56 protein-coding genes and 1 riboswitch (2 of these 57 only partly in view) are annotated in these 55794 nt (G+C 59.3%); of the genes, 31 read left to right on the forward strand and 25 right to left on the reverse strand.

All coding sequences use genetic code 11. The features are described 5' to 3' along the window. The 7 genes in view from WA302_RS02805 to WA302_RS02835 are tightly spaced (at most 56 nt apart) and all read left to right on the forward strand, a layout consistent with a single transcriptional unit that may run on beyond the window. Nucleotides 1–1632, forward strand: partial view of a phage tail tape measure protein gene (locus WA302_RS02805; RefSeq protein ID WP_336062735.1) — the 3' portion only. The gene continues 936 nt to the left of window position 1, outside the view; only the last 1632 of its 2568 coding nucleotides appear in the window; its start codon lies off the left edge, out of view; its stop codon occupies nt 1630–1632. Further along, nucleotides 1632–2102 (forward strand): hypothetical protein, encoded by a 471-nt coding sequence (locus WA302_RS02810; RefSeq protein ID WP_336062736.1) that lies wholly within the window; start codon nt 1632–1634, stop codon nt 2100–2102. The genes WA302_RS02805 and WA302_RS02810 overlap by 1 nt, the downstream gene beginning before the upstream one ends. After that, complete coding sequence (locus WA302_RS02815) at nt 2099–2578, forward strand: DUF1833 domain-containing protein (RefSeq protein ID WP_261424705.1); 480 nt, start codon at nt 2099–2101, stop codon at nt 2576–2578. Before WA302_RS02810 ends, WA302_RS02815 begins: the two co-directional genes overlap by 4 nt. Nucleotides 2579–2591: 13 nt before the next feature. Then, nucleotides 2592–2972 carry a nitrite transporter gene (locus tag WA302_RS02820; protein WP_261424704.1) on the forward strand — a complete coding sequence of 127 codons (381 nt, stop codon included), beginning with the start codon at nt 2592–2594 and terminating at the stop codon, nt 2970–2972. Next, nucleotides 2969–6049, forward strand: coding sequence for a host specificity factor TipJ family phage tail protein (locus WA302_RS02825; protein WP_336062739.1), 3081 nt, complete (start codon nt 2969–2971; stop codon nt 6047–6049). The genes WA302_RS02820 and WA302_RS02825 overlap by 4 nt, the downstream gene beginning before the upstream one ends. Before the next feature lie 56 nt (nt 6050–6105). Then, the gene (locus tag WA302_RS02830) at nt 6106–8127 is read left to right on the forward strand and encodes a hypothetical protein (protein WP_336062741.1); all 2022 of its coding nucleotides are present in this window, start codon (nt 6106–6108) and stop codon (nt 8125–8127) included. Continuing rightward, the gene (locus WA302_RS02835; RefSeq protein WP_336062742.1) at nt 8124–8921 is read left to right on the forward strand and encodes a hypothetical protein; all 798 of its coding nucleotides are present in this window, start codon (nt 8124–8126) and stop codon (nt 8919–8921) included. Before WA302_RS02830 ends, WA302_RS02835 begins: the two co-directional genes overlap by 4 nt. A gap of 12 nt (nt 8922–8933) precedes the next feature. On the opposite strand, the gene WA302_RS02840 is transcribed toward WA302_RS02835, so the two are convergent. Together WA302_RS02840 and WA302_RS02845 are read right to left on the reverse strand one after the other, a co-directional pair. Further along, on the reverse strand, nt 8934–9173 hold the full coding sequence (locus tag WA302_RS02840; protein WP_336062743.1) for a hypothetical protein: 240 nt from the start codon (nt 9171–9173) through the stop codon (nt 8934–8936). Further along, a complete protein-coding gene (locus WA302_RS02845; protein ID WP_336062744.1) occupies nt 9160–10263 on the reverse strand; it encodes a tyrosine-type recombinase/integrase in 1104 nt (367 codons plus the stop codon). Before WA302_RS02845 ends, WA302_RS02840 begins: the two co-directional genes overlap by 14 nt. Nucleotides 10264–10579: 316 nt before the next feature. Here WA302_RS02845 and pgl point away from each other — a divergent pair, with 316 nt between their 5' ends. Continuing rightward, nucleotides 10580–11575, forward strand: a complete 996-nt coding sequence (gene pgl / locus WA302_RS02850) for a 6-phosphogluconolactonase (RefSeq protein WP_025301912.1) — start codon at nt 10580–10582, stop codon at nt 11573–11575. A gap of 67 nt (nt 11576–11642) precedes the next feature. On the opposite strand, the gene WA302_RS02855 is transcribed toward pgl, so the two are convergent. Together WA302_RS02855 and dmeF are read right to left on the reverse strand one after the other, a co-directional pair. Further along, entirely contained in the window at nt 11643–12125 is a 483-nt protein-coding gene (locus WA302_RS02855; RefSeq protein ID WP_099816705.1) for a kinase inhibitor, read from the reverse strand. Nucleotides 12126–12157: 32 nt separating this feature from the next. Then, nucleotides 12158–13126 (reverse strand): CDF family Co(II)/Ni(II) efflux transporter DmeF, encoded by a 969-nt coding sequence (gene dmeF, locus WA302_RS02860; protein ID WP_099816706.1) that lies wholly within the window; start codon nt 13124–13126, stop codon nt 12158–12160. A gap of 78 nt (nt 13127–13204) precedes the next feature. Between dmeF and WA302_RS02865 the strand changes: the two genes are divergently transcribed. Continuing rightward, complete coding sequence (locus tag WA302_RS02865; protein WP_025301915.1) at nt 13205–13480, forward strand: metal/formaldehyde-sensitive transcriptional repressor; 276 nt, start codon at nt 13205–13207, stop codon at nt 13478–13480. Nucleotides 13481–13482: 2 nt separating this feature from the next. After that, nucleotides 13483–13884: a YkvA family protein gene (locus WA302_RS02870; RefSeq protein WP_025301916.1), complete on the forward strand. Its 402-nt coding sequence runs from the start codon at nt 13483–13485 to the stop codon at nt 13882–13884. A 4-nt stretch (nt 13885–13888) separates the two neighbouring features. On the opposite strand, the gene bioA is transcribed toward WA302_RS02870, so the two are convergent. Then, nucleotides 13889–15163, reverse strand: coding sequence for an adenosylmethionine--8-amino-7-oxononanoate transaminase (gene bioA, locus WA302_RS02875; RefSeq protein WP_049208971.1), 1275 nt, complete (start codon nt 15161–15163; stop codon nt 13889–13891). A gap of 88 nt (nt 15164–15251) precedes the next feature. Between bioA and bioB the strand changes: the two genes are divergently transcribed. Genes bioB through bioD form a run of 4 tightly spaced genes read left to right on the forward strand, consistent with a single transcriptional unit; the run spans nt 15252 to nt 18858 of the window. After that, nucleotides 15252–16289, forward strand: a complete 1038-nt coding sequence (bioB, locus tag WA302_RS02880) for a biotin synthase BioB (RefSeq protein ID WP_025301918.1) — start codon at nt 15252–15254, stop codon at nt 16287–16289. Next, nucleotides 16289–17440, forward strand: a complete 1152-nt coding sequence (gene bioF / locus WA302_RS02885) for an 8-amino-7-oxononanoate synthase (RefSeq protein ID WP_025301919.1) — start codon at nt 16289–16291, stop codon at nt 17438–17440. The genes bioB and bioF overlap by 1 nt, the downstream gene beginning before the upstream one ends. Continuing rightward, entirely contained in the window at nt 17424–18191 is a 768-nt protein-coding gene (gene bioC, locus WA302_RS02890) for a malonyl-ACP O-methyltransferase BioC (protein WP_099816707.1), read from the forward strand. The genes bioF and bioC overlap by 17 nt, the downstream gene beginning before the upstream one ends. Next, nucleotides 18184–18858, forward strand: a complete 675-nt coding sequence (gene bioD, locus WA302_RS02895; protein WP_049208969.1) for a dethiobiotin synthase — start codon at nt 18184–18186, stop codon at nt 18856–18858. Before bioC ends, bioD begins: the two co-directional genes overlap by 8 nt. Nucleotides 18859–18884: 26 nt before the next feature. Here bioD and WA302_RS02900 read toward each other — a convergent pair whose 3' ends face one another. Further along, complete coding sequence (locus WA302_RS02900; RefSeq protein ID WP_049295191.1) at nt 18885–19607, reverse strand: ATP-binding cassette domain-containing protein; 723 nt, start codon at nt 19605–19607, stop codon at nt 18885–18887. A 458-nt stretch (nt 19608–20065) separates the two neighbouring features. Here WA302_RS02900 and WA302_RS02905 point away from each other — a divergent pair, with 458 nt between their 5' ends. The 3 genes from WA302_RS02905 (at nt 20066) to WA302_RS02915 (ending at nt 23099) form a co-directional block, all read left to right on the forward strand. Then, entirely contained in the window at nt 20066–20188 is a 123-nt protein-coding gene (locus tag WA302_RS02905; protein WP_256376328.1) for a hypothetical protein, read from the forward strand. Between the two features lie 531 nt (nt 20189–20719). Continuing rightward, nucleotides 20720–22732 carry an excinuclease ABC subunit UvrB gene (gene uvrB / locus WA302_RS02910; protein WP_025301925.1) on the forward strand — a complete coding sequence of 671 codons (2013 nt, stop codon included), beginning with the start codon at nt 20720–20722 and terminating at the stop codon, nt 22730–22732. 100 nt (nt 22733–22832) lie between these two features. Further along, nucleotides 22833–23099 (forward strand): VF530 family DNA-binding protein, encoded by a 267-nt coding sequence (locus WA302_RS02915; protein WP_004939783.1) that lies wholly within the window; start codon nt 22833–22835, stop codon nt 23097–23099. Nucleotides 23100–23105: 6 nt separating this feature from the next. Here WA302_RS02915 and WA302_RS02920 read toward each other — a convergent pair whose 3' ends face one another. Then, the gene (locus tag WA302_RS02920) at nt 23106–24023 is read right to left on the reverse strand and encodes a gluconeogenesis factor YvcK family protein (protein ID WP_049203797.1); all 918 of its coding nucleotides are present in this window, start codon (nt 24021–24023) and stop codon (nt 23106–23108) included. Nucleotides 24024–24283: 260 nt separating this feature from the next. Beyond that, nucleotides 24284–24428: riboswitch (molybdenum cofactor riboswitch) on the forward strand. On the opposite strand from WA302_RS02920, the gene moaA reads away from it, so the two are divergent. From moaA to WA302_RS02950, 6 genes are all read left to right on the forward strand, one after another. Then, nucleotides 24415–25401: a GTP 3',8-cyclase MoaA gene (gene moaA, locus WA302_RS02925; protein ID WP_004939778.1), complete on the forward strand. Its 987-nt coding sequence runs from the start codon at nt 24415–24417 to the stop codon at nt 25399–25401. (Overlaps the previous riboswitch by 14 nt.) Before the next feature lie 24 nt (nt 25402–25425). Next, the gene (gene moaB, locus WA302_RS02930; protein ID WP_025301928.1) at nt 25426–25941 is read left to right on the forward strand and encodes a molybdenum cofactor biosynthesis protein B; all 516 of its coding nucleotides are present in this window, start codon (nt 25426–25428) and stop codon (nt 25939–25941) included. A 3-nt stretch (nt 25942–25944) separates the two neighbouring features. After that, entirely contained in the window at nt 25945–26424 is a 480-nt protein-coding gene (moaC, locus tag WA302_RS02935) for a cyclic pyranopterin monophosphate synthase MoaC (protein ID WP_025301929.1), read from the forward strand. Continuing rightward, nucleotides 26421–26666 (forward strand): molybdopterin synthase sulfur carrier subunit, encoded by a 246-nt coding sequence (gene moaD / locus WA302_RS02940; RefSeq protein ID WP_004939768.1) that lies wholly within the window; start codon nt 26421–26423, stop codon nt 26664–26666. The genes moaC and moaD overlap by 4 nt, the downstream gene beginning before the upstream one ends. Before the next feature lie 2 nt (nt 26667–26668). After that, nucleotides 26669–27136 (forward strand): molybdopterin synthase catalytic subunit MoaE, encoded by a 468-nt coding sequence (gene moaE, locus WA302_RS02945; protein ID WP_004939764.1) that lies wholly within the window; start codon nt 26669–26671, stop codon nt 27134–27136. A gap of 130 nt (nt 27137–27266) precedes the next feature. After that, nucleotides 27267–27977, forward strand: a complete 711-nt coding sequence (locus tag WA302_RS02950) for a Bax inhibitor-1/YccA family protein (RefSeq protein ID WP_033637508.1) — start codon at nt 27267–27269, stop codon at nt 27975–27977. 70 nt (nt 27978–28047) lie between these two features. Here the strand turns inward: WA302_RS02950 and WA302_RS02955 are convergent, their stop codons facing one another. Genes WA302_RS02955 through cecR form a run of 5 tightly spaced genes read right to left on the reverse strand, consistent with a single transcriptional unit; the run spans nt 28048 to nt 33766 of the window. Then, nucleotides 28048–29154 carry an ABC transporter permease gene (locus WA302_RS02955; RefSeq protein WP_099816708.1) on the reverse strand — a complete coding sequence of 369 codons (1107 nt, stop codon included), beginning with the start codon at nt 29152–29154 and terminating at the stop codon, nt 28048–28050. Between the two features lie 12 nt (nt 29155–29166). Continuing rightward, entirely contained in the window at nt 29167–30321 is a 1155-nt protein-coding gene (locus tag WA302_RS02960) for an ABC transporter permease (protein WP_043136708.1), read from the reverse strand. After that, entirely contained in the window at nt 30318–32054 is a 1737-nt protein-coding gene (locus WA302_RS02965; protein ID WP_336062766.1) for an ATP-binding cassette domain-containing protein, read from the reverse strand. The genes WA302_RS02960 and WA302_RS02965 overlap by 4 nt, the downstream gene beginning before the upstream one ends. Nucleotides 32055–32062: 8 nt before the next feature. Continuing rightward, nucleotides 32063–33049, reverse strand: a complete 987-nt coding sequence (gene hlyD / locus WA302_RS02970) for a secretion protein HlyD (RefSeq protein WP_089195622.1) — start codon at nt 33047–33049, stop codon at nt 32063–32065. An 18-nt stretch (nt 33050–33067) separates the two neighbouring features. After that, nucleotides 33068–33766, reverse strand: coding sequence for a transcriptional regulator CecR (cecR, locus tag WA302_RS02975; RefSeq protein ID WP_049208961.1), 699 nt, complete (start codon nt 33764–33766; stop codon nt 33068–33070). Between the two features lie 297 nt (nt 33767–34063). Here cecR and rhlE point away from each other — a divergent pair, with 297 nt between their 5' ends. From rhlE to dusC, 3 genes are all read left to right on the forward strand, one after another. Then, nucleotides 34064–35443 carry an ATP-dependent RNA helicase RhlE gene (gene rhlE, locus WA302_RS02980; RefSeq protein ID WP_025301932.1) on the forward strand — a complete coding sequence of 460 codons (1380 nt, stop codon included), beginning with the start codon at nt 34064–34066 and terminating at the stop codon, nt 35441–35443. A 114-nt stretch (nt 35444–35557) separates the two neighbouring features. Next, entirely contained in the window at nt 35558–36517 is a 960-nt protein-coding gene (locus tag WA302_RS02985) for a D-2-hydroxyacid dehydrogenase family protein (protein WP_336062769.1), read from the forward strand. Between the two features lie 84 nt (nt 36518–36601). Next, nucleotides 36602–37534 (forward strand): tRNA dihydrouridine(16) synthase DusC, encoded by a 933-nt coding sequence (gene dusC, locus WA302_RS02990; RefSeq protein ID WP_025301934.1) that lies wholly within the window; start codon nt 36602–36604, stop codon nt 37532–37534. Nucleotides 37535–37575: 41 nt separating this feature from the next. Here dusC and WA302_RS02995 read toward each other — a convergent pair whose 3' ends face one another. From WA302_RS02995 to WA302_RS03030, 8 genes are all read right to left on the reverse strand, one after another. Further along, entirely contained in the window at nt 37576–37842 is a 267-nt protein-coding gene (locus tag WA302_RS02995; RefSeq protein ID WP_004939738.1) for a hypothetical protein, read from the reverse strand. 247 nt (nt 37843–38089) lie between these two features. Next, the gene (fbpC, locus tag WA302_RS03000; RefSeq protein ID WP_025301935.1) at nt 38090–39136 is read right to left on the reverse strand and encodes a ferric ABC transporter ATP-binding protein; all 1047 of its coding nucleotides are present in this window, start codon (nt 39134–39136) and stop codon (nt 38090–38092) included. 11 nt (nt 39137–39147) lie between these two features. After that, on the reverse strand, nt 39148–41226 hold the full coding sequence (locus WA302_RS03005; protein ID WP_141997499.1) for an ABC transporter permease: 2079 nt from the start codon (nt 41224–41226) through the stop codon (nt 39148–39150). Between the two features lie 67 nt (nt 41227–41293). Continuing rightward, nucleotides 41294–42325, reverse strand: coding sequence for an ABC transporter substrate-binding protein (locus tag WA302_RS03010; RefSeq protein WP_043136733.1), 1032 nt, complete (start codon nt 42323–42325; stop codon nt 41294–41296). Then, nucleotides 42322–43650, reverse strand: a complete 1329-nt coding sequence (gene uhpC / locus WA302_RS03015; protein ID WP_256376331.1) for an MFS transporter family glucose-6-phosphate receptor UhpC — start codon at nt 43648–43650, stop codon at nt 42322–42324. Before uhpC ends, WA302_RS03010 begins: the two co-directional genes overlap by 4 nt. Nucleotides 43651–43710: 60 nt before the next feature. Further along, nucleotides 43711–45252: an MASE1 domain-containing sensor histidine kinase gene (locus WA302_RS03020; RefSeq protein WP_049203816.1), complete on the reverse strand. Its 1542-nt coding sequence runs from the start codon at nt 45250–45252 to the stop codon at nt 43711–43713. After that, complete coding sequence (locus WA302_RS03025) at nt 45252–45881, reverse strand: response regulator transcription factor (RefSeq protein WP_049203928.1); 630 nt, start codon at nt 45879–45881, stop codon at nt 45252–45254. Before WA302_RS03025 ends, WA302_RS03020 begins: the two co-directional genes overlap by 1 nt. A 122-nt stretch (nt 45882–46003) precedes the next feature. Continuing rightward, entirely contained in the window at nt 46004–46768 is a 765-nt protein-coding gene (locus tag WA302_RS03030) for an arylamine N-acetyltransferase family protein (protein ID WP_049295199.1), read from the reverse strand. A gap of 151 nt (nt 46769–46919) precedes the next feature. Between WA302_RS03030 and WA302_RS03035 the strand changes: the two genes are divergently transcribed. After that, nucleotides 46920–47672, forward strand: coding sequence for an SDR family NAD(P)-dependent oxidoreductase (locus WA302_RS03035; protein WP_336062778.1), 753 nt, complete (start codon nt 46920–46922; stop codon nt 47670–47672). Here WA302_RS03035 and WA302_RS03040 read toward each other — a convergent pair. Beyond that, complete coding sequence (locus WA302_RS03040; protein WP_164099932.1) at nt 47657–48553, reverse strand: LysR substrate-binding domain-containing protein; 897 nt, start codon at nt 48551–48553, stop codon at nt 47657–47659. The two genes, WA302_RS03035 and WA302_RS03040, sit on opposite strands and share 16 nt — an antisense overlap. 116 nt (nt 48554–48669) lie before the next feature. Here WA302_RS03040 and WA302_RS03045 point away from each other — a divergent pair, with 116 nt between their 5' ends. Continuing rightward, nucleotides 48670–49449 carry a HalD/BesD family halogenase gene (locus tag WA302_RS03045; protein WP_025301944.1) on the forward strand — a complete coding sequence of 260 codons (780 nt, stop codon included), beginning with the start codon at nt 48670–48672 and terminating at the stop codon, nt 49447–49449. A 37-nt stretch (nt 49450–49486) separates the two neighbouring features. Here WA302_RS03045 and ansP read toward each other — a convergent pair whose 3' ends face one another. After that, the gene (ansP, locus tag WA302_RS03050) at nt 49487–50953 is read right to left on the reverse strand and encodes an L-asparagine permease (protein WP_025301945.1); all 1467 of its coding nucleotides are present in this window, start codon (nt 50951–50953) and stop codon (nt 49487–49489) included. Nucleotides 50954–51390: 437 nt separating this feature from the next. Continuing rightward, complete coding sequence (locus WA302_RS03055) at nt 51391–51828, reverse strand: PACE efflux transporter (RefSeq protein ID WP_004939694.1); 438 nt, start codon at nt 51826–51828, stop codon at nt 51391–51393. A 112-nt stretch (nt 51829–51940) separates the two neighbouring features. On the opposite strand from WA302_RS03055, the gene WA302_RS03060 reads away from it, so the two are divergent. Continuing rightward, the gene (locus WA302_RS03060; protein ID WP_025301946.1) at nt 51941–52834 is read left to right on the forward strand and encodes a LysR family transcriptional regulator; all 894 of its coding nucleotides are present in this window, start codon (nt 51941–51943) and stop codon (nt 52832–52834) included. A 16-nt stretch (nt 52835–52850) separates the two neighbouring features. Here WA302_RS03060 and WA302_RS03065 read toward each other — a convergent pair whose 3' ends face one another. Beyond that, nucleotides 52851–53414: a DedA family protein gene (locus tag WA302_RS03065; RefSeq protein WP_025301947.1), complete on the reverse strand. Its 564-nt coding sequence runs from the start codon at nt 53412–53414 to the stop codon at nt 52851–52853. 50 nt (nt 53415–53464) lie between these two features. Beyond that, on the reverse strand, nt 53465–54142 hold the full coding sequence (locus WA302_RS03070; protein WP_025301948.1) for a DJ-1/PfpI family protein: 678 nt from the start codon (nt 54140–54142) through the stop codon (nt 53465–53467). A 91-nt stretch (nt 54143–54233) separates the two neighbouring features. On the opposite strand from WA302_RS03070, the gene WA302_RS03075 reads away from it, so the two are divergent. Both WA302_RS03075 and WA302_RS03080 read left to right on the forward strand, forming a co-directional pair. Then, nucleotides 54234–55178 carry a GlxA family transcriptional regulator gene (locus WA302_RS03075; protein ID WP_197836983.1) on the forward strand — a complete coding sequence of 315 codons (945 nt, stop codon included), beginning with the start codon at nt 54234–54236 and terminating at the stop codon, nt 55176–55178. 44 nt (nt 55179–55222) lie between these two features. Next, nucleotides 55223–55794, forward strand: the 5' portion of a protein-coding gene (locus WA302_RS03080) for an adenosylhomocysteinase (RefSeq protein WP_025301950.1). The gene runs 532 nt beyond the window's last position; the window shows 572 of its 1104 coding nt (coding positions 1–572); its start codon is at nt 55223–55225; its stop codon lies beyond the right edge, outside the window.

The raw sequence follows: 55794 nt of genomic DNA on the forward strand, positions 1-55794 counted from the left end.
GATACAACAAATGCCGAACAAGTAGTAGGGCGTATAGAACATTTGCAAAACATGATTTCCAAAAGGTCAGGAAACATGTATAGCGAAGATCAATCATTTTTTGGTTGGATCACTGATGATGATGATTCAATTAAAGGACTGACGAAAGAATTAAATGGGCTTCTGTCAGTACAAGAAAAACTTCGCGAAAAAAAATTTGTCGGTAACAATTTACCAACAGGATCTGCAACTGTAGGAACCAATCAATTTAAGTTAGCTGCTGGCGAAACTAATGGAAAGCCAACTCCAAATACGGGGGCAAAAAAACTTGAGTCAGCATTTAAGGCGACAGAATTAAGTTACATGCGCCAGATAGCGCTGATAGAAACCACGGGTAAAAAAACTGCAGAAGTCACAGAAGCTGAAAAGTTACGCTTTGACCTAGCCAGTGGGAAATTAGTTGGTATTAATGCTGAGCAGCAAAAGCGACTGATTCAGTTGGCGGATGAGCTGGACAAACTTCAGGCATTAAAAAAAGCTAATGAAGAGAATTTAAAAGTGGCGGCATTCGCAGCCAATCTGAAATCTTCAAATGATAATGAACGCCAAACCTTAAATACTGACATTATTGGCGCTGGTATGGGTGAAAAAAACCGTACCCGTATGAAAGAATTACTAGGAATACAGCAAGAGTTTATCGCTCAACAGCAAGAGTTGCAGAAGCAATACCAGTCCGGTGACATATCACAGTCACTATACGATAAAGAAACTCAGGTCCTCCAAGATGCACTGAATGAGAGACTTGAAATACAAGAGGATTACTACAAGCGATCCGACGAGATGCGTGATGATTGGTCATCAGGTATTTCTGATGCTCTGATTGATTTTGCTGACCGTTCAAGTGATTACTATTTACAGTCAGCAGATGCGATGACATCTGTTTTGGGTTCAGCCACCGACTCTATATCTGATCATCTCTATGATGTCATCAGCGGTACAGAGTCTATGGGAGAAGCCATTAAAGGTATTTTCTCTGATCTTGGTCAGTCTGTAGTAAAGGCTCTGGTTGATATGGCTGCTCAGTGGATTGTTTATCAGGGGGTTCAATTACTGATAAACAAGACTGCACAAGCTGCAGCAATTCCTGCAATGGTGGCTAATGCACAAGCAACATCATTGCAAGCACAATTAGCAGCTTTTGCCTCAACAGCTGCAATCCCAATCGTTGGCCCGGCAATGGCTCCGGCAGCAATGGCAGCAGCAGCGGCAGTTACTACCCCTATGGTTGCCGCAATATCTGCTGTCGGCCTATCTGGAATGGCACACGACGGTATCGATGCGGTACCAGAAACTGGTACGTGGCTGCTGCAAAAAGGGGAGCGTGTAACGACGGCAGGAACCAGCGCGAAGCTGGATGCAACCCTGGAGAGGGTGAGCCGTGATGCGAATGCTGGTGGAGCAGTTCCAAATATCGAAATCCATACGCAGGTTAATGGTGATCCAGATGCCAGAACATTACAGATGCTGAAGGAAACACAAAGAGCTGCGGTCAAAGAAGCTCTGGAACAAAGCGCATATCAGATAGCAACAGGTCGTGGCGATGTGGGCAAGGCTGTCGGCATGGGGTGGCAAACTAAAAGGAGGACTGGTTAATGGCGATCACCTCAAATATCGATTATCCACATGACTATCTTCCCTTGCCTTTACAGGATGGGTACGGGCTTAAACCTATTAGCCCTTTGCTCAGAACGGCAATGGTTTCTGGCCGAGCCCGTCAGCGCAGGCGCTATACCTCTACACCGACACAAGCCCCTGTCTCCTGGCTCATGAATGATGTGCAGGGCCAGACGTTTGAAGCCTGGTATCGTGATGCTATCAGTGACGGTGCGGCTTGGTTCAATATGACATTGCGCACACCGATCGGAATAAAACCCTATGTTTGTCGGTTCACGGATATTTATGAAGGTCCGGTATTGGTAGGCGGTAAATATTGGCAGTACAGCGCAACGTTAGAGCTTTGGGAGCGCCCACTACCTCCGCCTGGCTGGGGTAACTTCCCCGAGTTCCTCGCAGGCCAGAGCATCATCGATCTTGCTCTTAACCGGGAGTGGCCAGAAGCATGACGGTATTAAATCGGCTTTATGCCTCTTCAGGTTCTGAAGTGATAATACAAACACTCCAGATTGCGGTAGGTGGCGCTACACACTGGCTCACAAGAGGCTGGGATGATGTTACAGCCACGTTGGAAAATGGAGTGTCGGCAACGTTTACCGCATGTGGGATTGATTTATCACTGCCAGCAAGAAACGCAGACGGTACACAGGATCTGAAATTCGCCATCAGCAATATAGATGGTACGGTCTCAAACATGATCCGCGACGCGTTGGGTAATCAGGAAATAGGCACGCTGACTTACCGGCATTACTTATCAACAGATCTCACTGCGCCAGCCTCACCGCCTTTCACGTTAACAATTAAATCTGGTTACTGGACCCCTATCGCGGTGCAGATAACAGCCGGATATATGAATGTACTTGATACAGCATGGCCCCGGCGCCGATATACATTGCCGGATCACCCTGGGCTGCGTTACCTCTAGTAAGGAATTTTCCATGTTTAATCCTGACAAATACCTTTCGGTCACCTGGCTGAAGGGGGGCCGCGCATACCCTGAGCTGGATTGCTTCGGCATCGTTAATGAAATCCGGCGTGATATTGGAATGCCAGCCTGGCCAGATTTCGCAGGGGTAACGAAGGATAACCGCGGGCTTGACAGATCAGCGAAAGAGCTGATGAAAGAGCTAAAAAAATGCTGTCCGGTTGAAGGGGCTGGAATCGTTTGTTACACGGGAAGCTTGGTTGATCACGTAGCAGTTGTGGTCAGCATTGACGGCATTCTTCATGCTGCCGAGTGTAATCCCAAATCAAACGTAACTTTTCTGCCGCTAACGCGGTTTGAGCGCCGATTTGTGAAAGTGGAGTATTACCAGTGACGATCCGCATTTACCCATCACGACTTCCCGGCGAGCCACTGGAAACCCACGAACACAGTGCTATGACACTGCATCAGTGGTTTGTCGATAATGTGACTGATTACAAAAATGAAATGCGGCAACCAGTAGCAGTGGAGGTTAACGGGAAATCCGTTTCTCCTGATGAATGGCCGCTATATCACATAAGTTATGAAACTGATGTCAGGATATACCCAATCCCATATGCGACCGGAGCCGTTGTAGCTGCATGGACTGCTGTGGCGGTTGCAGTAGCTTCAGCTGCATATTCGCTGATCATGATGTCTCGAATGAATAAAGACGGCATGGGTTCTGCAAATGGTGGTGATTCGCTGGATCTGTCGCCGGCAAAAGCGAATACAGCAAAATTGGGTGATCCGATCCGCGAAGTCCTGGGTAGAGACCGTGTTTTTCCTGATTATCTTGTTCAACCTGTTAGTCGTTTTGATAGCAGCAACCCGCAGATATATCGAACAGAAATGTTTCTCTGTATCGGTGTTGGAAACTTTGCGATTAATCAATCCACTATAAAAATTGGTAATACGCCAGTGGGCAGTTTTGGCGAGGATGTAAGCTACACCATTTATCCTCCTGGGGCTGATGTTGGTGGCGATCCCCGTTCTGAAAACTGGTATGCATCGACTGAGGTTGGCGGGACTACTTCTGGCACCGCTGGGTTAGATCTGGCGTCCACAGGCCCAGACTCAGTGAGCATTACTGCAGACGCGATAAGTGTGTCAGGTAATGCACTTTCAGTTATCGGTGCCGGTAGCGATACCGGTGATGCTGTCATTCCTGATTCCTGGGTAGTTGGAACAGACCTGACCATCCAGGCACCGGATACTTTCACAGTTGCAATAGAGGCTGGGCGAAATGTTATCTACGGGGATTTTTCAGAGTTAAACCCATCGGTAGGTTTGCCGGTATCTATGACCTGGAATGGAACAAGAATTGACTTATTCATCTCAGTTTACGATCCGGGTTCGCCGGCGGTACCAGGTGTTGGTGGTAATGCGGCCAGCATAACGGCATCAGCCGCGCCTACTACCTACGATTTCAGCACCACACCTTTATCATTTACGTTAGCCTGGGCAGGTATCAATTATGTGATATCGCTGACGGCTAACTATGTGACGATGGGGGGGCTGACTGAAGAGATAGAGGATCAACTTTCCGGGTCTGGTTTGGATGTTTCCGCTGTAGATACGAAGATAGTGATCAGGGAAAGAGAAAGCCCCTTCAGTGGTAACAGCATAGGATTTAGTGTGCTCCCTTCAGTGTTATTTGGTAGTTCGCCAGTAGTCATTGCGGGTACCGCATCAACCGGAGGAACGCCAGCAGTAAGTGAACATATCGCTTTGGCTTGGGGGAGTGCGGCGGGGGACGCCTTTGTGGGGATCCCAACAGGGTCGCAGCGGCTCGCGTTGGGTCTGAAAGGTTACCGATATCGCATTACCGATATAGACGGACAAACTATTAGCGTTGAACGTCTGACGGATAATTCTGATGGCTCAACAACCGTTGATCCTGGCTGGCCAGGATTCACCGGGCGTACCTTGCTGGATGCTACGGTAACCGGCCTGAACGATGATTATGATTGGATGGGGCCATTCCTCTGCTGTCCTCAAAATGAGAAAACGACACAGATCGAACTCAACTTTGTTTATCCGCAGGGCCTTTGTGATGTGGGTAGCAAGGACGGCGCCATTCACTGGCATGATGTTGCGATGACGCTGCAGTATCGTCTGTCAGGATCTGATGACTGGACTAGCGTTCAGATCCAGCATGGTAACAACACGGTGAACGAGGTGGGTTATACCGAAAAGGTGACGTTCCCAGCATTGGGTAATTACGAAGTCAGGATGAAGCGTGATACGCCAGTGTGGGGAGGGACAACGCGGGACTCGGTACAGTGGCAAGCTATGCGGGCCAAGCTAGCCGCACGCAAAACGAGTTATCGAGATATCACTACGATCGGTTTAACCATTCGTACCGGTAACCGTCTAGCTGCACAATCCGATCGCCGCATCAATATGGTGGCAACACGGCTTTATGATGGCCATACCTCTCGCAGTATCAGTGGCGCGTTTTATCACGTGTTGAAAGACCTGGGATACACGGACAGCCAGATCGATTATGCAGCAATTAATTCTCTTGAAAATACGTATTGGACGCCACGCGGGGAAACTTTCGATTGGTCTGCCGGCAGCGATAACACTTCTGCTCTTGAGGTATTGCAAAGGATAGCTAACGCGGGAATGGGATATTTCCTGCTAAGCGACGGTTTAGCGTCTGCCGGTAGAGAGGGTATCAAAAACTGGTCAGGTGTTATCAGTCCGCAAGAACAAACAGAAGAGCTTCAAACCGGCTTTAAGGCGTTGTCACAAGATGACTATGATGGGGTCGATGTTACCTACATTAACGCCACCACGTGGGCAGAGGAAACCATTCAGTGTCGTTTGAGTGATAACACAACACCTGTGAAGGTGGAGGATTACACGCTGGATGGAGTGCAAGATCCAGACAGGGCTTACCGTATCGGCATGCGGCGGCTGATGAAGTATACCCATCAGCGGTTAACGCATTCTACGAGCACTGAAATGGACGCTCTATGTTACAACTTTGGCGATCGCATCGTTCTGACCGATGACATACCTGGCAGCAAAACGATCAGTTGTCTGGTGGTAGATGAAAAGCACGATGCCAATACGGTGAGTATCCAGGTTAGCGAACCTCTCGACTGGTCATTTGAAAATCCACGTTGCCTGCTGCGTTTCCAAGATGGATCTGCATCAGTTCTGCTGGTACCAGCACGTATTGATGATTACACATTTTCAGTGGCCAACACGGCTGATGTTCGGCTAGATGAATGGATCATGAATGACCCAGCAGTAGAACCACCCAGGGTTGTTTTTTGCTCGTCGAACCGTGTTGGATATGACGCAATCATGGATGTTATCGACCCCGGCGATGATGGAACATGCCAGGTGAAAGCCCTGCAGTATACCCCTTTGCTTTATCAATACGACGACGCTATTTATCCAGGCGACACTCAGTAATTAAATGCATATCCCAATAACCCGCTTCGGCGGGTTTTCTCATTTATGAGGCCAAGATGACCAGATTTAATACCAATAACCCTATAGGGCCAGATGGATCTTCAGATCCAAGAGATTTATTTGATAACGCCTCTGTATTAGATAAGCTTTTAAATTCTGATAATGATAAAGAACCTAGCCGGTTAGGTATACCGCTTGAAACGTGGCATGCAGTGGTAAAGTACGCATCTCTTTTAAGTGACCCGTATGCGACTCTTGAGCTTGCTCAAACTGATGTTAATAACGGGAATGTACCAAATAATGCAGTAATATCTGTCATCTCTCCAGATGATGATAAGGCAATAATTTTTTATAAGAATAACAATGGGACTTTGGTATCAACTGGTAAATCAATCGCAGATGCCAGTGCAATTGAAAAAATATCAAACATCCTTCAGACATTTCAGACAAATGAATACGGCGCGTTACTACAGGACAGTATCGGAAACGTATTGTTCGAATTCCTGCTGAATGGTGGGATGGGCTCAAGCGCGTTTAACATATCCAAAGATGGTTTCTCTTGTGGCGGGTATTCTGTCATGACCAACACCAGCGGTAACATTATTGTTTATGACGGCATCGGTAACGTGCTGATCGATACATCCATTAATAACAGCAAGCCTGATTACTCACTTGAAGTGATGGACATGCAGAACAAGCTATATGCGCAGTCGCTTAAGAAACCAATCAGCAGCTCTATCGCCGCACCTGTTTATCAATGGAATATCTATATCGGGTACGGTCAAAGCTTTATGAGCGGGTGGCAGGCGTGGAGAGATCAGACACGTGAACCAATTGAGCCAGGTAATGTTTTAATGCTTGGTGATTCTGTACGCGGAAACTCAATAGAGGGCACGTACAATCCCCTTGGTTCGGCGGTGCTAAAAGACTTGGTTTCAGTGACGCAGACAACTGGAAGCCCATCTGTAGCGATGAACGACGCTGATATTGACGTATTGGAGAGAGGTGCAAATAACCCAGGTGAAGAAATCACTGTTGCTGCAGTAAACTTCCAACGCGTTTTACAGCGAAAGTATCGTGGGATTTTTGTTGATAACGAGAGAAAAATTATTGTTATCAATGCTGCGGTTCCTGGTCGAACCATAAAACAGCTATCGAAAGGTGCTAGTACAGGCCACTTCGAAAACCGTGTTGTACGCGCTTTGCAACTCATAAAAAATAACCTTCCTGCCGGTGACACAGCCGCACTAGTAACGTTTATGTATAGTGGCAATGAGTACGACTACGACGCAAGCAAACCAGAATCAACGCCGAATAAGGATGAGTGGAAGCAGAAGTTTCTTACATTGATCAATGACGTTGAAGATGCCGGGCGCTCCATCTTTGGTCGCGGAGATAAACTGGCGGTGTTCACAGAGCAAACTGGTGGCTGGTGGACTTTCGATAGCACCAATCAATCCATCGGTCAGGCCCAAATCGAACTTGACGAAGAACACGAAAACATCACTTTGTGCAAGCCGTCATATTTTGAGACTGATAAAGCATCACACCGTGACAATAATGGCATACGCTGGGCGTCTATGTTTTTCGGAAAAGCTATGCACATGGTGCTAGATCGTCGCCAAGCATTCTTTTCAAATAAAATTATTTGGGCTAAATGTTATGGTACTACTTGCCTGTTTGGCTACCGTGTTTGGGAGCCACCATTACAGTTTAAGCCAACGTATTACTTAACTAATGAGGCTGCTGGTGGTGTTATTTTTGCCAACAAAGGTTTCTTAGCAAAAGACGATGCTGGGGATTTGACTATTTACAATGTAAAGATCGCTGCTGATACGATCGTTAGCGCCGAACTTAATCGCGTGCCTGTAGGGCAACTGAAAATAACCTATGCTCCAAAGGCCACTTACGATGGCCAAGGTAATGTATGCGATTCTGATGATTCTGAATCCCTGTATTCATACAAATATACTGAGACAAAATACCCAGAAACAAACATTCCAGCCTTGGTAGATAAGCCATACCCACAGAATAACTTTGCTTTAGCGCAAATCATTTACCCGGAGATTATTTCATGACCACAGGAATTTCAGTTCGCGTACCAGAGGCAGACTGGGGATCAACTCGCGCATGGTTCAAACCACCACTGGATGAAACGTTAGGCGGCTGGGGGTACATCAATCTTTTCGGGACTACGGAAAAACTTGAGCAGAACCTTTCGCGTAACATGCCAGGCGGCATCGTTACTGGCACACCAGTGCGCAATACCAATAGCGCACTTTTCCGCCTTAAGCAAAACTTCATTGATACCCAGGTGGCACAGGTGTATGCAATGACATTCTTCGCTATTGCTAAAACGTCGCGGACTCTTGCAAACCAGAAGATCGGTAACGAATTCATCATCTCAAATAACCTGAGCAATGGGCCAGATGGTGGCACTAACGGAACATCGCTGTATTTTTCTGATCATGGTGACGATGGAAAAATGAACGTCACGCTCGCGGTAACGCAAACATCGCAGCCGCCAGGAACGCCGGGAACAGGTACAACTACACAGCTATCAATCAGCATCCCAATCACGGACAAGCCTATCGTCATCATTGGGAGTTATTCTGCTGCTGAAAATGTCATGCGTATTATCGTTAACGGTCAGGCTACTCAGGCGACGCTACCTATTAACTCGGCGACGTCAATTCAGCGAGGGGCTCCACCGCGAGTAGGCTCAATTGGGCAAAACACTGGCACACCTGGCACGCGTGATATTGAAGTGTTTGCAGCAGCGCTGCTCACAAGGAAAATTTCGGCAGCGGAAGAAACTACGTTTACCGAGTGGGGGTATCACTATCTTGATGTTAAAGCCGTGCCGCGTTGAAGTTTAAGCCGGCTATTTAAAAAGCTTGTAGTAGTCAAACTCCATCGCAGCCTCAACAGCGCTACCTTGGGTTGCGAATGGAGTTTCTGATATGAGTGGCCAGCGTCCTTTATGCAGAAAGTAGACCCAGAACTTTCCTTCCTCATCTTCACGCAATGCGAACATGGGAGGGCTGTTGATCGTTGGTGACGGGTACCGGTCGTTTTCTGTCAGAAGAAAAATCTGACGCCCATTTATTTTAAGGCTGCCCATTGATTTTCTTGGCCTCCTGTAGCGCTGCGAACTTCTCATGAAGCGATTTTGGATACAGCTCTGTATAGACTTGCCAAAGCGTATTAAGATTTTTGTGGCCAGTCACTTGGGCAACTTCTTCAATACTAAATCCTGCCTCAAAAAGCCTACTGGCCCCCTCTCTTCTAAGATCGTGGTATCGCAGGTCTTCTATCCCAAGCTTATCTTTCACTTGTACAAAAGCCACACTGATGGATTTTTCGTTAAACGGGAAAATGAACTTTGATGTTCTTTTCTGCCGCATGACGATTTCCCAAGCTTCTCCCAAGAGAGGGACGCTCATATGGTTACCTATCTTCTTTCTTGGATCCTTCCTGTTTCTTACCAGCACAGACTTTTGAACATGGTCAACATCATCCCACTCTATGCGGCAAATTTCGCCAATACGCATACATGACAGGATAGAAAAATTAAAAATATCCACAAAGGGTATTCTTGAACGAGGGTTTTCTTGCCTTTTTAAAAGCTCTTCAGTGAGAGTCTTGATCTCATTTTTATCAGGCCGACGGGATCGCCTATTGGATTTCGAGATCAAACCCATATTGGACAGCAGGGGTCTAGCCTCATCGATAGGGTTAGATGTGTAGTCAATGCCATAAATAGGTTTTGCTGCTTTTAATACTGTGCCTAGGTAGCTCAAGTCATGTGAAACCGTCGAAGGCGAGGAGCCTGAAGCAACGCGGCTTCTGCAGTGATCGATGATGTCGTTTGCTTGCAGCTTTGAAAGAGTTGATCCACCTATTTCTGACGTGAGTAATTTGTTAAGGATTGACGTTTTATCCTTTCCAGCTTTGCCGCCTGTTTTCGGATCATCGATGTATTTTTGAATGAGTTCAGCAACGGTGATCTTGTCGGCATCACTTGCATTTGGGATACCATTCCTTTCCAATTCGGCTACACGGTTAATCCCCCACGTCTTGGCGTGGGCTTGCTTGGTGAAGGTTCTGTTTTCACGAAACACATAGCGACCTTTTTCACGTACACCGACTGTGCATCTATACCTGGTTGTACCGTCTGCCTTGGTTCTTTTTTCGATGCTGTAATAGGCCATAGAGTAACCACTTTGTGGGGTGCTTTGGGGGTGCTGTTAGGGGTGCTGATGATGGGAAAATACATTAAAGCCGATTGTAATGCATTAAAATAAAGCAATTTAATTAGTGCATTACATGTTGATGTGATTGGTTTTTATATAAAAGCACTGTATTTACATACAGTTATAAATCCGATGGTACACCGGATAGCCAACGGAGAAAACCGCGTGAACATCCGGTGCTAAGCAGGGTTGCCATGCGACGGATGTGCGGTAAGCTAGGAGCAATCGAACGGCCTGAAACCGGTTCCTCTTTTACCCTTTGCAAGGAGAACACATGAAGCAAATCGTTTATGTCGCCAGCCCGGAGAGCCAGCAGATCCACGTCTGGCAGTTGGACGACGCCGGCGCGCTGGCGCTGCTGCAAACCGTTGACGTGCCGGGCCAGGTGCAGCCGATGACCCTTCATCCGGACAAGACCCACCTGTACGTCGGCGTGCGTCCGGCGTTCGGCATCGTCAGCTACCGCATCGAGGCGGACGGCACGCTGCAGCAGGCGGGCATGGCGCCGTTGCCGGGCAGCCCGACCCATATCTCCACCGATCTGCAGGGGCGTTACCTGTTCTCCGCCTCCTACAGCGGCAACTGCGCCAGCATCAGCCCGATCGGCCACGACGGCGTGGTGACGGCGCCTATTCAGCAGATTGACGGCCTGAACGCGCCGCACTCGGCGAACATCGACCCGACCAACCAACTGGTGCTGGTGCCGTGTCTGAAAGAGGACCGCATCCGCCTGTTCAACCTGAGCCTGGCGGGCCAGCTGACGCCGCACGTGCAGGAGGCGGTGGATATCGCCGCCGGCGCCGGTCCGCGCCATATGGCATTCCACCACAACGACAAGTTCGCCTACTGTGTCAATGAGCTGAACGGCACGGTGGACGTGCTGGCCATTTCGGAAAACGGCGGCAAATACACCGTGACGCAGACGCTGGATATCATGCCGGCCGACTTCGACGGCACCCGCTGGGCGGCGGACATTCATATCACGCCGAACGGCCGTTTCCTGTACACCAGCGATCGTACCGCCAGCATTCTGACCCTCTTCAGCGTTTCCGAAGACGGCGGCACGCTGAGCGTGGTCGGCTATTATCCGACCGAAACGCAGCCGCGCGGTTTCAATATCGATCACAGCGGCCGCTTTGTGATTTCGTCCGGCCAGAAGTCCGATCACATCGCGGTGCATGAAATTGACCAGGCCAGCGGCGAGCTGACCACGCTGGCACGTTATCCGGTGGGCAAAGGCCCGATGTGGGTCAGCGTGCTGGCGAAGTAATTCGGCGGTCAGACGAGTATGGAAAAAGCGCGGTTCGGTTGAGCCGCGCTTTTTTATGGGTGGGAGATCAGTTGAACATCACTGTCAGCGTGGCGCTGCCGAGGCTGTGGAAATGCACGTTAAAGCCCACCAGCGCGCCGCTGGAACCTTCATCCACCTCAATGCTTTCTACGTCCAGCGCATGCACGGTGAACTGATAGCGGTGGCTTTCGCCATTCGGCGGCGCTGCGCCGCCGTAACCGGTCGAGCCGAAGTCGGTACGGGTTTGCAGCGCGGCGCTCGGCAGCGGCGCTTTACCGGAGCCTGCGCCCTGCGGCAGCTCACGCACGTCGGCCGGAATATTGGCCACCACCCAGTGCCACCAGCCAGAGCCGGTCGGGGCATCGGGATCGTACAGGGTGACGACGAAGCTCTTGGTGCCGGCGGGCACGCCGTCCCAGGCCAGGTGCGGCGACAGGTTATCGCCGTGGTAGCCCATGCCGTTGAAGACCTGCGTCTGCGGCATTGTGCCGCCGTCCTGCAGATCGTTGCTGTACAAACGAAAAGCCATAATGACTCCCAGTTGTCGATAAACGCGGACCCTTAAGCTAGATCTTTTCGGTGGAACAATACAACCCCTTGCGCCAACGGCGGACGGTTGATCTCGACAGTGACATGCACCAGTTCGGGATGCGTGGCCAACAGTTGGCGCACCCGATCGGCGGTGAGGGCGCGATCGGCGCTGCTCAGGGCGAGGACGCAATGATATTTTCCTTTGCCGATGCGGCCTACATGCAGATCGGTCAGCGTGAGCGCGTGGCCGGAAGCGGCCAGGGCCTGGCGGATGTCTTGCGCCACGGGGGCGTCCATTTCGGCATCCAGCAAAATCTTTCCGCTATCGCGCATCAGGCTATAGGCCCAGGCGGCCACCATCACCGCGCCGACGATGCCCATCAGCGGATCGAGCCAGGCGGCGCCCCAAAGCTTACCGCCGAACAGCGCGATGAGCGCCAGTACCGAGGTGGCGGCGTCGGCGAGCACGTGAACATAGGCGGAACGCAGGTTGAGGTCATGATGAGTGTCGTCGTGGTCATCCCCGTGATGATGATGATGGCCGCCACCGCGCAACAGCCAGGCGCAGAGCAGGTTGACGGCCAGCCCGATCGCGCCGATGGCGATGGCTTCGTTGTAATGAATCGGGCTGGGATTCAGCAGCCGCTGCCCAGACTGAAACAGCATCAGCGCCGCCACCAGCACCAACAACACCGCGCTGGTGTAACCGGCCAGCACTTCGATCTTCCAGGTGCCGAGGCTAAAGCGGCGATCTTTGGCCAGCCGGCGTGCGGCGCCGTAAGCCAGCACCGACAGGCCCAGCGCCAGCGCGTGCGAACTCATGTGCCAGCCGTCGGCCAGCAGCGCCATCGAGTTAAACAGCCAGCCGCCGGCGATCTCGATAGCCATCATACTGGCGGTGAGTATCACCGCCCATCTGGTGTTTCTTTCGGCCAATGGGTTACCATCGTCAAAAACGTGGCTGTGTTCGCGGTGCAAAACGGGCGCGTGAGACGTCATGGTGAAGTTCCTCAGCAAAAGATAGTGTGCTGAAATATACTATACCCCAGTATAGTAAATAACAATCAGGCGGAAATGATGAGCCATACCCACAGAGATCAAAAGAAGCTGTTGGCGCGGGTGCGCCGCATTAAAGGGCAGGCCGAAGCGCTGGAACGCGCGCTGGAGAGCGGCGGCGAATGTTCGGCTGTTCTGCAGCAGATCGCGGCGGTGCGCGGCGCGGTCAACGGTTTGATGGCGCAGGTGCTGGAAGGGCATGTGCGCGAACATCTGGCTGCCGCGGACGCTACGCCGCAGCAGCGCGAGCAGGACATCGAGCAATTGATGACCGTTTTACGTTCTTATATGAAGTAATCATGATTTCACTGAAAAAACGCACGCCGTGGTTCGGCTGGCTGCGCCGTTGGGCCAAAGGCATCAAGCGCGATATTTACGCGCTGTGGCTGGCCGCCCGTGATAAGCGCACCCCGTGGTACGCCAAGCTGATCGCGCTGCTGGTGGCCGGCTATGCGATCTCGCCGATCGATTTGATCCCGGATTTTATTCCGGTGTTGGGCTATCTGGACGATGTGATCATCGTGCCGTTGGGCATCATGCTGGCGGTTCGCCTGATCCCCAAGCCGCTGATGGCCGAGCTGCGCGAGAAGGCGCAAAAACGCGTCGACAACCCCACCGGCCGCATGGCGGCGGCGATGATCATTTTACTCTGGCTGCTGTGCCTGGGGTTGCTGGCCCGCTATCTGGACCAGCATTGGTAAGGCATTAACGCGCGGCGGCGGCCACGGCGGCGGTCAGGCGGCTGAGCTGTTCCGCTTCGATGATGTAAGGCGGCATCAGGTAAATCAGCTTGCCGAACGGCCGGATCCATACCCCGCGCTCGACGAACCCGCGCTGTAGCTCGGCGACATTCACCGGTTCGCGCATCTCCACCACGCCAATCGCCCCCAGCACCCGCACGTCCGCCACCTTCGGCAGCGCCGCCAACGGCAGCAGTTCCTGTTTCAGCTGGGCTTCGATGGCGCTCACCTGCGCCTGCCAGCGATTTTCCGCCAGCAGCGCCATGCTGGCGTCCGCCACCGCGCAGGCCAACGGATTGCCCATAAAGGTCGGGCCGTGCATAAAACAGCCGGCCGCGCCGTTGCTGATGGTCTCCGCCACATGGCGGGTGGTCAGGGTGGCGGACAGGGTCATGTAACCGCCGGTCAGCGCCTTGCCCAGGCAGAGAATGTCCGGCACCACCTGCGCGTGCTCGCAGGCGAACAGCTTGCCGGTGCGGCCGAAGCCGGTGGCGATCTCGTCGGCGATCAGTAGCACCCGATGGCGATCGCACAGCTCGCGCACCCGCTTGAGGTAGGTTGGGTGGTAGATGCGCATGCCGCCGGCGCCTTGCACCACCGGTTCCAGGATCACCGCCGCCACTTCACCGGCGTGCTGCTCCAGCAGCGCGGCGAACGGTGCAATATCTTCTTCACGCCATTCTTCGTCGAAGCGGCACTGCGGCGCGGTCGCGAACAGGTGCGGCGCCAGATAGCCCTGATAGAGGCTGTGCATCGAGTTGTCCGGATCGCAGACCGACATCGCGCCGAAGGTATCGCCGTGATAGCCGTGGCGCAGCGTCAGGATGCGCTGCCGGCGCTCGCCGCGCGCCTGCCAGTACTGCAGCGCCATCTTCAACGACACTTCCACCGCCACCGAACCGGAGTCCGCCAGGAACACGCACTGCAGCGCCTCTGGCGTCATTTCCACCAGCCGACGGCACAACGAGATGGCGGACGGATGGGTAATACCGCCGAACATCACGTGTGACATCTTCTCCAACTGCTGGCTGGCGGCCTGATTCAGGTGCGGATGGTTGTAACCGTGGATCGCCGCCCACCAGGAGGACATGCCGTCCACCAGACGCCGGCCGTCCGCCAGCTGCAGTTCGACGCCGCTGGCCGATTCGATCGGGTAACAGGGTAACGGGCGGCTCATGGAGGTGTAGGGGTGCCAGATATGGCGTTGGTCAAACGCCAGGTCGGAAGCGGTCACAGACATACTTGTAAACCAAATTGAATTAAGATTGGTTGACAGTATATCCACAATATTTAAACTGGCGACACTTTTTCGTTTTGGAGACGCCATGATGGCTGACCGCATTCACTGGACAGTAGGGCAAGCCCAGGCCCTGTTTGATAAACCGCTGCTGGAACTGCTGTTCGAAGCGCAAACCGTACACCGCCAGCACTTCGACCCGCGTCAGGTGCAGGTCAGCACGCTGCTGTCGATCAAGACCGGCGCTTGCCCGGAAGACTGTAAATACTGCCCGCAGAGCTCACGCTACAAGACCGGCCTGGAGTCGGAGCGGTTGATGCAGGTCGAGCAGGTGCTGGAATCGGCACGCAAGGCCAAAGCGAACGGCTCGACCCGTTTTTGCATGGGCGCGGCGTGGAAGAACCCGCACGAGCGCGATATGCCTTATCTGCAGCAGATGGTGCAGGGCGTGAAAGCGATGGGCATGGAAACCTGCATGACGCTGGGCACGCTGGACGGCACTCAGGCCGAACGGCTGGCGGAAGCCGGGCTGGATTATTACAACCATAACCTCGACACCTCGCCGGAGTTCTACGGCAGCATCATCACTACCCGCAGCTACCAGGAACGCCTGGATACGCTCGACAAGGTGCGCGACGCCGGCATCAAAGTGTGCTCCGGCGGCATCGTCGGGCTGGGGGAAACGGTGCGCGATCGCGCCGGGCTGCTGGTGCAGCTGGCTAACCTGCCGAAACCGCCGGAGAGCGTGCCGATCAACATGTTGGTGAAGGTAAAAGGCACGCCGCTGGCGGATAACGACGACGTCGATCCGTTCGATTTCATCCGCACCATCGCGGTAGCGCGCATCATGATGCCGTCCTCTTATGTCCGCCTTTCCGCCGGCCGTGAACAGATGAACGAACAGACGCAGGCGATGTGCTTTATGGCCGGCGCCAACTCGATCTTCTACGGTTGCAAGCTGCTGACCACGCCGAACCCGGAAGAAGACAAGGATCTGCAGCTGTTCCGCAAGCTGGGGCTGAACCCGCAGCAGACCGCCACCGAACATGGCGACAACCAGCAACAGCAGGTGCTGGCTAAGCAGCTGCTGAACGCCGATACCGCCGAGTTTTACAACGCGGCGCTGTGATGAGCTGGCAACAACGTATCGAACAGGCGCTGGCAGAACGGCGTCTCAACGCCGCCTACCGTCGGCGACAGACCACCGAGGGCGGCAACGGCCGCCAGATCCGGCTCGGCGATCGTCTCTATCTGAACTTCTCGGGCAACGACTACCTGGGGCTGAGCCAGGATGCGCGGGTGATCGCCGCCTGGCAGCAGGGCGCGCAGCGTTACGGCGTCGGCAGCGGCGGGTCGGGCCACGTCACCGGCTTTAGCGTGGCGCATCAGGCGCTGGAAGAGCAACTGGCGGCGTGGCTCGGCTATCCGCGCGCGCTGCTGTTCATCTCCGGCTATGCCGCCAATCAGGCGGTGCTGGCGGCGTTGATGCAGAAGGGCGATCGCATTTTGGCCGATCGCCTCAGCCACGCCTCGCTGCTGGAGGCGGCGGCGCAGTCGCCGGCCGAGCTGCGCCGGTTCCAGCACAATCAGCCGCAGGCCTTGGCGGATCTGCTGGCCAAACCCTGCGACGGGCAGCGGCTGGCGGTGACCGAAGGGGTGTTCAGCATGGACGGCGACGGCGCACCGTTGGCGGAGCTGCATCGCTTAACCCGTGCGGCGGGCGCCTGGCTGATGGTGGACGATGCCCACGGCGTCGGCGTGCGCGGTGAGCAAGGCCGCGGCAGCTGCTGGCAGCAGGGCGTGCGCCCTGAACTGCTGGTGGCGACCTTCGGCAAGGCGTTCGGCGTCAGCGGCGCGGCGGTGCTGTGCGATGAGGCGACCGCCGAGTATCTGCTGCAGTTCGCCCGCCATCTAATCTACAGCACCGCAATGCCGCCGGCGCAAGCCTGCGCGCTGCAGGCGGCGCTGGCCTGCATTCGCGAGGGCGATGAACTGCGTGCCCGGCTGCAGGACAACATTCGGCGTTTCCGTCAGGGCGCGGCGCCGCTGGCGCTGACCCTGACGGATTCCGACACCGCCATCCAGCCGCTGCTGGTGGGGGATAATCAGCGCGCGCTCGATCTGGCGACCCGCCTGCGCGAGTGCGGACTGTGGGTGAGCGCCATTCGCCCGCCGACGGTGCCGCCGGGCGGCGCGCGGCTACGCATTACCCTGACGGCGGCGCATCAGCCGCAGGATATCGATCGCCTGCTGGAGGTGCTGAATGACGTCAGCCAATGACACGGTGAACAAACAGGCGGTCGCCTCGGCCTTCAGCCGCGCGGCCGGCAGCTACGACGCCGCCGCCGCGCTGCAGCGTGATGTTGGCGAGCGCTTACTGGGGATGGGGAGTCCCCATCCGGGCGAGCAGCTGCTGGATGCCGGCTGCGGCACCGGCTATTTCAGCCGCCTGTGGCGCGAGCGCGGCAAGCAGGTGACCGCGCTCGATTTGGCGCCGGGCATGCTGGAGGTCGCCCGCCAACGGCAGGCGGCGCACCATTATCTGCTGGGCGATATCGAACAGGTACCGCTGCCCGATGCGGCGATGGACATCTGTTTCAGCAGCCTGGTGGTGCAGTGGTGCAGCGATCTGCCCGCCGCGCTGGCGGAGCTGTATCGCGTGACCCGCCCCGGCGGCGTGATCCTGTTTTCCACGTTGGCGGCGGGATCGCTGCAGGAATTGGGGGACGCCTGGCAACAGGTGGACGGCGAGCGCCACGTGAACGCCTTCCTGCCGCTGGCGCAGATCCACGCCGCCTGTGCTGAATACCGGCACGAGCTGGTCACGGAGTTACGCACCCTGAACTACCCGGACGTGATGACGCTGATGCGTTCGCTCAAGGGCATCGGGGCGACGCATCTGCATCAGGGGCGCGAGGGCGGCCTGATGTCGCGAGGCCGTCTCGCCGCGTTGCAGGCGGCTTACCCGTGCCGGCAGGGGCAGTTCCCCCTCAGCTATCATCTGGCTTATGGAGTGATTTATCGTGATTAAACGTTGGTTCGTGACCGGCACCGACACCGAAGTGGGGAAGACCGTTGCCAGCAGCGCCTTGCTGCAGGCCGCCAACCGGGCGGGCTACCGCAGCGCCGGCTATAAGCCGGTGGCCTCCGGCAGCGAGATGACCGCCGAGGGGCTGCGCAACGGCGACGCGCTGGCGCTGCAGGCCAACAGCGGCGTGGCGCTCCGTTACGACGAAGTGAACCCTTACGTTTTTGCCGAACCGACCTCGCCGCATATCGTCAGCGCCGATGAAGGTCGGCCGATCGACGCGGCGCGGCTGTCCGACGGCCTGCGCCGGCTGGAGCAGCGCGCCGACTGGGTGCTGGTCGAAGGCGCAGGTGGGTGGTTTACCCCGCTGTCGGCGGAGTACACCTTCGCCGACTGGGTGCAGCAGGAACAATTGCCGGTGATCCTGGTGGTGGGCATTAAACTGGGCTGCATCAACCACGCAGTGCTGACGGCGCTGGCGGTGCAACAGGCGGGGTTGACGCTGGCCGGTTGGATCGCCAACGACGTGGCGCCCCCGGGGCGGCGGCATCAGGAATACCTGGCCACGCTGCGCCGCATGCTGCCCGCGCCGCTGCTGGGTGAAATACCACACCTGCCGCAGGCCGAACGGGCGCCGCTGGGGGAGTATCTGGATATCAGCCTGCTATAAACGCTCAATGAGGGGGGGGCTCTCCCTCATCCTTCTTCTTGCCCTGCCAGCCCGGCGCCGATCAGCGCCTCATCCAGCTGCGCCAGCGCGCCGTGCGCCACGGTGCGCCCGCTATCGAGCAGACAAAAACGATCCGCCACCCGGCGCACGAACGGCAGCTGATGCTCTACCAGTAAAATGGTCATGCCCAACTCATAGTTGAGCCTGCGGATCACGTTGCCGATGTCGGCGGCGATTGAAGGGGGCACGCCCGTCGTCGGTTCGTCGAGGATCAGCAGCGCCGGCTCCTGCGCCAGCGCACGACCGATCGCCAACTGGCGTTGAGCGCCTTCGCACAGATCGCCGGCGCGGCGGGTACGCATCTGGCGCAAATTGGGAAACAGGCTGTAGATCAGCGGCGGAATGCGGCGAGGGGCACCGCGCCCGGCCATCTGCGCCACCTGCAGATTCTCCTCCACGCTCAGCTGCGAGAAGAGTTGCCGCCCTTGCGGGACGAGGCTGATGCCGAGTGCGGCGCGGCGCTCCATCGGTTGCAGCAGCAGATTTTGCGGCGGCTGATCCGCGGGCTGCCAGGTCATGCTGCCGCTCACCACCGGCACATGCCCCATGATGCAATTGACCAGCGTGGTCTTGCCCACGCCGTTGCGCCCAAGCAGCACGGTACACTGGCCGCGCGGCAGCTCCAGGTTGATGTCCCACAGGGTATGATTTTGCCCGTAAAATTGATTGACCGATCTCAGGCTCAGCATTTGGCATTCTCCTCATAGACACAGGCGCCCATCCACTCGTTGGTGGGGTGCAACAAAGGCCGCATTGGCGGTTGATTTCCCGAGTGTGGCAATGTCTGGAACAAAATGCCGTCCATCCGATTCACCTGAGCAATGTCTGCGGTGGACGGAAAGACAGTCAGTATGTCGTGAAAAACGACGTTTATGACGACTTGGTGTCGTTCTCGCGCTTTTACGAGGGGTAGCCAGGCGGCGGTTGCACGCCGCATTCGGCAGCGCATTATGCTGTCGCGCCTCGTTCGCACGCTGAAAGATAAAGCAACTCCCAGGCCAGTTTTGCTACTGGCCGAAAAGGGGGGATGTTATCGCTTTGTTAACCCTCTGCCAGGCCTGACGCGCTCTGCCGCGGTGGCCTGAAAATACGCCGAGAAGTTAACCCGGACGTTTTTTGCACTCTTGTGGTGCCCTTTGGTGAGGACATGGTGCAAGGCATTGTGCCGCCGTCAAGAGCGATCCGCGAGAAAGGGGCCGATGCGATTTTGGCAATGGGGATTTTTAGTATTAATCGGCATAAACAAAGCGATATTTTTATGAAAAAATAACTAAAAAAGCCATTTTAGCGGGTGTAAAGGGCGAAAAGCTTTCTTTCCGTAACTCCCGCCCCGGGCGGGACGGTGAGAGTTATCCACTATTCCTGTGGATAACCTTGTGTATTAGATTTAGAAAAACGCTGTAAAGCGAGAGCGGACGCGGGTTCTGTTCGCTTTGCCCGCATTCTCGTCTTTTTATTAAAACTTTTATATATCAATATATTAACTAAAATCAAGACGCAGGGGTATTGATCAGGTCTCTATGTATGATTTTTCGACGCGGTGCTATCAATAAGTTAATTCGCGGCAAGTTCTGGGGATAAATCTGTTATTGACAATAAAAATGTCACCCGGCTGTAACGTCACGGTGCAATGACATTGCCGCAGTGCCGGGTGCAGCGACGAATCCGCTTGAAGCTGGTTTTATATCCAGTATCATGGGCACTGGCGCAAATCGCCGACACTTTCCATAATTAGGGGCCATATCCGGCGCAGAGCCGGCTGGCCGCCTGAGCGCGCGCATCTCCACAGGGTAGCCGAGCAATGAGTAAACTTTTCAAACTGCATTCCGAGTTCAAACCGGCCGGCGATCAGCCGGAAGCCATCCGCAAGCTGGAAGAGGGGCTGGAAGACGGCCTGGCGCACCAGACGCTGCTGGGGGTTACCGGTTCGGGCAAGACGTTCACTATCGCCAACGTGATAGCCGATCTGAATCGGCCGACCATGGTACTGGCGCCGAACAAGACGCTGGCGGCGCAGCTGTACGGTGAAATGAAAGCGTTTTTCCCGGAGAATGCGGTGGAGTACTTCGTCTCCTACTACGACTACTACCAGCCGGAAGCCTACGTGCCCAGCTCCGACACCTTCATTGAAAAAGATGCTTCGGTGAACGAGCACATCGAGCAGATGCGTCTTTCCGCCACCAAGGCGCTGCTGGAGCGGCGCGACGTGGTGGTGGTGGCGTCGGTGTCGGCGATCTACGGCCTGGGCGATCCGGATCTTTACCTGAAGATGATGCTGCACCTGACTCAGGGCATGATCATCGATCAGCGATCCATTTTGCGCCGCCTGGCGGAGCTGCAGTATTCCCGCAACGATCAGGCTTTCCAGCGCGCCACCTTCCGCGTGCGCGGCGAGGTGATCGATATCTTCCCGGCGGAATCAGACGAGCTGGCGCTGCGCGTCGAACTGTTCGATGAAGAAGTGGAACGGCTGTCGCTGTTCGATCCGCTGACCGGGCAGATTGAGCAGGTGGTGCCGCGTTTTACCATCTACCCGAAATCGCACTACGTGACGCCGCGTGAGCGGATCATGCAGGCGATGGAAGAGATCAAGGTTGATCTGGCGGACCGCCGCAAGGTGCTGCTGGCCAACAGCAAGCTGCTGGAAGAGCAGCGCCTGACGCAGCGCACCCAGTTCGATCTGGAGATGATGAACGAGCTGGGTTACTGCTCGGGCATCGAAAACTACTCGCGCTATCTGTCCGGGCGCGCCGAGGGCGAGCCGCCGCCGACGCTGTTCGACTACCTGCCGGCGGACGGCCTGCTGGTGGTCGACGAATCCCACGTCACCATTCCGCAGATCGGCGCGATGTTCAAGGGCGACCGCGCGCGCAAGGAAACGCTGGTGGAGTACGGCTTCCGTTTGCCGTCGGCGCTGGACAACCGCCCGCTGCGCTTTGAGGAGTTTGAGGCGCTGGCGCCGCAGACCATCTATGTTTCCGCGACGCCGGGCAAATATGAGCTGGAGAAATCCGGCGGCGATCTGATCGATCAGGTGGTGCGGCCGACCGGGTTGCTGGATCCGATCGTGGAAGTGCGGCCGGTCGCCACCCAGGTGGACGATCTGCTCTCCGAGATCCGCAAGCGCGCGACGATCAACGAGCGCGTGCTGGTGACCACCCTGACCAAACGCATGGCGGAAGACCTGACCGAATACCTGGAAGAGCATGGCGAGCGCGTGCGCTACCTGCACTCGGACATCGATACCGTGGAACGGGTCGAAATCATCCGTGACCTGCGTCTGGGCGAGTTCGACGTGCTGGTGGGCATCAACCTGTTGCGTGAGGGGCTCGACATGCCTGAGGTGTCGCTGGTGGCGATTCTGGACGCCGACAAGGAAGGCTTCCTGCGTTCCGAGCGTTCGCTGATCCAGACCATCGGCCGCGCGGCACGTAACCTGAACGGCAAGGCGATCCTGTATGGCGATCGCATCACCGATTCGATGGCCAAGGCGATCGGTGAAACCGAGCGGCGCCGCGCCAAGCAGCAGGCCTACAACGAAGCCAACGGCATCGTGCCGCAGGGGCTGAACAAGAAGATCGGCGACATTCTGCAGATCGGCCAACCGGTCAACCGCACCAAGAGCAAAGGCAAGGGCAAGGCGGTGGAGGGCGGCGCTCAGCTGCAGAACCTCACGCCGAAAGCGCTGGATCAGAAAATTCGCGATCTGGAAGCGCAGATGTACACCCACGCGCAAAACCTGGAGTTCGAGCAGGCGGCTGCGCTGCGCGACGAAATCCACCAGCTGCGCGAGCAGTTCATCGCGATTTCCTGACCGTTGGACGGCGCCCGCGCCATGGGCGTCAAAATTCCTTGTCGGCCGCGCCAAAGCTGTTATGGTGTGCGGCCCGATTTGACCACGAAGAGTACCGAACATGAGCCAACACCAGTCTAAAGACCCGCTGCACGGCGTAACGCTGGAGCAACTGCTGAATAAACTGGTGGATCACTACGGTTGGTCCGAACTGGGCGCGCGCATTCGCATCAACTGCTTCCGTAGCGATCCGAGCATCAAGTCCAGCCTGAAGTTTTTGCGTCGCACGCCCTGGGCGCGCAAAGAGGTGGAAGATCTGTATATCGATATGGTCAGCCATCCCGCCCCAGCCAGCGATAATCCCTGGCTGCGCGGGCGAGACGGTTAAATTCGGTCAGCGGCGCGCGGCCAGCCCCACCAGCGCGTGATCCAGCGCCTGGCGCAGCAGCTGGCGATCGTGGCGGTAGGGGATGTCGCTCGCTTCCAGCGGTTGCTGAATCACCACCCGATCCTGCACTTCACTGGCATCCACCGCCGGGCCGACGATCAGCGCATCGATCATCCGGCGGCCGATCTTCTCTTCCATCAGCGTCAGCTTATCCTTTAACGACAGCGCCGCGGCGGCCACGCTCAGCTCGCGGCCGAGGTTGCCGATATAGATCATGCTGGCGCTGCTGCGGCGCAGCGCCTGGGTGAGATCGTCCAGCAGCAGCAGCGGCATCAGGCTGGTGAGGAAGCTGCCCGGCCCGATCAGGATCACGTCGGCCTGTGCGATGGCGTCCAGCGCTTCGCGCGTGGCGTTGACCGGGGGCGACAGCATCAGCTCCTGCGGCATGTGGGCCAGTTGATCGACATTCACTTCACCGTAAACGTGATTGCCTTCGTGATCGTGCGCCATCAAATCCACCGGCTGCTCCGACATCGGGATCAGCGCCGCGTCCACCTTCAGCAAGCTGCGCACCAGATTGATCGCTTCCAGCGGGCGCACGCTCAGGTGATCCAGCGCTTTCAGCATCAGGTTGCCCAGGTTATGGCCGGCCAGTTCGCCGTTGCCGCTGAAACGGTATTCGAACATCGCCGAGGCGACGCTCGGTTCGGTGATCAGCTGGTTGAGACAGTTGCGGGTATCGCCCCAGGCAATGCCGCCTTCCGAACGGCGGATGCGGCCGGTGGAACCGCCGTTGTCGGTGGTGGTGACGATGCCGGTCAGGCGGGAGCCTAAGGACGACAGGGCCGACATCACACGGCCCAGGCCGTGTCCGCCGCCCAACGCCACCACGCGGTCGAGATCGGCCAGGGTACGATTACGCATAAATTTCCTTACAAAGGGTCTGAACTGCCCGCATAAGGTAGCGGATCCGGCATAAAAACGCGATAAAGAGTGTCATTTGCGTGATTCTGGTCAATTCGTCCACGCAAGCGATGTTTATCATGGTTTACCCGAATAGGCGGCGTCTAAAAACGCTGTATAGACAATTATATAGCGAATTAACGCGTTGGCTATCGTTGCCGATTAGCGCTAGAATTCTGCTGAAAACCACGGTTTCATTCCGGCTACTCAAGGTAGCAGGAAGAGAAATCAAACTCCTAGCCCCTGCGCCTACGTTGTTCATCCGGAACGATATGGCGCCTGGGCCGTGGCGAAGTTAGCCACCAAGGTGCAGAGGGGAAACGCTCGCATCTCCCGACTTTGGAAAGGTGTTATGGTACCGCAACTCATTGATGCTTATGAGCGCAAGTTCTATTACCTGCGTTTGTCGATCACCGACGTGTGCAACTTTCGTTGCACCTATTGTCTGCCCGACGGCTACAAGCCGAGCGGCAGCCCGAAAAGCTTCCTGTCGCTGGATGAAATCCGCCGCGTCAGCCGCGCGTTTGCCGAACTGGGCACCGAAAAGGTGCGCCTGACCGGCGGCGAGCCTTCGCTGCGCCGCGATTTTACCGAGATCATCGCCGCCGTGCGGGAAAACCCGGCCATCCGTACCCTGGCGGTCACCACTAACGGCTACCGTCTGGCGCGCGACGTCGCCGCCTGGCGTGACGCCGGTCTGACGGCGATCAACGTCAGCGTCGACAGCCTGGATCCCCGCCAGTTTCACGCCATCACCGGCCAGGACAAGTTCCGCCAGGTGATGGACGGCATCGACGCCGCCTTCAGCGCCGGTTTCAGCAAGGTCAAGGTCAACGCGGTGCTGATGCGCGACGTCAACCACCAGCAACTTGGCGCCTTTCTCGCCTGGATCAAGGATCGGCCGATCCAGCTGCGCTTTATCGAACTGATGGAAACCGGCGAGGGCGGCGAGCTGTTTCGCAAACACCACGTTTCCGGCGAAGTGATTCGCCGGCAGTTGGAGCAGCAGGGCTGGCAGCGCCAGGCGCGCGGCCGCAGCGACGGCCCGGCGCAGGTGTTCAGCCACCCGGACTACCAGGGTGAGGTGGGTCTTATCATGCCGTATGAAAAAGATTTCTGCGCCAGCTGCAACCGGCTGCGCGTTTCTTCCATCGGCAATCTGCACCTGTGTCTGTTCGGCGAGCAGGGGGTGCCTCTGCGCGATCTGCTGGCGGATGACGGCCAGCTCGACGCGCTGAAGGCGCGCATCCAGAGTGGGCTGCTGAGCAAGAAGCAGACCCATTTCCTGCATCAGGGCAACAGCGGGATCACCCAGAACCTGTCGTTTATCGGCGGCTGACAGCCAATAGGAGCTTATTGAACCATGAGCCATGCGAGCAGCGAGTTTATTCCGGCGCATATCGCCATCCTGACCGTGTCCGACAGCCGCGGCGCGGCGGAAGACACCTCCGGCCAATATCTGCAGGACGCGGCGCAGGAAGCCGGCCATCAGGTGGTGGATCGCGCCATCGTCAAAGATGACATTTACCAGATCCGCGCACGGGTTTCCGCGTGGATCGCCGATGACAACGTGCAGGCGGTGCTGATCACCGGCGGCACTGGTTTTACCGCGCGCGACAACACGCCGGAAGCGCTGTTGCCGCTGTTCGACAGAGAGGTGGAAGGGTTCGGCGAACTGTTCCGCATGGTGTCGTACGAAGAGATCGGCACCGCGACGATCCAGTCGCGCGCGCTGGCCGGCCTGGCGAACCGCACGGTGATTTTCGCCATGCCGGGCTCCACCCGCGCCTGCCGCACCGCCTGGGAGCGGATTATCGAAGAGCAGTTGGACGCGCGCCATCGCCCGTGCAACTTCCAACCCCATTTGAAGAAGCCCTGAGTCATGACACAGCTAACCCACATTAACGCCGCCGGCGAAGCCCATATGGTCGACGTATCCGCCAAGGCCGAAACGGTGCGCGAGGCGCGCGCCGAAGCCTTCGTCGACATGCTGCCCGCCACGCTGGCGATGATCGTCGACGGCAGCCATCACAAGGGCGACGTGTTCGCCACGGCGCGCATCGCCGGCATTCAGGCGGCCAAACGCACCTGGGAACTGATCCCGCTGTGCCACCCGCTGATGTTGAGCAAAGTCGAAGTGCAGCTAGAGGCGCAAACGGAGCACAGCCGGGTACGCATCGAAACCTGCTGCCGGCTGACCGGCAAAACCGGCGTCGAGATGGAAGCGCTGACCGCCGCCTCGGTGGCGGCATTGACCATCTATGACATGTGCAAAGCGGTACAGAAAGACATGGTGATCGGCCCGGTGCGCCTGCTGGCGAAAAGCGGCGGCAAATCCGGTGATTTTAAGGTGAACGCATGATCGATATTCTTTTCTTCGCGCAGGTGCGCGAACTGGTGGGCACCGGCGCGCTGTCGATGCCGGCGGATTACCCGACCGTCGAGGCGCTGCGCCAGGCGCTGTGTGCGCGCGGCGATCGCTGGGCGCTGGCGCTGGAATCCGGCAAGCTGTTGGCGGCGGTCAATCAGTCGCTGGTGGCGGCGGATCACCCGCTGCGTGCCGGCGATGAAGTGGCCTTCTTCCCGCCGGTTACCGGGGGGTAAGCATGGAAAATACCCGCATTCGCGTGGGCGAAGCGCCGTTCAACGTCGGCGATGAGTACCAGTGGCTGGCGCAGTGCGACGCCGATGGCGCGGTGGTGACCTTCACCGGCAAGGTGCGCAACCATAACCTTGGGGACGACGTCAGCGCGCTGACGCTGGAACACTACCCCGGCATGACCGAGAAGGCGCTGGCGGAGATCGTGGCCGAGGCGCGCAGCCGTTGGCCGCTGCAGCGCGTGACGGTGATCCACCGCGTCGGTGCGCTGTATCCCGGCGACGAGATCGTGTTCGTCGGCGTGACCGGCGCACACCGCAGCATGGCGTTCGCCGCTAGCGAATTCATCATGGACTATCTGAAGACCCGCGCCCCGTTCTGGAAGCGCGAAGCCACGGGCCAGGGTGATCGTTGGGTGGACGCTCGCGACAGCGATCGCGAGGCCGCGCAACGCTGGCACGACGCGGCTAAATAACGCGTCAACAGCGGAAACAAATCAAGACCTTTGCCGCTTTCGCGCGGCCTATTCTGTGGTACGCTTATAGCAGGCGAAGCCCCGTTCGCGGGGCTTCGGAATCTTGTTTATAACGCAAAAGGTAACCGTCATGGACCGATATCCACGCTCTAATGGTTCAATCGTCGAACGTGCCAACAGCGGCATTCAGGCCTACATGGCGCAGGTTTACGGCTGGATGACCTGCGGTCTGCTGCTGACGGCGTTCGTTTCCTGGTATGCGGCCAACACGCCCGCGATCCTCAACTTCATCTTCTCCAGCCAGATCACCTTCTTCGGTCTGATCATCGCCCAATTGGCGCTGGTGTTCGTGATTTCCGGCATGGTCAACCGCCTGAGCGGCGCGGTGGCCACCTCGCTGTTCATGCTGTACTCGGCGCTGACCGGGCTGACGCTGTCGAGCATTTTCATCGCCTACACCTACAGCTCGATCGCCAGCACCTTTGTGGTCACCGCCGGCATGTTCGGTGCCATGAGCCTGTACGGCTACACCACCAAGCGCGATCTGAGCGGCTTCGGCAGCATGCTTTTCATGGCGCTGATCGGCATCGTGCTGGCCTCGCTGGTGAACATCTGGCTGAAAAGCACCGCGCTGATGTGGGCGATTACCTACATCGGGGTGGTGGTGTTCGTCGGTCTGACCGCCTACGACACGCAAAAACTCAAGGCGATGGGTGAGCAGCTGAACGCCGATGATAAAGACAGCTTCCGCAAGTACGCCATCGTCGGCGCGCTGACGCTGTATCTCGACTTCATCAACCTGTTCCTGATGTTGCTGCGCATTTTCGGCAACCGCCGCTAAATCCCTTGTCTTTCAAGCCTTAGGGTATCTGGCGATCAAAAAGCTCTGCATGTGACATGCAGAGCTTTTTTTATGCGATCTTGCGGCGGAACAGCGCGTAGGCGGCGCTGCCGGTGGTGGCGGTGATCACCAGCAGTGGCCACAGGCTGCGCCAGATAATGCTGAAGCTGGCGTCCTTCAGGTAGATCTGCTTGGTGATGTCGGTGAAGTGGCGTATCGGGTTCACCCAGGTCAGATCCTGCAGCCACACCGGCATATTCTCCACCGGCGAGACATACCCCGAGAGCAGGATCGCCGGCATCATGAACACGAACACGCCGATAAACGCCTGCTGCTGAGTGGCGCACAGCGACGAGATCAGCAGGCCGAAACCGACCAGCGACAGCCCGTAGATCAACATGGTGGCGTAGAACAGCAGCAGCGATCCAGCGAACGGGATCTGATACAGGAAGATGCCGATCAACAGCACGATGCTGGCCTGGAAGCTGGCGACGATCAGCGCCGGCACCGCCTTGCCGATAAAGATCTGCCAGGTGGTGAGCGGCGAGACCAGCAGCTGTTCCAGCGTGCCTTGTTCGCGTTCGCGCGCCACCGACAGCGAGGTGACGATCAGCACGCCGATGGTGGTGATCATGGCGATCAGCGACGGCACCACGAACCATTTGTAGTCCAGATTCGGGTTATACCAGTTGCGCACCACCAGTTCGCTGTTGTTGGGTTTGGCGCGGTTGCCGAGCAGCTCCTTCTGATATTCCTGCACGATCTGCTGTACGTAGTTAGCGGCGATCTGCGCGCTGTTGGAGTTGCGCCCGTCGAGCAGCAGCTGCAGCGGCGCGATGTTGCCGGTGGCGATATCGCGCGAGAACTGCGCCGGGAAGCGGATCAGCAGCAGCGCCCTTTGGTTATCGATGGTGGTCTTTATCTCCTGCGGGCTGCGCAGCAGCAGCACGTGTTGAAAGGCCTTGGCCTTGGCGAAGCGCTGGGTCAACTCCACCGAGGCCTGGCCGCTGTCTTCGCTGTAGACCGCGATGGTGGCGTTGGTGACTTCCAGCGTCGCGGCGAACGGGAACAGCAGCACCTGCAGGATCACCGGCATGATTAAAATGGCACGGGTTTGCGGATCGCGCAGCAGCGCCTGCATTTCCTTGATGATGAGCGTCAACAGACGATGAAACATCGCTCTTTCTCCTCAATCCAGCCGGCGCTGGGTTTTCCAGGCCGTCAGGCCGATGAACACCACGGCGGAAGCAATCAGGAACAACAGATTGATCACCAGCACGGTGCCGACGTTACCCGCCAGGAACAGCGTTTGCAGCGTGCTGACGAAGTAGCGCGCCGGAATGATGTAGGTCACCGCGCGCACGATGGCTGGCATGCTGTCGATCTGGAAGATGAAGCCGGACAGCATGATCGACGGCAGGAAGGCGGCGTTCAGCGCCACCATCGCCGCATTGAACTGGTTGCGGGTGAGGGTGGAGATCAGCAGGCCCATGCCGAGGGTGCTGGCGAGGAACAGGCTGCTGATCAGCAGCAGGATCGGCAGCGAACCGCGATAGGGCACGCCGAGCACCCACACCGCCACCGCCATGCACAGCGCCATGGCGATCATGCCGAGGAAGTAATATGGGATCAGCTTGGAGAGCAGCAGCTCGCTGCGCGTCACCTGGGTGGACAGCAGGGCTTCCATGGTGCCGCGCTCCCATTCGCGGGCGATCACCAGCGAGGTGAGAATGGCGCCGATCACCGTCATGATGATGGTGATGGCGCCGGGGATGATGTAGTGCCGGCTGATGGCCGCCGGGTTGAACCAGTAGCGCATCTGCACGTCAATCAGCGGCTTGTCGCTGCTCCCCCGATCGGCGGCGCGCTGCTGCTGCCAAACTTGCCATACGCCCTGGGCATAGCCCTGCACGAAATTGGCGGTGTTCGGCTCGCTGCCGTCGGTGATCACCTGGACAGGGGCGCTGTCGTGTGGGCGCGCCATGCGCTGGTCGAAATCCACCGGGATCACCACCAGGCCGCGTATCGTGCCGGCCTGCATCTGCTGGATCAGCTGTTGGCGGTTGTCGCTGATGGTCGGTTCGATATAGGGCGAGCCGGCGAACGCCTGGGCCAGATCGCGCGCGTCTTCGCTCTGTTGCTCCATCAGAATGCCCAGATGCAGCTTGCTGGAGTCCAGGTTGATGCCGTAGCCGAAGATGAAAAGCAGCATCAGCGGGATAACGAAGGCGATCAGGCCGCTGCTGGGATCGCGCAGTATCTGCCGCGTTTCCTTCAGGCACAGCGCGCGCAGTCGGCGCCAGGAGAAGCCGCCGTCGTCGATTGGGGTACGGTTATCGCTCACCGTGATTCCTCCTCGTCGTAGCCCTGAACCAGCTCGATAAACGCCTGCTCCATCGAGGGGTTGGGATTGTCGTCGCGCGCCACCTGCTGTTTGAGATCGTCCGGCGTGCCGGCGGCGATGATCTTGCCGCGATAGACCAGGCCGATGCGGTCGCAGTACTCCGCTTCGTCCATAAAGTGGGTGGTCACCATCACCGTGACACCCTTGTCGACCATGCCGTTGATGTGCAGCCAGAACTCGCGCCGCGTCAGCGGATCGACGCCGGAAGTCGGTTCGTCGAGGAACAGGATATCCGGTTCGTGCATCAGCGCGCAGGCCAGCGCCAGGCGCTGCTTGAAGCCGAGCGGCAGCGCGTCCGGCGTTTGATCGAGGATCGGCGCGAAGTTGAAGGCGTGGGACATCTCGTCGATTTTTTTGCGCTGCGCCTTGCCGCTCAGGCCGTAGACGCCGGAGAAGAACTTCAGGTTCTGCGCCACCGTCAGGTTGCCGTACAGCGAGAACTTTTGCGCCATGTAACCGAGGCGTTGGCGCGCTTTGCCGGAACTGGTTTTCAGATCCATGCCCAACACCAGCGCCTTGCCGCCGGATGGCACCAGCAGGCCGCACATCATTTTGAAGGTGGTGGACTTGCCGGCGCCGTTCGGGCCGAGCAGGCCGAAAATTTCGCCGCGCCGCACCTGAAAATCGACGTGATCGGTGGCGGCGAAATCGCCGAATTTCTTGGTCAACTGCACCGCTTCGATCACCGTTTCACCACTTTCTCCGTCAACGGTCGGCATGATCTCCGCCAGCGCCGAGCGATGGTTGGGGCCGCCGCCGAGCAGATCGATAAACGCATCCTCGAAGCGCGGATCCGCTTCGTTCAGTTCGGCGTCCGGCAGATCCAGCGCCTGCAGTAGCTGCCGGTGATCTTCGCCTTCTTTCAGGATCAGGCGCAGGTACTTGCCCTGGATCACGCCGTCGGTGACCGCCGGCAGGCAGATCGCCCGCTGCAGCAACGATCGATGGCTGCCGGGGGGCGCGGCGATCAACACCGTGCGCCCGGCCATACGGCGGGTCAGCGCCTGCGGCGCGCCGCTGAACAGCAGCTCGCCCTCGTTGAGCAGCAGCACTTCGCGGCACTGCTCGGCCTCATCGAGGTAAGAGGTGCTCCACAAGATCAACATGCCGTCGTTGGCCAGCTCGTGCACCATGCGCCACAGCTCGCGGCGCGAGATCGGATCGACGCCGACGCCCGGTTCATCCAGCAACAGCACCTGAGGTTCGCCCACCAGCGTGCAGGCCAGGCCGAGTTTCTGCTTCATGCCGCCGGACAGCTTGCCCGCCAGGCGCTCGGTGAAGCGGGTCAGATCGGTGAATTTCAGCAGCCGTTCGAAGGTCTGGCGGCGAAGATCGCCGGTGACGCCGCGCAGATCGGCGTACAGCGTCAGGTTCTCCATCACCGTCAGATCCTCATACAGCCCGAACTTCTGCGGCATATAGCCGAGGATCGCGTGCAGTTGACGATCCTGGGCGATCGGATCCAGCCCGGCGACCCGCAGCTTGCCGCTGCTGGGCCGCAGCAGCCCGGCCAGCATGCGCAGCAGGGTAGTTTTACCGGCGCCGTCCGGGCCGACCAGTCCGATGACCGCGCCGCTGCGCAGGGTGGTGGTCAGGCTGGCGACCGCCGATTTCTCAAGCGACGGGAAGCGCTTTTCCAGCCCTTCCAACTCGATGGTGTGCGCCTGTTCCATGGCCGGCCTCAGGGTTTGGCGAAGCGTAGGGTGACCGGCATGCCCTGGCGCAGCGCGTCGTCGGCGTCGGTGACGATCACCCGCAGGCGGTATACCAGATCGGTGCGCAGGTCCGGCGTTTCAACGCTTTTCGGCGTGAATTCGGCGGTCGGCGAGACGAAACCGATCTTGCCGTGGTAAGGCTTGCCGGGGCGACCGTCGGTGTAGATCTCCAGCTCGGTGCCGGGCACCGCTTGGTTCAGGCTGGTTTCGTTGACGTAGGCGCGCACCCACACCGGCCGGGTCAGCGACAGGGTGAACACCGTGCCGCCGGCGCCGAGCATGGTGCCCGGCTCCACCGCGCGGGTCAGCACCGTGCCGGCGGAAGGGGAGATCAGCGTGGCGTCTTGCAGGTTCAACTGCGCCTGCGCCAGCGCCGCTTCGCTTTGCGCCACGTCGGCCTTGGCCTGTTCAATCTCTTGCGGGCGGTTGCCGCTGCGGTATTGCGACAGCTTGTCCTTCGCCGCCTGCAGGTTGGCCTGCGCCTGATTGCGGGCGGTGCGCGCATCCTCCAGCGCGTCGGCGGAGGTGGCGTTTTTCGCCCACAGCCCCTGCTGGCGTTTCAGGAAGCTGTCGGCATAGGTGAAGGCGGACTGGCGCTGCGCCATTTCTGACTGCACCTGGGCTATCTCTTCGCTGCGGTAGCCGGCCTGCAGCAGCGACAGTTTGGCGCGCGCGCTGCCGACGTTGGCTTCGGCCTGCTGCAGCGCGTTGCGGTAGGGGGCATCGTCCAGCTTGCCAAGCAGCTGGCCCGGCTGAACGGTATCGCCTTCATCCACCGTCAGCGACGCCAGGCGCCCGTCGACGCGAAAGCCGAGGTTGACCGTGCGAATATCGACGTTGCCGTACAGCGTCAGCGGCCGATCCTGCTGCTGTTGGTAATGCCAAACCCCGTATGCGACGGCCGCGATCAGCAGAATTAACAACACGATCAAGGCACTGCGTTTTTTGTTCATAACACTCCCTGCCTGAATTTACGCGCCATGACGTTGGCGCAGCCCAGTAACCAGAATCTCAATATGTTCGCTCAGTACCGCCGCGATTTGCGCCGCTTCGCCCTCGCCAATGTCTTGCCAACCTGCCTGACGGCGGATAGTTTCGCGCGCCACGCGGAACGACAGCACCTCGCCGATCAGCGCATGGGTATGCAATACGAGGCGGGGGGCGTGTTCGTCGATGCCGGTGGCGGCCGACAGCAGGCGGCACAGCCGCTCGTGCATCGGCGCGATCACCTGGCTGTGGATCAGCGGATAGGCCTCGGTCGGGGCGAGCTGTTCGCGCGACATGATTTTGCTCAGGTTCAGCGTGTGCGGTTGGGTCATCAGCTCGCTGAAGGCCAGCAGGCCACGTTGCAACAAGCGCAGCGCCGCGTCAGATGACCGTTGTGCGGCTGGTTCTTGCCGGAAGCGATCGACTTCCGCGACCAGCGGGGCGAACGCCTGCTGAATGAAATCGGCGAGCGACTGCGCCACGGCCAGGTACAGCCCCTCTTTGGAGCTGAAGTAGTAGGTGATGGCGGCGATATTCTGGCCGGCGCGCTGGGCGATGTCGCGCGTGGTGGCGCCTTCCAGGCCATATTCACCGAACAGTTCGGTCGCCGCGGCGAGCAGTTGCCGGCGCGTTTGCTCGCCGCGCGCCCGGCCGGCGGCCTGATGAGGGACGGAAGCTGACATGGGTCACGCTCGAAGTTAATCAATCATATGATTAACTTTATGCCAGATTGTCTAAAACGCAACCACTAACCACAATGAGTTATGTGATCGGCTTCAGACAATGCTGAATTTACGGCAGATTGTGCTCTAGGTGCGTAAAAGTGCTTTTTATTGCGCGACTTCTGTTACAATCGGCGCCTGGTGCACTGCAGTTTGTGCCAATCCCTCGTGGTCATGCTTAATGCCCCGTCTGATCATCCTCCCAGGAAACTGCACCGAACACCGTTAGGTTAGGGGGGATCTGGAGTTTTTCTCTTTATGTCATTTGAAACCCTCGGCTTAAGTGCTGAAATTGTGCGCGCTGTTGAAGAACAGGGCTATCGCGAACCGACGCCAATCCAGCGTCAGGCTATCCCTGTCGTGCTGGAAGGTCGTGACCTGATGGCCAGCGCTCAGACCGGCACCGGTAAAACCGCCGGTTTTACCCTGCCGCTGTTGCAGCTGCTGAGCAAGCATGACCATCCGGTCAAAGGCCGTCGCCCGGTGCGCGCGCTGATCCTGACGCCAACCCGTGAGCTGGCGGCGCAGATCGGCGAAAACGTCGAGGCCTACAGCAAACACCTGCGCCTGCGTTCGCTGGTGGTGTTTGGCGGCGTGAGCATCAACCCGCAGATGATGAAGCTGCGCGGCGGCGTCGATATCCTGGTGGCGACGCCGGGCCGTCTGCTGGATCTGGAACATCAGAACGCGGTTGACCTGTCCAAAATCGAAATTCTGGTGCTGGACGAAGCGGACCGCATGCTGGACATGGGCTTTATCCACGACATCCGTCGCGTGCTGGCCAAGCTGCCGGCCAAGCGCCAGAACCTGCTGTTCTCCGCAACCTTCTCCGACGACATCAAGGCGCTGGCCAACAAACTGCTGCATAACCCGGCCTCGGTGGAAGTGGCGCGCCGCAATACCGCGTCCGAGCAGATCGAGCAGAGCGTGCACTTCGTCGACAAGAAGCGTAAGCGGGAACTGCTGTCGCAGATGATCGGCGAAGGCGACTGGAAACAGGTGCTGGTCTTTACCCGCACCAAGCACGGCGCCAACCACCTGGCGGAACAGCTGAACAAAGACGGCATCACCGCTGCGGCGATCCACGGCAACAAGAGCCAGGGCGCCCGTACCCGTGCGCTGGCCGATTTCAAAGATGGCCGCATCCGCGTGCTGGTGGCAACCGATATCGCGGCGCGCGGTCTGGATATCGACCAGCTGCCGCACGTGGTGAACTATGAGCTGCCTAACGTGCCGGAAGACTATGTGCACCGTATCGGCCGTACCGGCCGCGCGGAACGCACCGGTGAAGCTATCTCGCTGGTGTGCGTGGATGAACACAAGCTGCTGCGCGACATCGAGCGTCTGCTGAAGCGTGAAATTCCGCGCATTGCGCTGCCGGGCTACGAGCCGGATCCGACCATCAAGGCCGAGCCGATCATCAACGGCCGCCAGGGCGGCGGACGCGGCGCGCCGCGCGGCAACGGCGGTGGCCAGCGTTCCGGTAACGGCGGCGGTCAGCGCAGCGGTAACGCGAACGGCGGCCAGCGTGAAAACCGTGGCAACGGTAACGGTAACGCTCGCCCGCAGGGGGACGGTCAACGCCGTTCCGGCGCGCCGGCCTCGCGTCGTCCACGTAGTCGCAAGCCGGCCGAATAAGCCTGATTGCTCAAAGAGTAAGCCGCCGATACGGGCGGCTTTTTTTTTGCCTGGCGGAACGGCATTTTCGTACTAGGCTGGACGGTGGCTAACCCTACATTCCAGGAGACGGAGATGAAATTGAAGTGCGCAATTCTCGATGATTACCAGCAGGTGGCGCTCAAGATGGCGGACTGGTCGGCGCTGGCCGATCGGGTGGCGGTGTCCGCCATCAGCGCGCACTTTACCGATGAGACGGAGCTGGCGGTGCATCTGCAGGAGTGCGACATTCTGGTCATCATGCGCGAACGCACGCCGATGACTGCCTCGCTGCTGGCGCGGCTACCGAAGCTGAAGCTGCTGATCACCTCCGGCATGCGCAACGCTTCTATCGATTTGGCCGCCGCCGCCGAGCGCGGCGTGGTGGTATGCGGCACCAGCAGCGGATCGGCGGCGCCGATGGAGCTGACCTGGGCGCTGCTGCTCGGGTTGGCGAAGCATATCGTGCCGGAAAGCGTCGGGCTGCAAAACAACGGTCCGTGGCAACGGGATCTCGGCGTCACCCTGCAGGGCAAGACGCTGGGGCTGCTGGGGTTGGGCAAGATCGGCGGCCAAATGGCCAAGGTGGCACAGGCGTTCGGCATGCGGGTGCTGGCCTGGAGCCAGAACCTGACGGCGGAACGGGCGGCGCAGGAGGGCGCTTTGCTGGCGCCGTCCAAGCGGGCGCTGTTTGAGCAGAGCGATTTTGTCTCCATTCACTTGGTGCTGAGCGATCGCAGCCGCGGGTTGGTGGGGCGCGACGAATTGATGGCGATGAAGCCCACTGCTTACCTGATCAACACCTCGCGCGCGGGGATCGTCGATCGGGTGGCGCTGGTGGACGTGCTGCAACAGCGGAAGATTGCCGGCGCCGGGCTGGACGTGTTCGAGACGGAACCGCTGCCGGCCGACGATGCATTCCGTCAATTGCCCAACGTGCTGGCGACGCCGCATGTGGGTTACGTGGCGGACGACAACTATCGCGCCTACTTCACCGAGGCGGTCGAGGACATAGCGGCGTTCCTCGCGGGTCAACCGATTCGCCGGCTAGGCTGACGGCATTTTTAATGCCCGCAGAGGCTTGTCTGGCGCGGGCATTCACCCGTATCATTGCGGGTCTTTTTTTAGCTGGGATTGGTCATGCGCGTATTATTGGCTCCGATGGAGGGCGTTCTCGACTCTTTGGTGCGTGAGTTGCTCACCGAAGTGAACGACTACGATCTGTGCATCACCGAATTTTTGCGCGTGGTCGATCAGCTGCTGCCGGCCAAGTCGTTCTACCGGCTGTGCCCGGAGCTGCGTCACGCCAGCCGCACGCCGTCGGGCACACAGGTGCGGGTACAGCTGCTGGGGCAGTACCCACAGTGGCTGGCGGAGAACGCCGCGCGTGCGGTAGAGCTGGGCTCTTACGGCGTCGATCTCAACTGCGGCTGCCCGTCCAAGCTGGTGAACGGCAGCGGCGGCGGGGCGACGCTGCTCAAAGATCCGGAATTGATCTACCAGGGCGCCAAGGCGATGCGCGCGGCGGTGCCGGCCCATCTGCCGGTCACGGTGAAGGTGCGTCTGGGCTGGGATTCCTCCAGCCGCAGCTTTGAAATCGCCGATGCGGTGCAGCAGGCGGGCGCCAGCGAACTGACGGTGCACGGCCGCACCAAAGAGGACGGTTACAAGGCGGATCGCATCAACTGGGCGGCGATCGGTGAGATCCGTCAGCGGCTGAGCATCCCGGTTGTCGCCAACGGCGAGATCTGGGATTACCAGAGCGCGCAGGATTGCCTGCAGGCGACCGGCTGCGACGCCATCATGCTGGGGCGCGGCGCGCTCAACGTGCCGAACCTGAGCCGGGTGGTGAAGTATAACGAACCGCGTATGCCCTGGCCGCAGGTGGTTGAGCTGCTGCAAAAATACGTCCATCTGGAAAAGCAGGGCGACACCGGTCTGTATCACGTGGCGCGCATCAAACAGTGGCTGGGCTATTTGCGTAAAGAATATGATGAAGCAACTGAACTGTTCAGCGAAATACGCGCGCTGACGACGTCAGGGGATATTGCGCGCGTCATCTGCCGCAGCTAAAAATAAACCCGCGCGCGGCGGGTTTATTTAAATATGTATTATCAGGCGGCTTTATCAAGACGATTTAATTCTATCTCGATATCCTGAATGGTTTTTTCCAGCCCTTCCAGGCAGGCGCCCTGTTTATTCAACAGGTCGTTAATGGCTTCGGCGAACGCCTTATTTTTGCATTCCCCCTGATCGAAGGCCAGCCAGTGTGCGGAGAGCGTCTCGGTATTCGCCTGCGCATAGTGGCGCATTTCCTTCAGCTGGGAAGCGACGTTGCGTAAATTATCCAGCTGCGCCTGTGCGTTTGCATTGTTGCTCATGAATTTCTCCTTGAGTTGGCCGTTAAATAATTTCGACTGCGGGATTAAGCTTACCCTATCCAAATAAAAATATCACCCTCGGTGGCCTTATTGGTTATTTTTTAATGAATGCGGATGTATTTATTTCTCGGCTGAACAAGGACTTGGGTGGAATTGTAAAAATAGATAAATACGGTTTTTTTTGGCAGTTATTTTCGGTCATTCCATACGGAATGACCGTTATTCTAACGCTTAAGAGTGATGCTTATTATGCCGCGTCCGCCAGCATAAACATGCCGTAGGGATGAATTTCCAGATAATAGTGCTCGCCGACGTTCGGCTGCAGGCGGGTGGCGTTAACCTGCAGCAAAATCTGCTGCCCGTGCCATGCCACCGTCACCTCATACTGCGGCCCCATGTAGGCGACATGTTGGATCACGCAGCGCTGGCTTTCATCGCCATGCTCACTCAACGTGATCGCCTCCGGTCGCACGCCCACCGTGCCGGTGCCCTGGGCGGCAAAATGCGCAGGACGTGGCAGGCGATAGCCGCTGATATCGACATGATCGGCGCTGAAGTTGGCCGGGAACAGGTTAGCGTCCCCCATAAAGCTCGCCATAAAGCGCGACGCCGGCTGCCGATAGAGATCCTGCGGCGAGCCCATCTGCATGATATGGCCCTTGTTCATCACCAGCACGGTGTCGGAGACCGCGAAAGCCTCGCTCTGATCGTGGGTAACGTACAGCGAAGTGATATCAAACTGCTTTTGCAGCTCGCGGATCTTTTCGCGCATGCTGCGGCGCAGGTTGGCGTCGAGATTGCTCAACGGCTCGTCGAACAGCAGCACTTTCGGCTTGAGGATCAGCGCGCGCGCCAGCGCCACGCGCTGCTGTTGACCGCCGGAGATCTGATCGACATAGCGATCGTCGAACCCCGCCAGATCCACCATCGCCAGCGCTTCCTGCACGCGCGCTTTCACTTCGGCGCGCGGAATGCCGAGCATCTTCAGCCCATAGCCGACGTTCTCCCCCAGCGACATATGCGGGAACAGGGCATAAGACTGAAACACCATGCAGATGTCACGCTGCTGGATGGAACGATGGGTAACGTCTTCACCATCAATGAATATCTGCCCGTCGCTCGGTTTCTCCAGCCCGGCCACCAGGCGCAAAATGGTGGTCTTGCCGCAGCCGGAAGGGCCGAGCAGCGTCACCATTTGCCCCCGTGGGATGGTGAGCGTGATGTTATCGATTACCGTGTTGCTGCCGAACCGTTTGGAGACGTTACGCAGTTCAACGAAATTTTTCTGGCTCATCATGGGCTCCATTACGCCTGGTTTTTGGCTTTTGAACGGGAGATGCGTGCCTCGCCGATCAGCCAGTCAAAGAGGAAAATAATCGCCAGCATCACCACGATCAGAATTGAACCGTAGGCGATCGCTACGCCGTATTCGCCGTCTTCCACGCGGTTGAGGATGTAGGCGGTGGCCACGCGGGTATCGGGGGTGACCAGGAAGACGATGGCGCTGACGGTAGTGATGGCGCGCACGAAGCTGTAGATCAGCGCCGACAGGATCGCCGGGCGCAGCAGCGGCAGCAGGATGTGCGTGATGGTGCGCAGCGAGCCGGCGCGCAGGCTGAGCGAGGCTTCGTCCAGCGATTTGTCTATCTGGCCCAGCCCGGCGATCCCGGCGCGAATGCCCACCGGCACGTTGCGCATCACCATCGAGATAATCACGATGGCGGCCGTCCCGGTGAGGTACACCGGCGCGCTGTTAAAGGCGAGAATGTAAGAGACGCCCGCCACGGTGCCCGGCACCGCAAAGCACAGCATGGTGGTGAACTCGATGGTCTTTTTGCCCTTGAACTGCTGGCGCACCACGATCCAGGCGATCAGCAGACCGAAGGCGGCGGTGATCGGCGCGGCGATCCCGGCGTACAGCAGCGTGTCGAGCAGCGAAGGCCACGCGCCGTCGCTCATGCCCTGGCCGAACAGCTTGATGAAGTTATCCAGCGTCAGCGTGTAATCCACCCCCCAGTTGACGGTGAAGCTGCCGTAGAAAATGCTGCCGTAGAGCAGGGCGTTAAAGGCTACCCACACCGCCAGCAGCGCGATCACGCCCCATACCAGCGTGACCGGCAGCGGCTGTACGTCGCCGCGGTAGGATTTGCCGGACACGGTGACGTAGGAACGCTTGCCGATCCACAGGTACTGGATGCAGAACACCAGCAGCGAGAACAGCAGCAGGAAGGCGCCGAGGGTGCTGGCGGCCTGATAGTCGAGCTGCGAGCCGGTGATGTAGAAATAGATTTGCGTCGCCAGCACGTCGAAGTTGCCGCCGAGCACCAGCGGGTTGCTGAAGTCGGCCAGCGATTGCACCACCACGATCAGAAACGCGTTGGCCAGCGCCGGTTTCAGCAGCGGCACGAACACGCCGTTAAAGGTTTGCCAACGGCTGGCGCGCAGGGTGTAAGAGGCCTCTTCCAGCGAAGGATGAATGGTCTTGATCGCGCCGTCGAGGATCATGAACGCCATCGGCGTGAATGCCAGCACCTGCGCCAGCCAGATGCCGGTAAAGCCGTACAGCCAGTTGGTGTTGGTCAGGCCGAACCAGGCCACCATCCACTCGGTGACGTAGCCGGAACGCCCCATCATCAGCGTGACGCCCAGGCCGACGACGAACGGCGGCGTGACGATGGGCAGGATGGAGAAGATGCGGCCGATAATGGCGCTGCGCTTGGCGATGCGGGTGGTGTAAATCGCCAGCACCAGGCCGAAGAAGGTGCAGCCGGCGCCCACCGCGATCGACAGGGCGATGGAGTTGAGGATCACCTGAACGATATGCGCCTGCGACAGCACGTTCATAAACGCCAGCGGCGCGAATGCCCCCGTCTGGTCGGTGAACATCGGAATGAAAATCGCGATGCTCGGCCAGACGATGAAGACGCCGATCAGCGCCACGATGGTGACCAGCGCACCGATAACGAAACGGTCGCCGCCCAGCCAGTCGAGGCGGGTCAGCGCCAGCGTCATGATGGCGCCCAGCGAGGTCAATTGCACCAGGGGGGCGTAGCCTAAACCGCGTCCTGCCACCGTGGCGCTGACGACGATAAAGGCCATGCACAGCAGTGCCCAGCCGGCATCGAACGCGTGGCGGCGCCGCTGCTCACGGCCCGCCGCAGCGTAAGGACGCAGCAGCAGCAGGCTCGGCAGCAGGCACCAAAGCCAGCTGATATTGCGGTGTGACCAGCCGTAGGCCGCGAGGATTTCATCGCCGGTGGACTCCAGCAGGCCGTAATCCAGGCTCCAGCTCGGCAGCAGGGCGAACGCCAGCCAGCCAAGCAAAACCCAAAGGAATATTGCATCTCGTTTTTTCACGAGATGGAGTGCATGTGTATGTGACATAAGTTTCCCGGATGTTCAGGCCGGGTAAGGCGTGAAGCTTACCCGGCAACAGGCGCAGAATGTGGGTTTATTTACCCATCTTGACTTCGCTGACCCATTTATTGATCAGCGCCTTGCGGACCTCGGTCGAGCCGTACTTGTCCATGTCGTAGTTGATCAGTTTCAGATCGTCGAGCTTCAGCGAGTTCGGCGAGGTATCGGCGGTGGTGTTGGTCAGGATCTGATAGGATTTGCCTTTCTTCCACGCCAGCTCCTGCGCCTCTTTCGACAGCACCCAGTCCACGAACAGTTTGGCGTTATCGAGGTTGCGCGCGCCTTTGAGGATGCTGACGCCGCCGATTTCGTAGCCGGTGCCTTCACACGGCGAGATCAGCTCAAGCGGCGCGCCCTGTTCTTTTTCGAGCGAGTAGTCATGCAGGAAACCGATGCCGATCGCCGTTTCGCCGCGGGCGGCGTTGCGCGCCGGGGCAATGCCGGACTTGGTGTACTGCGAAACGTTGGCGTTCAGCTGCTTGAGGTAATCGAACGCCTGATCGTCTCCCCACAGTTGGGCAAAGGTCGCCAGCGCGGTGTAGGCGGTGCCGGAACTTTGCGGATCGGCGATTTGAATCTCGCCTTTGTATTCCGGTTTGGTCAGGTCTTTCCAGCACTTGGGCACCGGCAGGTTTTTCTCTTTCAGGCGCTGGGTATTGACGCCAAAGCCGAGAATGCCGACGTAGACCGCCGAGGAGTAGTTGCCTTTCAGCTTGGCTGGATCGCGGAATTGCGTCATGACTTGTTCGAGGTTGGGCGATTTGTACGGTTGCAGCAGCCCCATTTCACCGGCCTGGGATTGCGGATCGAGCGTGCCGCCGTACCAGACGTCCGCCTGCGGGTTCTTCTTCTCGGCGTCCACTTTTGCCAGCGTGCTGCCGGAACCGTTGCGGATAAACGCGGTTTTCACGTCATATTTCTCGCCGAAGGCTTTGGTTTCCGCTTCGCACATTTCATTGGTGGCGCTGCAGTAAACCACCAGGCGGCCCTTGGCGTGCGCGGCGCCGCTCAGCGTGGCCAACGCGATGCCGGATGCTATCAGGGTAGTGACCCACGTTTTTTTCATTGTTTTATCCTTCTCTCGGTAGAGGTGGTAACGCTCGCCATCAGCAGCGGCATCAGCAATAAACCCATAAGAACGGCGGCGATCGACAGCAAACTGAACATGCCTGACCAGCCATAGCCTTCGATAACCCGCGACAGCGGCCAGCCCGCCAGCGCCGCCCCCAGATAGGCGAACAGGCCGAGAAAGCCGGTGATGGAGCCCGCGGCGCCTTTGTGCCCGCATTCCACGGCGGCGAGGCCAATCAGCATCTGTGGGCCGAAGACAAAGAAGCCCACCGCGAAAAAACAGCCCGCCAGCAGCGCGTAGTGATGCACCGGCGCCAGCCACAGCGCGGCGACGGAAACCATCAGCCCGAGCGTGAACAGCAAAATCATCGGCGCGCGCTGCCCGCCGAACAGCACATCCGAGCCCCAGCCGGCGAACAGCGCGCCGAGCAGGCCGCCTATCTCGAACAGCATCACCGTCGCATTGGCGCTGAGCAGGTTGACGCCGTGGCTTTCCGTCAGCCACAGGTTGCCCCAGTCGTTCAACGCGATGCGGATCAGGTAGACCAGCACGTAAGAGACGCCGAGCAGCCAGATCATCGGGTTCTTCAGCATCGTGGTGCGCAACATCTGCCACAGCCCCATCGGCGGGCTTTGCTGTTCCTGGCGCAGCTCCAGCGGATCGTGGCGCCACTGGCCGACCGACGGCAGGCCTTCTTCCTGCGGCGTGCCTGTCAGCTGCCGCGTGAGCCAGATGCCCAGCACCATGCTGACGGCCCCCGGGATCAACATCGCCGCCTGCCAGCCCCAGCGCTGGGCGGCGAAGGCGCTGATCAACGGCACGATCGCGCCGCCGAGGTTGATCGACATATTCCAGCAGCCCCACCAGAAGCCACGCTCATTGCGCGAATACCAGTGGGTCAGCAGCCGCGCGCAGGGCGGCCAGCCCCAGCCCTGAAAGAAGCCGTTCAGCGCCCAGACCGCCAGCAGCAGCGTCAGCGATTCGCCGAAGGCGAACGCCACGTTCAGCAAACCGGTGGCGAACAGGCCGATCCCCATAAACCCGCGCTGCCCATGGTCGTCGTGCCACAACCCGGCGGCGAATTTCGACAGGCCGTAGCTCAGATAAAACAGCGAGCCGAGCAGGCCAATGTCCCCTTTATCCAGCCCCAAATCCGTTTGCAGCGCCGGCAGCACGTAATTCACGCTTTTGCGCGTCAGGTAAAAGGCGGCGTACCCGATGACCATATACAGCAGCAGTCGCGGGCGCAGCGCGCGGTAACGATGATCGATTTCAGATGCCGAGCGTGCTTGCATAGCCGCCTCCCTGGTGCTGACTATAAGAAGGTGAAAGGGAAAGGGGATGAGAGAAAGTCCGGAGTGGCTAAGACTTTTTCCTAGTTAGTCGGCGGTTTGTTGCAAATTTGTGGGCAGGTTAACAATTACCCGGGTGCCGCGCTGCGTTTCCAGCGTCAGTTCGCCGCCGAGTGCGCTGACCCGTTCGCGCATCCCCTGAATGCCGAAGCCAGGCACCTTGTCCGCACGGATGCCGATGCCGTTATCCCGCACCTCGAGGTGCAAAAGCTCACCCTGTTGATACAAGACGATGGCGACTTCGCTGGCTTCGGCGTGTTTGCACACGTTGTTGAGCAGCTCTTGCAGCAGCCGGTAGAGGGTGAAGCGCACCGTCTCGCCGGCGGGCGTGTCGATGAGTCGGTAGTCGAAATGGCAACGGATGCCCCGTTCGCTAAAGGCGAATTCATTCAGCAGGTGGTGAAGCGCGTCTTTGAACGCCAGCTCGTCCAGCGCGGGCGGGCGAAGCTGGCGCAGCAGCTGGCGCGTGGAGTGATGAATGCGCCGGGCGAGATCGGCTATCTGGTTCGCGGCGGCCTGGGTTTGCGCCGGATCGCGCGCCCGCTTGACCAGCTGCGACTGGATTTGAATCGCGGTGATGTTCTGGCCGATTTCATCGTGCAGCTCGCGCGCCAGGTTCTTTCGCGTGTCTTCTTCGGTGTGGATCAGTTTTTCGGTCAGCGCCCGCCGCGCCGCCAGCTCTTCTTCCAGGCGTCGGCGATAATGGTGCAGGTTTTGCGCCAGGTGTTGCTGGCGGCTGATGGCGATGCCCAGGCCGATGCCGAGCAGCGCCTGCGTCGCCAGAAAGATTTCCAGCTCGACCAGATTGCCGAACCCCACGCCGACCTGCCGGGCGAGGGTGATCATCATGCTGCCGAGCAGGCCGGACAACACGCCGCCCTGCCAACCGAACTTCCACGCCATCACCACGTTCGGCAAAAACACCACGATCAGCAGCAGGCGCTCGATTTCCGGCGACAGCACCATCTGCGTACCGATGCCGATAACGAAAAACAGGCTGCACCAGATGATTAAGGACGCGCGCAGCGGCGGGTTGGTGGTGTCCAGCCCCAGCAGGTGGTAACGGTGCTGTTGGCGCAGAAATTCAAAGATCAGGTAGACGAACGGGGTCAGCAAAACGCCGCCGGTAAACGACGCCAGGCCGAGCAACATCGCCGGGCTGTGCGCGAAAGGCGACAGCAGGGCGGTATTGAGCAGCGAGGCGGCGGTCACGGTAGCCAGCAGCAGCGTCAGCCGCTGCCAGTAGAGCGGAAAACGGCGCCAGAATCGCTGCGCGAGCGCGGCCGGGAGCAGGGTGATGAACGGCGCGGCCAGCAGGCCGTAGCCGCTCAGCAGGCGTTCGCCGTGCAGCCAGAACAGCAGCAGCACCGGCGGTATTATCAGAGCGGGCCAATAGCGGCGCGCCAGCAAGATCAGCAGCGCGAGATAGACGCCGTGAGACAGAAACAGCGCTGCCTGATTGCCGTTGTGGGTCAGATAGAAGCCGAGCGTCCACAGCATCAGCCAGCCACTGCCCCAGGCCAACAGGATAAACAGCGAGATAACCCAGCGCCGTGAGCGGAGTGACATCAATGCCCCGCCAGCAGCTGATGTTCGAGGGCGAAATGCACCAGCTCAATGGTGCTGTTGCACTGCAGCTTGCCCAGGACGTTGGCGCGATGTACGTGTACCGTTTTATGGCTGAGATCGAGCTTGAAAGCGATCTCCTTTACGCTGTCACCTCTGACCAGCAGATCGAATATTTCACGCTCGCGCGGGGTCAGCACTTCCAGCGCCGTGGCCGGCTGCTCGCCGCCGCGCAGCGCCCGCAGCGCGTCGGCGCACAGGTAATGGCCGCCCATCTCGACGGAGCGCACCGCCTGCACCAGTTCTTCCGGCCCGCAGCGTTTGGTCAGATAGCCGCTGGCGCCGGCGTCCAGCGCGCTCTGCACGAAGGTGGGGGAGTCATAGATGCTGAGGATGATTGCGCGGAACTGCGGCTTCTGCGCCCGCAGGCGTTTCAACAGGCTCAGGCCGTTTTCATCCGGCATGGCGATGTCCATCACCGCGACGCTGACGTCGTCGCGCAGCAATGCCGGCCAGGCCGCCGCCGCGCTGCTGTATTGCCCCACCACGTCGATATCGTCCTCGAGGCTGAGCAATTGCGCAAAGCCGGAGCGCACCACCACATGGTCATCCACCAGTATCACACGGATCATTTTCGCACTCTGTTGCCGAATCATGACCCTATGATGCCTGCCGCCGCGGTGCTGGCAATCAGCCAAGCGCGGTTATGCAATCGATGTAACAGAATCGTAATAAAAGGGCGCCACCGGCGTCGTCAACGATCCAAATCGATGGCGAAATGCTGCCACAGCGCGGCGCGGCGTTCCTCTTCCGAATGCAGCGTCGTTTCGTGGCGCTGGTGATCTTCGGTCACGATCAGCTTCATGTCGCTGAGGGTCACCCGGCCGTGCTCCGTCGGCCGTGAGCACACCAGGCGTTGGGTGAAATGCGACTGCGGCGAAGTGCTGTGGAAGTGGCACATCTCGTCGAACTCAGGCAATTCACGCGGCTGAACGGTAAAGCGATACAGGGTTTTGGCATGCGAGCGTTGGTCGCCGTTGCGGCGCTCCAGCAGGTAATACTCGCCTTCCTGCTCCAGGTGGAAGGTGCCGCTGGCCTGCGGTTGCGGCTCGGCGGCGACGATTTTGAGCGGCGTCAGGAAGGAATCGCCGAAACCGACATCCACTAGCCAGGCCTGGCCCGCCAGATCCACCCGCAGCGCCAGATGGTCGTAGGGCGGGCCGAAATGGCCGTCGCGCGCGCGGATCTCGCCGGAGATGAAGCTCACCTTGAAACCGATCTCCCGCAGCAGCAGGGCAAACAGCGTGTTCAGCTCATAACAGAAACCGCCGCGGTTACGCTCGACCACCTTGCTGAACAGCGCCTCCGGCGTCAGCTGAATACCCTGATGATAAATAATGCTCAGGTTCTCGAACGGGACGCTCAGCATGTGGCGATGGTGCAGCTGTTGCAACGTGGGGAGGTCAGGGCGGGCGCCGCCGGTAAAGCCGATATGCTGCAGGTAGCGTTGGGTATCCACAGGGTGTCTCGCATGAGAAAAAGTAGGCATAAAATAGCGGGCTTTGCGGCGTTTGTGAGCGCATTACGTGCTGCGTTGTCGCTGCTGCCGCAAACTGTCACTTGCCGGCGCTAGCCTGTTCCCCTGAGTTCAACGTTGCAGGAGAACGGCTATGCAAGATTTCAAACATCGGGTGGCGCTGGTGACCGGCGCGTCCACCGGCATTGGCGAAGCGATCGCCGGCGAGCTGTTTCGGCGCGGCGCCACGGTGGTGATGACCGGCCGCCACGCAGTGCCTCTCGCCGCCGCCGCCGCGCGGCTCGATCCCGACGGCCGACGGGTGATGACGTTGCGGATGGACGTGCGCGATGCGCCGTCGGTGCGGCAGGGTATTGAAGAGATCGTGCGGCGCTGCGGCGCGCTGCATCTACTGGTCAACAACGCCGGGATCACCGGCCCGCACGAGGTGGATATCGATCGGTACGCGGTCGAAGATTGGCACGAGGTGATCGCCACCTGCCTGAGCGGCACGTTTTTCGGCATGAAGTACGGCCTGCCGGCGATCGTCGCCGGCGGCGGCGGGGCGGTGGTGAACCTCTCTTCCGCCAACGGCGTGGTGGGCATCGCCGGGATCGCACCTTATACCGCCGCCAAGCATGGCGTGCTGGGCCTGACACGCTCGGCGGCGCTGGAATTCGCCACGCGCGGCGTGCGCGTTAATGCCGTCGGGCCGGGCTATGTGGATACGCCAGCGATGGGGAAACTGCCAGCGTCGGCGCGGGCGCAGATGGCCGCTTCGCACCCGATGGGGAGGATGGCGACGCGGGAAGAGGTGGCGAAAACGGTGGCTTTTCTGCTTTCGGACGACAGCAGTTTCACCACCGGCGCGTTTTACAGCATCGACGGCGGTTATACCGCGCGCTGAGCCAGCGCCTGCAGCCAACGGAGAAACGCCGCTGCGCCGGGTTTTTCCAGCGTGCGCGGCGGGTAAACTACGTAGTAGGGTTTGCTGAGCCGCAGCGCCGGTTCGGCCAGGGTGACCAGCTGGCCTTCCGCCAGTTCACGGGCGATCAGCCGCCGCTGGCCGAGCAGCACCCCGCGCCCTTGCACGGCGGCGTCGATGGCCAGCGAGGTCAGGTTATAGGTTAGCCCGCGCCGCGGCGGCGGCGGCCGATCGGCGGCGGTGAACCACTCGTGCCAGCCCGGCAAAAACTGGCTCTCCTTGCCCCAGTCGACGTGGATCAGCGGCAGCTGCGTCCAGTCGCCGCACTCGCGCAGCGCCGGGCTGCACACCGGCTGCACCCAATCCTGAAACAGCTGCACCTTTTCCAGCAGCGGGTAATCCTGAGCGCCGAAGCACAGGGCGAAATCCGCCGCCGAATGGGCGAAATCGACCGCCGCATGGGTGGCGTGCAGCCGCAAATCGCCGTCGGGGCACTGCGCCAGCCAGTCGCCCAGCGCCGGATTCAGCCATTTAGACGCCAGCGCCGGCAGGGCGAACACCGTCAGCGCCTGTTTGCCGCGCTGGCGTTCGACGTGCTGCTGCGCCACGCGCAGCGTTTCGAACGCCTCCTGCACGTAGGCCAGGTAGTCCGCGCCCTGTTCGGTCAGCGTGACGCCGCTTTTGGCGCGAATGAACAGCGTGATGCCCAGATGCTGTTCGAGCTGGCGGATTTGCTGGCTGACGGCGGCGGCGGTCAGCGCCAGCACATCCGCCGCACGGGCCAGGCTGCCGGTGCGAGCGGCGGTTTCGAACGCCAGAATGGCGCTCAGCTTGGGCAGGCGAGCACGGGACGGTGGCGGCATGGGCAGGACTATCGCTAAGAATTCGTTAGCTTATCCATAACGTATTTTTGTTATGGCGGCAATGCGCCATTCGCTACAGTGAGAAGCATCCGGCTATCGCACACGAGGGGAACGTCATGCCGCAACTTGCCGATATTATCGATCTGTCCGCCCATCCCATCGACGACGCCGCATTCCGCGCCCGTTGCAGGCAAACGCTGGCGCGCGCCGGCGCGCTGGTGCTGCCGGGATTTCTGCGCCCCGCCGCGCTGGCGACGGTAAGGCTGGAAGGTGCCGAACAGCACCACGCGGCGTTTTACGCCAGCAGCAAACACAACGTGTATCTACGGCCGCAGGACGACGCGCTGCCGGCCGACCATGCGCGCAACCGGCTGGTGGTGTCATCCAAGGGCTGCATTACCGACGAGGATATCCCATCGCAGTCGCCGCTGCGTGCGCTGTACGATGCTCCGGCGTTTCGCGAGTTTCTCTGCGCGGTGTTGGATGAGGCGCAGCTGTATCCCTACGCCGATCGGCTGTCGTCGATCAACCTGCATTACGCCCACACCGGTCAGGAACTGGGCTGGCATTTTGACAACTCCTCATTCGCCATCACGCTGCTGATCCAGAAACCGCAGGGGGGCGGCCGTTTCGAATACGTGGAGAACCTGCGCGACGCCGACCGCGGCGAGATGAACTATGCCGGGGTCACGCAGGTGCTGGACGGTGAGCGGGCGGTCAAACAGCTGGCGATGGAGGAGGGGGATTTAGTGCTGTTTCGCGGGCGCAACGCCATGCACCGGGTGACGCCGACCGAAGGCGACACCACGCGCATGCTGGTGGTGCTGGCCTACAATGCGCAGCCGGATGTCATGCTGTCGGAAAGCGCCAGAATGACGTTTTACGGCCGGTTATAGCGGATAAAAAAACCGCCCCGGAGGGCGGTTTGTCGATTCAGTGCGGGTTCTGCTCTTCGTGAGCCTGCTGCTCCCGCTTCACTTCCTGCGCGCGCTTGCGCAGGCCGAACCAGCCCAGCGTCAGCAGCACCGCCAGCACCGGAATGGTGGCGATGGTCCAGGTGCCGTTCGGATAATCGAACGCCATCATCACCACGACGACCAGCAGGAACGCCAGCGTCAGCCAGGAGGTGAACGGCGCGCCCGGCATTCTGAACGATACCGGCTGCGCACGGCCTTCGCGCACGGCTTTGCGCAGGCGCATCTGGCAAACGATGATAAACGCCCAGGAGGCGATGATGCCCAGCGAAGCGATGTTTAGCACGATCTCGAAAACCCGCGACGGCACCAGGTAGTTGAGCACCACGCCGATCACGTAGATGCCGCAGGTAACCAGGATGCCGGCGTAAGGCACCTGCTGGCTGCTCATTTTAGCCATCAGCTTCGGCGCGGAGCCGCCCATCGCCAGTGAACGTAGGATGCGGCCGGTGGAATAGAGGCCGGAGTTGAGGCTGGACAGCGCGGCGGTCAACACCACGATGTTCATGATGGTGCCGATGTAAGGCACGCCCAGCTTGCTGAAGAAGGTCACGAACGGGCTTTGGCCGGCCTGATAGGCGTTCCACGGCAGCAGCAGCACCAGCAGCACCACGGAGCCGACGTAGAACAGACCGATACGCCAGATCACGCTGTTGATCGCTTTGGGCATCATTTTAGCCGGATCTTTACACTCGCCGGCGGCGGTGCCGATAAGCTCGATGCCGGCGAAGGCGAAGATCACCCCTTGCACCAGCACCAGCGCCGGCAGCAGGCCGTGCGGGAACATGCCGCCGTTTTCGGTGATCAGGTGCATGCCGGTGGTGTGGCCGGCGACCGGGGTGCCGGTGCCGAGGAAGACGACGCCGACAATCAGGAACAGCGCGATAGCGACGACCTTGATCAGCGCGAACCAGAACTCCATCTCGGCGAACCACTTCACGCCGATCATGTTCATGGTGGCGACGATGCCGAGCGCGCCGAGGGCAAACAGCCACTGCGGCACGTCGGCAAAGGTGCCCCAGTAGTGCATATATAGCGCCACCGCGGTGATGTCGACGATGCCGGTCATCGCCCAGTTGAGGAAATACATCCAGCCGGCGACGTAAGAGGCTTTCTCACCGAGAAACTCGCGGGCGTAAGAAACGAAGCTGCCGCTGGAAGGGCGATGCAGCACCAGTTCGCCCAGCGCGCGCAGGATGAAGAAAGAGAAAATCCCGCACACCAGGTAGACCAGCGCCAGCGCCGGCCCGGCCAACTCGAGACGGCCGCCGGTACCGAGGAACAAGCCGGTACCGATGGAGCCACCGATGGCGATCATTTGGATTTGCCGGTTGCCCATGCTTTTGTGATAACCGGATTCATGAGAGTCTAGCCAGCGTCTTCTGGCGGCGTGTTTGTCATCCGCCGACTTTTTTTGTGAGTGCATTATCCGTCCTGTTTACCTGTCTATGATGAACTCCGCTCTGAGCTGCAGAGCAAACGATTGCCATTAACAATCGTAATGAGAATGAGGTCGTGGCATCATTCCGCTGTTTATTGTGTATACAGCCGCCATTAAATAACGGCGTGGCATGCTACCGTTTCCCGATAAATGTGGCAAAAAAACCTGCGTACAAAGTGTGAACAATGGTGTGTATTTTTTAAACTGAAAACAAAAACGCATATTATTCAGTAAGATGAGTCTCATTATCAACACGGAAATATCGAACGATAAAAGTGATTGAAATCACAGAATAATAATTACCGTGCAAATTAAAGGGATTTGGAGGTTATTTTGCGTGAGGGGGGAAGGCGGGCGGAAAATAAAGCGATGGCGCCTGCGCGGCAATGAGCGTGCGCAGGCGAATCGGACGAGGAGCAGGCTTAGGCGGATTCACCGGCCGGCAGAGCCGAAGCCGGCAGGCCGAACAGCTTGTCGAACGCCCAGTTAAACAGGAAGGTGTAGCAAGGAATGATGACGATCAGCGCCATATCCAGCAGCAGCGCCTGCCACAGCGTGATGCCCATCCACCAGGCGATCAGCGGGATCAGATACACCACCAGCGTCAGCTGAAAGCCGACGGCGTGCAAAATGCGGCGTTTGAGCGTGCGGGTGCGCGACACCTGGCGGCTTTCCCACCACTCGAATAAATAGTTGTAAATAAAGTTCCAGCTTACCGCGATGGTGGTGATCACCACCGCCAGCGGCCCGGTGCTGCTTGGCGCATGGCCCGACAGCAGCGCCAGCCCCAGCGCCGAGATCGCCATGCCGATGATTTCATAAGCGGTGACATACACCAGTTTGCGTTTGACGCCTTGCATCGTTTTCTCCCGATCTGTTTTTAGTTGCCTCTGTGGCGACGGCGGCTAAGATAACGTCAATCACATTGATAGAAAAAGTCAGGAGCTGTCAGTTTTTCTGACAGGTTGAGCGATGAATTTTTCCAGCGACAACATCGAACTGTTTTTGGCGGTGCTCGACCGCGGCTCATTTTCCGCCGCCGCCCGCGCGTTGCGGCGCGTACCGTCTGCGGTCAGCATGGGCATCGCCAACATGGAGGCGGAGCTCGGTTTCGCCTTGTTCGACCGTTCTCACCGCGAACCGACGCCGACCGCGCTGGCGCTGGCCCTGGCGCCGCACGCCCGCCTGATCGCCGGGCAGCTCAAGCAGCTGCAGGTGCACGCCATCGAGCTATCCCAGGGGCTGGAGAGCCGGCTTTCGATCGGCGTGGCGTCGGATATTAACGGCGCCGGCCTGCTGGCGGCGGTGAAAACGCTGTCGCAGCGTTATCCGCTGCTGAACATTGAAGTGCTCAGCGCGCCGCAGGACGACGTGCTGCACATGCTGCATCAGGAGCGCATCGGCGTTTGTCTGGCGTTCGGCGGGCTGAACGTCAACAGCGCGGAACAGTTTCACTTCGTCGGCGCGGAATCGCTGGTGGCGATGCTGTCGCCGCAGCATCCGGCGCTGGACGGCGCGGCGGGTGAGCTGTTTCTCGAAGATCTGGTCAACGTGCGGCAGATCATGGTGGCCAGCCGCGATCTGCCGATCGGCGATCTGCGTCCGCAGGTGGCGGAGGCGTATTGGCGCACCGACAGCCTACCGATGGCGCTGAACATGGTGGAGGCGGGGCTGGGGTGGGGAAATTTCCCGCTGTCGCTGGCCGAGCCGCTGCTGGCGCAGGGGCGGCTGGTGCGGCTGAAATTCAAAAATACCAAGAACGAACTGCGCTTGCCGATGCATTTGATCTGGCTGAAGAACCGCCCGTTGGACAAGGCGGCGCGCGAGCTGGTCGAGCTGATGCGCACGGCGCCGCAGGAAAGCTGACGCCCGCTGCGTTTGCTTACTCCGGGTGGCGTTTACGCCACCAGAAACGCACCAGCAGGATGGCGGCGATCGCCAGCGCGACAAACAGCAGGCCGGAGAGTTTTTTGTCGAAGCCGGTAACGAAGCGTTCGATCGCCTGGCCACCAAAATAACCGAGCATGACGAAGATCGTCGCCCATAAAATAGCGCCGAGGATATTGAGCGGTACGAAGCGCGACGGCGGCAGGCGGCTGGCGCCGATCAGCACCGGGCCGATGATGCGGAAACCGTACATAAAGCGCACCCCGATAACGAACAGCATCGGGTGGCGAGCGATCAGCCTTCTGGCGCGCGCGATGCGCTTTTCCTGTCCCTTGAGCCGCGAGATGACGCGGCCTTCAAACCGGCGGCCGGCGAAGTACAGCAACTGGTCTCCCATCATGCCGCCCAGCGCCACCACCGCGATCACCCACGGCCAGTGCAGCAGCCCTTCGTGGGCGGCGATGCCGCCCAGCAGCGTGATGGTCTCCCCTTCCGCCAGGCAGCCGATAAACAACGCCCAGTAACCGTAGTCCGTAATGTAGTGGGCCAAATCGGTCATTCCTTACTCCTTATGTGGCTGACGCATAAGGGCAAGTATACGCCCGATCGCTAGCCTTGGGCGATTTGGGCCACCAACGCTCTGCGCCGCGCCAGGCTTTCCGCCATTTGTGCCTGTACCTTGGCGTAAATGTGCGGCGGGGCCAGTTCCGGCGTGCCGCCCTCGAACGGCGGGGCCGGGGCGTATTCCAGATAAAGTTGGATCGTCTGAGCGGTGTCTTCGCCGTGCAGTTCGGCGATCAGCGCCAGCGCGAAATCGATGCCGGCGGTGACGCCGCCGCCGCTGATTACGTTGCCGTCGCGTTCTACGCGAGCAGCGCTGGGTATGGCGCCGAACAGCTTCAGGCTATCGCGCATAGACCAGTGGCAGGCGGCGCGTTTACCCAGCAATAGCCCGGCGGCGGCTAGGATCAGTGAACCGGTACACACCGAGGTCAGGTAGCGAGCATCGGTGCCCAGCCGACGGATTTGCCGCATGAATGCTTCATCCTGTAATGCCTGGGTGCAGCCGCTGCCGCCCGGCACGCACAGCACGTCGCAGCGCGCGATCTCCGGCAGCGGGCGCAGCTGAGTGAAGTGCAAGCCTTCCGATTCGACATCCGCGCCGTCTACCGAAGCGACGATGATTTCCGCGCCCGGCATGCGGCGCAGAAACTGCAGCGGGCCGGTGAAGTCGAGTTGGGTGACGCCTTGATAGATGGGAAATACAATCACGAGTGGTTCAGACATGACATTCGCCTCATTTTTATCGTTGGACCTGGGCCATAATAGCCGCCCTGTTTTTGGCTGATATGACAGATAACCCTCAAAAAGCGCCATCATGAACACGATCGGTTTTGTGGTCTTTCCCGGTTTCAACCTGCTGGACTTTGCCGGCCCGCTGGCGGCGTTCGATAATGTCAACCAGTTTACCGATCCGCCGGCCTACCGCTGCGTGGCGATTTCGCCGCAGGGTGGCATGGTCGCCAGCTCGGCCGGGGTGGAGATCGCCACGCAGCCATGCGGCGACGAGCGTTTCGATACGCTGGTGGTGGCTGGCGGCAGCGGCAACGTGATGGCGGCGCAGTCACCGGCGCTGACGGGGTTCCTGACAACCCACAGCCGGCGTGCGCGCCGCATCGCCAGCGTGTGCACCGGCGCGTTTATTCTGGCGGCCTGCGGCTTGCTGGACGGCAAGCGCGCCACCACCCACTGGTATCACGCGGCGCGATTGCAGCAGAGTTATCCGCGTATCCGTGTCGACAGCAACCGCATTTTCATTCGCGATGGCGATATCTGGACCTCGGCCGGCATCAGTGCCGGCATCGATCTGGCGTTGGCGCTGATCGAAGACGATCTGGGCGCCACCCTGGCGGCGGCCGTGGCGCGGCAGCTGGTGGTCTACCACCGACGCCCCGGCGGGCAGTCGCAGTACTCGCTGCTGCTGGCGCTGAATCCGTCGTCGGATCGCATGCGTGCAGCGCTGTCGTTCGCGCGCGAACATTTGCACCTGCCGCTGTCGGTAGCGGATCTGGCTGACGCCGCCTGCCTGAGCGAGCGTCAGTTCGGCCGGCTGTTCCGCGCCGAAACCGGGCAGACGCCGGCCAAGGTGATCGAGCAGCTGCGGGTAGAGGCGGCCAGGGTACGCGTCGAAGAGAGCGCCGAGCCGCTGGAGGCGATCGCCCGTTCGGTGGGGTTCAGCGATCCAGAACGCATGAGACGGGCGTTTATCCGCGTCTTTGGCCTGTCGCCGCAGGCGATCCGCCGGCTCGGCCGCGCGGGATAATTTTTTGCCACGCCTGGCGGCGGGGCACATCAGAGGAGCAACGGATGTATCAGGACTTCGAGAGCGAATTGAGCTGGGCGACGCGTCATATGCCGCGCACCCGGGCTGCGATGGCGGCGTTGCCGGACCTGCACGGGGTGCGGCTGGCGTGCAACATGCACCTGGATTTGAAAATGGCGCCGCTGGTGGCCGGCCTGCTGGACAAGGGCGCGGCGATCTTCCTGACCACCTGCAATCCCACCACGGTGCAGGACGATGTGGTGGCCTGGCTGGAACGGCGGGGCGCGCAGGCCTATGCCTGGCGTGACATGAGCGCCGGCGAATGGTCGGAATCTTTCGACCGCGCGCTGGCCTGGCGGCCGACCCACCTGTGCGAAATGGGGGCGGATCTGACCACCCGTCTGCACCAGTCGCCGGGTGGCCCGCAGATCGTCGCCGGGCTGGAGGCCACCGGCTCGGGCATCAGCCGGTTGAACGGCGTGGCGCCGCGCTATCCGATCTTCAACTGGGACGATCTGCCGGTGAAAGAAGGGCTGCACAATCGGCATATGGTTGGGCTGACCGCCTGGCATACCTTCTTCCAGACCACCCATTTGACGCTGCACGAGAAGCGCGT

Source organism: Serratia sp. 201 (assembly GCF_037027545.1).
Lineage (GTDB): Bacteria > Pseudomonadota > Gammaproteobacteria > Enterobacterales > Enterobacteriaceae > Serratia > Serratia bockelmannii.

What these genes read in the sequence shown, in the direction of transcription:
- WA302_RS02870 (WP_025301916.1), top strand. Translation starts at nt 13,483, where the DNA reads ATGATTTCACTGAAAAAACGCACGCCGTGGTTCGGCTGGCTGCGCCGT.
- WA302_RS03060 (WP_025301946.1), top strand. Translation starts at nt 51,941, where the DNA reads ATGAATTTTTCCAGCGACAACATCGAACTGTTTTTGGCGGTGCTCGAC.
- pgl (WP_025301912.1), top strand. Translation starts at nt 10,580, where the DNA reads ATGAAGCAAATCGTTTATGTCGCCAGCCCGGAGAGCCAGCAGATCCAC.
- WA302_RS03070 (WP_025301948.1), bottom strand. Translation starts at nt 54,142, where the DNA reads ATGTCTGAACCACTCGTGATTGTATTTCCCATCTATCAAGGCGTCACC.
- bioB (WP_025301918.1), top strand. Translation starts at nt 15,252, where the DNA reads ATGGCTGACCGCATTCACTGGACAGTAGGGCAAGCCCAGGCCCTGTTT.
- WA302_RS02985 (WP_336062769.1), top strand. Translation starts at nt 35,558, where the DNA reads ATGAAATTGAAGTGCGCAATTCTCGATGATTACCAGCAGGTGGCGCTC.
- WA302_RS03065 (WP_025301947.1), bottom strand. Translation starts at nt 53,414, where the DNA reads ATGACCGATTTGGCCCACTACATTACGGACTACGGTTACTGGGCGTTG.
- bioC (WP_099816707.1), top strand. Translation starts at nt 17,424, where the DNA reads ATGACGTCAGCCAATGACACGGTGAACAAACAGGCGGTCGCCTCGGCC.
- moaB (WP_025301928.1), top strand. Translation starts at nt 25,426, where the DNA reads ATGAGCCATGCGAGCAGCGAGTTTATTCCGGCGCATATCGCCATCCTG.
- WA302_RS02920 (WP_049203797.1), bottom strand. Translation starts at nt 24,023, where the DNA reads ATGCGTAATCGTACCCTGGCCGATCTCGACCGCGTGGTGGCGTTGGGC.
- WA302_RS02900 (WP_049295191.1), bottom strand. Translation starts at nt 19,607, where the DNA reads ATGCTGAGCCTGAGATCGGTCAATCAATTTTACGGGCAAAATCATACC.
- bioF (WP_025301919.1), top strand. Translation starts at nt 16,289, where the DNA reads ATGAGCTGGCAACAACGTATCGAACAGGCGCTGGCAGAACGGCGTCTC.
- WA302_RS03035 (WP_336062778.1), top strand. Translation starts at nt 46,920, where the DNA reads ATGCAAGATTTCAAACATCGGGTGGCGCTGGTGACCGGCGCGTCCACC.
- WA302_RS02915 (WP_004939783.1), top strand. Translation starts at nt 22,833, where the DNA reads ATGAGCCAACACCAGTCTAAAGACCCGCTGCACGGCGTAACGCTGGAG.
- WA302_RS03075 (WP_197836983.1), top strand. Translation starts at nt 54,234, where the DNA reads ATGAACACGATCGGTTTTGTGGTCTTTCCCGGTTTCAACCTGCTGGAC.
- WA302_RS03010 (WP_043136733.1), bottom strand. Translation starts at nt 42,325, where the DNA reads ATGAAAAAAACGTGGGTCACTACCCTGATAGCATCCGGCATCGCGTTG.
- uvrB (WP_025301925.1), top strand. Translation starts at nt 20,720, where the DNA reads ATGAGTAAACTTTTCAAACTGCATTCCGAGTTCAAACCGGCCGGCGAT.
- WA302_RS02855 (WP_099816705.1), bottom strand. Translation starts at nt 12,125, where the DNA reads ATGGCTTTTCGTTTGTACAGCAACGATCTGCAGGACGGCGGCACAATG.
- WA302_RS02995 (WP_004939738.1), bottom strand. Translation starts at nt 37,842, where the DNA reads ATGAGCAACAATGCAAACGCACAGGCGCAGCTGGATAATTTACGCAAC.
- hlyD (WP_089195622.1), bottom strand. Translation starts at nt 33,049, where the DNA reads ATGAACAAAAAACGCAGTGCCTTGATCGTGTTGTTAATTCTGCTGATC.
- moaE (WP_004939764.1), top strand. Translation starts at nt 26,669, where the DNA reads ATGGAAAATACCCGCATTCGCGTGGGCGAAGCGCCGTTCAACGTCGGC.
- moaC (WP_025301929.1), top strand. Translation starts at nt 25,945, where the DNA reads ATGACACAGCTAACCCACATTAACGCCGCCGGCGAAGCCCATATGGTC.
- WA302_RS03055 (WP_004939694.1), bottom strand. Translation starts at nt 51,828, where the DNA reads ATGCAAGGCGTCAAACGCAAACTGGTGTATGTCACCGCTTATGAAATC.
- WA302_RS02965 (WP_336062766.1), bottom strand. Translation starts at nt 32,054, where the DNA reads ATGGAACAGGCGCACACCATCGAGTTGGAAGGGCTGGAAAAGCGCTTC.
- WA302_RS02810 (WP_336062736.1), top strand. Translation starts at nt 1,632, where the DNA reads ATGGCGATCACCTCAAATATCGATTATCCACATGACTATCTTCCCTTG.
- moaA (WP_004939778.1), top strand. Translation starts at nt 24,415, where the DNA reads ATGGTACCGCAACTCATTGATGCTTATGAGCGCAAGTTCTATTACCTG.
- WA302_RS02840 (WP_336062743.1), bottom strand. Translation starts at nt 9,173, where the DNA reads ATGGGCAGCCTTAAAATAAATGGGCGTCAGATTTTTCTTCTGACAGAA.
- WA302_RS02830 (WP_336062741.1), top strand. Translation starts at nt 6,106, where the DNA reads ATGACCAGATTTAATACCAATAACCCTATAGGGCCAGATGGATCTTCA.
- WA302_RS03020 (WP_049203816.1), bottom strand. Translation starts at nt 45,252, where the DNA reads ATGTCACTCCGCTCACGGCGCTGGGTTATCTCGCTGTTTATCCTGTTG.
- fbpC (WP_025301935.1), bottom strand. Translation starts at nt 39,136, where the DNA reads ATGAGCCAGAAAAATTTCGTTGAACTGCGTAACGTCTCCAAACGGTTC.
- cecR (WP_049208961.1), bottom strand. Translation starts at nt 33,766, where the DNA reads ATGTCAGCTTCCGTCCCTCATCAGGCCGCCGGCCGGGCGCGCGGCGAG.
- WA302_RS03045 (WP_025301944.1), top strand. Translation starts at nt 48,670, where the DNA reads ATGCCGCAACTTGCCGATATTATCGATCTGTCCGCCCATCCCATCGAC.
- WA302_RS03025 (WP_049203928.1), bottom strand. Translation starts at nt 45,881, where the DNA reads ATGATCCGTGTGATACTGGTGGATGACCATGTGGTGGTGCGCTCCGGC.
- dmeF (WP_099816706.1), bottom strand. Translation starts at nt 13,126, where the DNA reads ATGACGTCTCACGCGCCCGTTTTGCACCGCGAACACAGCCACGTTTTT.
- WA302_RS03040 (WP_164099932.1), bottom strand. Translation starts at nt 48,553, where the DNA reads ATGCCGCCACCGTCCCGTGCTCGCCTGCCCAAGCTGAGCGCCATTCTG.
- WA302_RS03005 (WP_141997499.1), bottom strand. Translation starts at nt 41,226, where the DNA reads ATGTCACATACACATGCACTCCATCTCGTGAAAAAACGAGATGCAATA.
- bioA (WP_049208971.1), bottom strand. Translation starts at nt 15,163, where the DNA reads ATGTCTGTGACCGCTTCCGACCTGGCGTTTGACCAACGCCATATCTGG.
- WA302_RS02820 (WP_261424704.1), top strand. Translation starts at nt 2,592, where the DNA reads ATGTTTAATCCTGACAAATACCTTTCGGTCACCTGGCTGAAGGGGGGC.
- WA302_RS02955 (WP_099816708.1), bottom strand. Translation starts at nt 29,154, where the DNA reads ATGTTTCATCGTCTGTTGACGCTCATCATCAAGGAAATGCAGGCGCTG.
- ansP (WP_025301945.1), bottom strand. Translation starts at nt 50,953, where the DNA reads ATGCACTCACAAAAAAAGTCGGCGGATGACAAACACGCCGCCAGAAGA.
- WA302_RS02835 (WP_336062742.1), top strand. Translation starts at nt 8,124, where the DNA reads ATGACCACAGGAATTTCAGTTCGCGTACCAGAGGCAGACTGGGGATCA.
- moaD (WP_004939768.1), top strand. Translation starts at nt 26,421, where the DNA reads ATGATCGATATTCTTTTCTTCGCGCAGGTGCGCGAACTGGTGGGCACC.
- WA302_RS02905 (WP_256376328.1), top strand. Translation starts at nt 20,066, where the DNA reads ATGGTGCAAGGCATTGTGCCGCCGTCAAGAGCGATCCGCGAGAAAGGG.
- rhlE (WP_025301932.1), top strand. Translation starts at nt 34,064, where the DNA reads ATGTCATTTGAAACCCTCGGCTTAAGTGCTGAAATTGTGCGCGCTGTT.
- WA302_RS02865 (WP_025301915.1), top strand. Translation starts at nt 13,205, where the DNA reads ATGAGCCATACCCACAGAGATCAAAAGAAGCTGTTGGCGCGGGTGCGC.
- WA302_RS02950 (WP_033637508.1), top strand. Translation starts at nt 27,267, where the DNA reads ATGGACCGATATCCACGCTCTAATGGTTCAATCGTCGAACGTGCCAAC.
- WA302_RS02815 (WP_261424705.1), top strand. Translation starts at nt 2,099, where the DNA reads ATGACGGTATTAAATCGGCTTTATGCCTCTTCAGGTTCTGAAGTGATA.
- WA302_RS02845 (WP_336062744.1), bottom strand. Translation starts at nt 10,263, where the DNA reads ATGGCCTATTACAGCATCGAAAAAAGAACCAAGGCAGACGGTACAACC.
- dusC (WP_025301934.1), top strand. Translation starts at nt 36,602, where the DNA reads ATGCGCGTATTATTGGCTCCGATGGAGGGCGTTCTCGACTCTTTGGTG.